This window comes from Vreelandella halophila (assembly GCF_009856365.1).
GTDB classification, from domain to species: Bacteria; Pseudomonadota; Gammaproteobacteria; order Pseudomonadales; family Oleiphilaceae; genus Halospina; species Halospina utahensis_B.
Genome location: NZ_WMEX01000002.1, coordinates 339,100 through 395,266, shown reverse-complemented (window position 1 = coordinate 395,266; position 56,167 = coordinate 339,100). Strand labels below are relative to the sequence as shown.

53 protein-coding genes (2 of these 53 running past the window's edge) are annotated in these 56,167 nt (G+C 64.4%); 30 read left to right on the top strand and 23 right to left on the bottom strand.

Annotated elements, in window-relative coordinates:
• The 6 genes in view from GLW01_RS05130 to lptM are tightly spaced (at most 23 nt apart) and all read right to left on the bottom strand, a layout consistent with a single transcriptional unit that may run on beyond the window.
• Nucleotides 1-1,579, bottom strand: partial view of a GGDEF domain-containing protein gene (locus tag GLW01_RS05130; RefSeq protein ID WP_160898362.1) — the 5' portion only. The gene continues 137 nt to the left of window position 1, outside the view; 1,579 of the gene's 1,716 nt are visible here — the first part of the coding sequence; its start codon is at nt 1,577-1,579; its stop codon lies off the left edge, out of view.
• Complete coding sequence (gene xerC / locus GLW01_RS05125) at nt 1,572-2,549, bottom strand: tyrosine recombinase XerC (RefSeq protein WP_160898361.1); 978 nt, start codon at nt 2,547-2,549, stop codon at nt 1,572-1,574. The genes GLW01_RS05130 and xerC overlap by 8 nt, the downstream gene beginning before the upstream one ends.
• 23 nt (nt 2,550-2,572) lie before the next feature.
• On the bottom strand, nt 2,573-3,307 hold the full coding sequence (locus GLW01_RS05120) for a DUF484 family protein (RefSeq protein ID WP_151440727.1): 735 nt from the start codon (nt 3,305-3,307) through the stop codon (nt 2,573-2,575).
• Entirely contained in the window at nt 3,304-4,236 is a 933-nt protein-coding gene (gene dapF, locus GLW01_RS05115; protein WP_160898360.1) for a diaminopimelate epimerase, read from the bottom strand. Before dapF ends, GLW01_RS05120 begins: the two co-directional genes overlap by 4 nt.
• Nucleotides 4,233-5,492 (bottom strand): diaminopimelate decarboxylase, encoded by a 1,260-nt coding sequence (gene lysA, locus GLW01_RS05110; protein ID WP_160898359.1) that lies wholly within the window; start codon nt 5,490-5,492, stop codon nt 4,233-4,235. Before lysA ends, dapF begins: the two co-directional genes overlap by 4 nt.
• Nucleotides 5,493-5,510: 18 nt before the next feature.
• Nucleotides 5,511-5,660, bottom strand: a complete 150-nt coding sequence (lptM, locus tag GLW01_RS05105) for an LPS translocon maturation chaperone LptM (RefSeq protein WP_160898358.1) — start codon at nt 5,658-5,660, stop codon at nt 5,511-5,513.
• Between the two features lie 101 nt (nt 5,661-5,761).
• On the opposite strand from lptM, the gene GLW01_RS05100 reads away from it, so the two are divergent.
• Nucleotides 5,762-8,236: an EAL domain-containing protein gene (locus GLW01_RS05100; protein ID WP_160898357.1), complete on the top strand. Its 2,475-nt coding sequence runs from the start codon at nt 5,762-5,764 to the stop codon at nt 8,234-8,236.
• Here the strand turns inward: GLW01_RS05100 and argH are convergent.
• Nucleotides 8,233-9,654: an argininosuccinate lyase gene (gene argH, locus GLW01_RS05095; RefSeq protein ID WP_151440732.1), complete on the bottom strand. Its 1,422-nt coding sequence runs from the start codon at nt 9,652-9,654 to the stop codon at nt 8,233-8,235. The genes GLW01_RS05100 and argH overlap by 4 nt on opposite strands.
• Before the next feature lie 82 nt (nt 9,655-9,736).
• Between argH and GLW01_RS05090 the strand changes: the two genes are divergently transcribed.
• The 6 genes from GLW01_RS05090 (at nt 9,737) to GLW01_RS05065 (ending at nt 15,669) form a co-directional block, all read left to right on the top strand.
• On the top strand, nt 9,737-10,786 hold the full coding sequence (locus GLW01_RS05090; RefSeq protein WP_160898356.1) for a sensor histidine kinase: 1,050 nt from the start codon (nt 9,737-9,739) through the stop codon (nt 10,784-10,786).
• Nucleotides 10,783-11,508 (top strand): LytR/AlgR family response regulator transcription factor, encoded by a 726-nt coding sequence (locus GLW01_RS05085; RefSeq protein ID WP_160898355.1) that lies wholly within the window; start codon nt 10,783-10,785, stop codon nt 11,506-11,508. Before GLW01_RS05090 ends, GLW01_RS05085 begins: the two co-directional genes overlap by 4 nt.
• Before the next feature lie 84 nt (nt 11,509-11,592).
• Nucleotides 11,593-12,531, top strand: a complete 939-nt coding sequence (hemC, locus tag GLW01_RS05080) for a hydroxymethylbilane synthase (RefSeq protein WP_160898354.1) — start codon at nt 11,593-11,595, stop codon at nt 12,529-12,531.
• Entirely contained in the window at nt 12,512-13,306 is a 795-nt protein-coding gene (locus GLW01_RS05075) for a uroporphyrinogen-III synthase (protein ID WP_151440736.1), read from the top strand. Before hemC ends, GLW01_RS05075 begins: the two co-directional genes overlap by 20 nt.
• 9 nt (nt 13,307-13,315) lie before the next feature.
• Nucleotides 13,316-14,410: a uroporphyrinogen-III C-methyltransferase gene (locus tag GLW01_RS05070; protein ID WP_160898353.1), complete on the top strand. Its 1,095-nt coding sequence runs from the start codon at nt 13,316-13,318 to the stop codon at nt 14,408-14,410.
• A complete protein-coding gene (locus tag GLW01_RS05065) occupies nt 14,407-15,669 on the top strand; it encodes a heme biosynthesis HemY N-terminal domain-containing protein (protein WP_151440738.1) in 1,263 nt (420 codons plus the stop codon). Before GLW01_RS05070 ends, GLW01_RS05065 begins: the two co-directional genes overlap by 4 nt.
• 4 nt (nt 15,670-15,673) lie before the next feature.
• Here GLW01_RS05065 and GLW01_RS05060 read toward each other — a convergent pair whose 3' ends face one another.
• Genes GLW01_RS05060 through rho form a run of 3 tightly spaced genes read right to left on the bottom strand, consistent with a single transcriptional unit; the run spans nt 15,674 to nt 19,184 of the window.
• Nucleotides 15,674-16,405, bottom strand: a complete 732-nt coding sequence (locus GLW01_RS05060) for an NAD(P)H-flavin reductase (RefSeq protein WP_151440739.1) — start codon at nt 16,403-16,405, stop codon at nt 15,674-15,676.
• Nucleotides 16,406-16,438: 33 nt separating this feature from the next.
• Nucleotides 16,439-17,905 carry a 4-hydroxy-3-polyprenylbenzoate decarboxylase gene (gene ubiD / locus GLW01_RS05055; RefSeq protein ID WP_160898352.1) on the bottom strand — a complete coding sequence of 489 codons (1,467 nt, stop codon included), beginning with the start codon at nt 17,903-17,905 and terminating at the stop codon, nt 16,439-16,441.
• Nucleotides 17,906-17,921: 16 nt separating this feature from the next.
• Entirely contained in the window at nt 17,922-19,184 is a 1,263-nt protein-coding gene (gene rho / locus GLW01_RS05050; protein ID WP_077530171.1) for a transcription termination factor Rho, read from the bottom strand.
• A 312-nt stretch (nt 19,185-19,496) separates the two neighbouring features.
• On the opposite strand from rho, the gene moaB reads away from it, so the two are divergent.
• The 4 genes from moaB to GLW01_RS05030 are packed head-to-tail and all read left to right on the top strand — an operon-like array spanning nt 19,497 to nt 22,011.
• Nucleotides 19,497-20,072 (top strand): molybdenum cofactor biosynthesis protein B, encoded by a 576-nt coding sequence (gene moaB, locus GLW01_RS05045; RefSeq protein WP_160898351.1) that lies wholly within the window; start codon nt 19,497-19,499, stop codon nt 20,070-20,072.
• Nucleotides 20,072-21,292, top strand: coding sequence for a gephyrin-like molybdotransferase Glp (gene glp / locus GLW01_RS05040; RefSeq protein ID WP_160898350.1), 1,221 nt, complete (start codon nt 20,072-20,074; stop codon nt 21,290-21,292). The genes moaB and glp overlap by 1 nt, the downstream gene beginning before the upstream one ends.
• Entirely contained in the window at nt 21,285-21,545 is a 261-nt protein-coding gene (moaD, locus tag GLW01_RS05035) for a molybdopterin converting factor subunit 1 (protein WP_160898349.1), read from the top strand. The genes glp and moaD overlap by 8 nt, the downstream gene beginning before the upstream one ends.
• 1 nt (nt 21,546) lies before the next feature.
• Entirely contained in the window at nt 21,547-22,011 is a 465-nt protein-coding gene (locus GLW01_RS05030) for a molybdenum cofactor biosynthesis protein MoaE (RefSeq protein WP_151440744.1), read from the top strand.
• Here the strand turns inward: GLW01_RS05030 and GLW01_RS05025 are convergent.
• Nucleotides 21,997-22,599, bottom strand: coding sequence for an NTP transferase domain-containing protein (locus tag GLW01_RS05025; protein WP_286173220.1), 603 nt, complete (start codon nt 22,597-22,599; stop codon nt 21,997-21,999). The two genes, GLW01_RS05030 and GLW01_RS05025, sit on opposite strands and share 15 nt — an antisense overlap.
• Nucleotides 22,600-22,637: 38 nt before the next feature.
• Nucleotides 22,638-22,964 carry a thioredoxin TrxA gene (gene trxA, locus GLW01_RS05020; protein WP_077530165.1) on the bottom strand — a complete coding sequence of 109 codons (327 nt, stop codon included), beginning with the start codon at nt 22,962-22,964 and terminating at the stop codon, nt 22,638-22,640.
• Nucleotides 22,965-23,148: 184 nt separating this feature from the next.
• On the opposite strand from trxA, the gene ppx reads away from it, so the two are divergent.
• Nucleotides 23,149-24,663, top strand: coding sequence for an exopolyphosphatase (gene ppx / locus GLW01_RS05015; protein ID WP_160898347.1), 1,515 nt, complete (start codon nt 23,149-23,151; stop codon nt 24,661-24,663).
• On the opposite strand, the gene GLW01_RS05010 is transcribed toward ppx, so the two are convergent.
• Complete coding sequence (locus tag GLW01_RS05010; RefSeq protein WP_160898346.1) at nt 24,654-26,591, bottom strand: ATP-binding cassette domain-containing protein; 1,938 nt, start codon at nt 26,589-26,591, stop codon at nt 24,654-24,656. The two genes, ppx and GLW01_RS05010, sit on opposite strands and share 10 nt — an antisense overlap.
• A 25-nt stretch (nt 26,592-26,616) precedes the next feature.
• Between GLW01_RS05010 and GLW01_RS05005 the strand changes: the two genes are divergently transcribed.
• Nucleotides 26,617-27,126, top strand: coding sequence for a TIGR02444 family protein (locus tag GLW01_RS05005; protein ID WP_160898345.1), 510 nt, complete (start codon nt 26,617-26,619; stop codon nt 27,124-27,126).
• Entirely contained in the window at nt 27,123-27,854 is a 732-nt protein-coding gene (locus GLW01_RS05000; protein WP_160898344.1) for an FKBP-type peptidyl-prolyl cis-trans isomerase, read from the top strand. The genes GLW01_RS05005 and GLW01_RS05000 overlap by 4 nt, the downstream gene beginning before the upstream one ends.
• An 8-nt stretch (nt 27,855-27,862) precedes the next feature.
• Here the strand turns inward: GLW01_RS05000 and rsd are convergent, their stop codons facing one another.
• Together rsd and GLW01_RS04990 are read right to left on the bottom strand one after the other, a co-directional pair.
• Nucleotides 27,863-28,336 carry a sigma D regulator gene (gene rsd / locus GLW01_RS04995; RefSeq protein ID WP_160898343.1) on the bottom strand — a complete coding sequence of 158 codons (474 nt, stop codon included), beginning with the start codon at nt 28,334-28,336 and terminating at the stop codon, nt 27,863-27,865.
• 101 nt (nt 28,337-28,437) lie between these two features.
• Entirely contained in the window at nt 28,438-28,947 is a 510-nt protein-coding gene (locus GLW01_RS04990) for a disulfide bond formation protein B (RefSeq protein WP_160898342.1), read from the bottom strand.
• 100 nt (nt 28,948-29,047) lie between these two features.
• Between GLW01_RS04990 and GLW01_RS04985 the strand changes: the two genes are divergently transcribed.
• Entirely contained in the window at nt 29,048-29,533 is a 486-nt protein-coding gene (locus tag GLW01_RS04985) for a flagellar basal body-associated FliL family protein (RefSeq protein WP_158223030.1), read from the top strand.
• On the opposite strand, the gene rmf is transcribed toward GLW01_RS04985, so the two are convergent.
• The 3 genes from rmf to GLW01_RS04975 form a co-directional block, all read right to left on the bottom strand.
• Nucleotides 29,428-29,688, bottom strand: coding sequence for a ribosome modulation factor (gene rmf / locus GLW01_RS15835; RefSeq protein ID WP_095616329.1), 261 nt, complete (start codon nt 29,686-29,688; stop codon nt 29,428-29,430). The two genes, GLW01_RS04985 and rmf, sit on opposite strands and share 106 nt — an antisense overlap.
• 154 nt (nt 29,689-29,842) lie before the next feature.
• Entirely contained in the window at nt 29,843-31,381 is a 1,539-nt protein-coding gene (gene gshA / locus GLW01_RS04980) for a glutamate--cysteine ligase (protein ID WP_160898341.1), read from the bottom strand.
• A 13-nt stretch (nt 31,382-31,394) separates the two neighbouring features.
• Nucleotides 31,395-33,743: a Tex family protein gene (locus GLW01_RS04975; RefSeq protein WP_160898340.1), complete on the bottom strand. Its 2,349-nt coding sequence runs from the start codon at nt 33,741-33,743 to the stop codon at nt 31,395-31,397.
• A 276-nt stretch (nt 33,744-34,019) separates the two neighbouring features.
• On the opposite strand from GLW01_RS04975, the gene GLW01_RS04970 reads away from it, so the two are divergent.
• The 5 genes from GLW01_RS04970 (at nt 34,020) to pstB (ending at nt 39,675) form a co-directional block, all read left to right on the top strand.
• Nucleotides 34,020-35,102, top strand: a complete 1,083-nt coding sequence (locus tag GLW01_RS04970; RefSeq protein ID WP_160898339.1) for a porin — start codon at nt 34,020-34,022, stop codon at nt 35,100-35,102.
• A 154-nt stretch (nt 35,103-35,256) separates the two neighbouring features.
• A complete protein-coding gene (locus GLW01_RS04965) occupies nt 35,257-36,276 on the top strand; it encodes a substrate-binding domain-containing protein (RefSeq protein ID WP_160898338.1) in 1,020 nt (339 codons plus the stop codon).
• A 73-nt stretch (nt 36,277-36,349) separates the two neighbouring features.
• On the top strand, nt 36,350-37,600 hold the full coding sequence (gene pstC, locus GLW01_RS04960; RefSeq protein ID WP_160898337.1) for a phosphate ABC transporter permease subunit PstC: 1,251 nt from the start codon (nt 36,350-36,352) through the stop codon (nt 37,598-37,600).
• A gap of 12 nt (nt 37,601-37,612) precedes the next feature.
• Nucleotides 37,613-38,785 (top strand): phosphate ABC transporter permease PstA, encoded by a 1,173-nt coding sequence (pstA, locus tag GLW01_RS04955; protein ID WP_160898336.1) that lies wholly within the window; start codon nt 37,613-37,615, stop codon nt 38,783-38,785.
• Nucleotides 38,786-38,802: 17 nt separating this feature from the next.
• Complete coding sequence (gene pstB / locus GLW01_RS04950) at nt 38,803-39,675, top strand: phosphate ABC transporter ATP-binding protein PstB (RefSeq protein ID WP_202405572.1); 873 nt, start codon at nt 38,803-38,805, stop codon at nt 39,673-39,675.
• 17 nt (nt 39,676-39,692) lie between these two features.
• On the opposite strand, the gene GLW01_RS04945 is transcribed toward pstB, so the two are convergent.
• Nucleotides 39,693-39,980 (bottom strand): PAAR domain-containing protein, encoded by a 288-nt coding sequence (locus GLW01_RS04945; protein WP_160898334.1) that lies wholly within the window; start codon nt 39,978-39,980, stop codon nt 39,693-39,695.
• 193 nt (nt 39,981-40,173) lie between these two features.
• On the opposite strand from GLW01_RS04945, the gene GLW01_RS04940 reads away from it, so the two are divergent.
• Together GLW01_RS04940 and rep are read left to right on the top strand one after the other, a co-directional pair.
• Nucleotides 40,174-40,962: a ZIP family metal transporter gene (locus GLW01_RS04940; RefSeq protein ID WP_202405571.1), complete on the top strand. Its 789-nt coding sequence runs from the start codon at nt 40,174-40,176 to the stop codon at nt 40,960-40,962.
• Nucleotides 40,963-40,994: 32 nt separating this feature from the next.
• A complete protein-coding gene (gene rep / locus GLW01_RS04935) occupies nt 40,995-43,010 on the top strand; it encodes a DNA helicase Rep (RefSeq protein WP_160898333.1) in 2,016 nt (671 codons plus the stop codon).
• On the opposite strand, the gene narL is transcribed toward rep, so the two are convergent.
• Nucleotides 43,005-43,679: a two-component system response regulator NarL gene (gene narL / locus GLW01_RS04930; RefSeq protein ID WP_160898332.1), complete on the bottom strand. Its 675-nt coding sequence runs from the start codon at nt 43,677-43,679 to the stop codon at nt 43,005-43,007. The two genes, rep and narL, sit on opposite strands and share 6 nt — an antisense overlap.
• 35 nt (nt 43,680-43,714) lie before the next feature.
• Nucleotides 43,715-45,547 carry a type IV pili methyl-accepting chemotaxis transducer N-terminal domain-containing protein gene (locus GLW01_RS04925; protein WP_160898331.1) on the bottom strand — a complete coding sequence of 611 codons (1,833 nt, stop codon included), beginning with the start codon at nt 45,545-45,547 and terminating at the stop codon, nt 43,715-43,717.
• Nucleotides 45,548-45,717: 170 nt separating this feature from the next.
• Between GLW01_RS04925 and GLW01_RS04920 the strand changes: the two genes are divergently transcribed.
• The 8 genes from GLW01_RS04920 (at nt 45,718) to moaA (ending at nt 55,570) form a co-directional block, all read left to right on the top strand.
• Nucleotides 45,718-46,299: a hypothetical protein gene (locus GLW01_RS04920; RefSeq protein WP_160898330.1), complete on the top strand. Its 582-nt coding sequence runs from the start codon at nt 45,718-45,720 to the stop codon at nt 46,297-46,299.
• 155 nt (nt 46,300-46,454) lie between these two features.
• Entirely contained in the window at nt 46,455-50,204 is a 3,750-nt protein-coding gene (locus GLW01_RS04915; RefSeq protein ID WP_160898329.1) for a nitrate reductase subunit alpha, read from the top strand.
• A gap of 1 nt (nt 50,205) precedes the next feature.
• A complete protein-coding gene (gene narH / locus GLW01_RS04910) occupies nt 50,206-51,759 on the top strand; it encodes a nitrate reductase subunit beta (RefSeq protein WP_095616313.1) in 1,554 nt (517 codons plus the stop codon).
• 10 nt (nt 51,760-51,769) lie between these two features.
• Nucleotides 51,770-52,501, top strand: a complete 732-nt coding sequence (gene narJ, locus GLW01_RS04905) for a nitrate reductase molybdenum cofactor assembly chaperone (RefSeq protein ID WP_160898328.1) — start codon at nt 51,770-51,772, stop codon at nt 52,499-52,501.
• 17 nt (nt 52,502-52,518) lie between these two features.
• Nucleotides 52,519-53,202, top strand: coding sequence for a respiratory nitrate reductase subunit gamma (gene narI, locus GLW01_RS04900; protein ID WP_160898327.1), 684 nt, complete (start codon nt 52,519-52,521; stop codon nt 53,200-53,202).
• 85 nt (nt 53,203-53,287) lie between these two features.
• Complete coding sequence (locus tag GLW01_RS04895; RefSeq protein WP_160898326.1) at nt 53,288-54,100, top strand: peptidylprolyl isomerase; 813 nt, start codon at nt 53,288-53,290, stop codon at nt 54,098-54,100.
• 14 nt (nt 54,101-54,114) lie between these two features.
• Entirely contained in the window at nt 54,115-54,561 is a 447-nt protein-coding gene (locus GLW01_RS04890) for a hypothetical protein (RefSeq protein WP_160898325.1), read from the top strand.
• A 10-nt stretch (nt 54,562-54,571) separates the two neighbouring features.
• Nucleotides 54,572-55,570, top strand: coding sequence for a GTP 3',8-cyclase MoaA (gene moaA, locus GLW01_RS04885; protein ID WP_160898324.1), 999 nt, complete (start codon nt 54,572-54,574; stop codon nt 55,568-55,570).
• 48 nt (nt 55,571-55,618) lie between these two features.
• Here the strand turns inward: moaA and GLW01_RS04880 are convergent, their stop codons facing one another.
• Together GLW01_RS04880 and GLW01_RS04875 are read right to left on the bottom strand one after the other, a co-directional pair.
• Nucleotides 55,619-56,080 (bottom strand): RrF2 family transcriptional regulator, encoded by a 462-nt coding sequence (locus GLW01_RS04880; RefSeq protein ID WP_160898323.1) that lies wholly within the window; start codon nt 56,078-56,080, stop codon nt 55,619-55,621.
• A gap of 71 nt (nt 56,081-56,151) precedes the next feature.
• Nucleotides 56,152-56,167, bottom strand: partial view of a c-type cytochrome gene (locus GLW01_RS04875; RefSeq protein ID WP_160898322.1) — the end only. Its footprint extends 398 nt past the window's final position; only the last 16 of its 414 coding nucleotides appear in the window; the start codon falls outside the window, past its right edge; the stop codon is at nt 56,152-56,154.

The following is a 56,167-nucleotide window of genomic DNA, read 5'->3' as shown; positions in this document are numbered from 1 at the left end:
TCACGCCACCGGAGAAGGTCACCTCAACCCGTTCATGCCGGAAATGGAACGGCAGCGCCTGGATCCGTTCACGCAGCTTATCCAGCACGGTAACAGCGGTCTCCAGCGGCGTTGCCGGGAGCAGAATGATGAACTCCTCGCCACCGTAGCGCGCGATGTAGTCCGTCTCACGCAGGTTCTCCCGCAGGGAGCGGGCCAGAAGCTGCAGGACCTTGTCGCCGGCCAGGTGCCCGTAAGTATCGTTGATGCCCTTGAACCAGTCGATGTCGATGATGGCCAGACTCGTTGGCTCACGATAGCGGTGCCAGCGCCGGTATTCCTGGTCCAGTCGTTCCTCCAGCGCCTCACGGTTGGGCAGCTGGGTCAGCATATCGGTAGCCGCCCGTTCCCGCTCCTTTCTGAGTTCCTTCTGCACTTCCCGGGACTCGGCCTCCATGGCGGTCACCTTCTCCTGTAGATCCTGAACCTGTTCCCGCAGGGCCTGTTCCCGCTTCGTATCAGCCTCACGGTACTCCGTCAGTGTGGCATTGAGGCGATCCACGTGATCACGAACCGCCTGCTGCAGCCCGCTGAGTTCAGTCGCTCCCAGGGCACTGCTGCCCATCTCATCCAGTTCCTGGTCGATGCGCTGGTCGAACGCTTCGGACACTTCCTGCCAGTGACCGAAGTCCAGTGCCCCCGTCTCAAACTGGGTGCGCAACCGCACCAGCCGCTGGTCGAGACCCGCCAGGAACTGCTCAAACTCCCGCTGCCCCCGGCCCACGGCCGCCACAACAAGGTGCACGACCTCATCCAGAACCGCCTGGATCTGGCCCCAGTTTTCGCTTGCACGGACCCTTTCCAGAAGGATTTCAATCCGTTCCTGGGCCGGTTCCGGCAGTGTGATATGTTGCTGGATATGGCGCAGAAGCTGCAGAAGCCGGGCACAGAGGTTGCGGAGCTGCTCATCGTCGGCCCGTGGCTCACCGCTGTCCAGATCGAGCCCGGCAGCCAGCTCACTGTCCTCCGGCTCGTCAGCGTTACTGTCCGGAGAGTCTGCTTCGGTCGCCTCTTCTTCCCTGACGTCAGCTCCGCCACCAAGAACCCGCTGCCAGAACGAGCCCCGCTTCTGTGCGTCCCCGGACTCGGAAAGAACCTGCTGCTGGAGTTCCGCCAGCTGCTCCAGAATCCCGGGTAGTGCGTTGAAGCGCCCAACAGTGTCTGCCGGCGTGCGCTCCAGCGCCCTGAGTTGACGGCGTTCATTGCGTCCCGCACGGGAACGCAGCGGATCGATCAGACCCTGCAGCGCTTGCTGGAGACGGCTGACAACCGCCTGACGTTCCTCATCGAAGCCGGAAACGTGCGTTTCCAGCGCATCCTGAAGGCGCCGGAGGGCGCCGGGATCAGGGTCGCCTTCACGGACCAGTTCCCGCAGCTCGCCAAGGAGCCGATCCAGTTCGCCGTCCTGCCCTTCGGCAACCAGCGAGACACGGACCAGAAGCCGCTGGAGACTGTTCTGGCGCTGCTGCCACTGCTTTTCATCCTGCTCATGCTGTTCCAGCGCGGCAAGGTATTTCTGCCGCCAGTCCTGGTCACTCATGCCGCCCCTGCTCCGTCCTGGCTCCGCGGTCACCGGCCTTGCGCCGCCGCGCACGCGGATGCGCGCTGTCGTACACCTGGGCCAGATGCTGGAAGTCCAGGTGAGTATAGATCTGTGTGGTGGCTATATCCGAATGTCCCAACAATTCCTGTACGGCCCGCAGGTCGCCACTGGATTCCAGCATGTGACTGGCAAAGGAATGACGCATCAGATGCGGATGCAGGCCCTGGTCCGCGTGGCAGCGCTGCCCCCAGCGCCGCAGGCGGGCCTGTACCGTGCGGCGATGGATACGTTGCCCTCTGCGGCTGACGAATACCGCCGACTCACTGGCCAGCGCCAGTGCCGGGCGCTGTTCCAGCCAGCGGTCCAGTGCCGCCAGGGCAGCGCGGCCAATGGGAACGATGCGGGTTTTGCCACCCTTGCCGGTCACCCGGACGCTGGCATCACGGCGATCCACGTCGGCATCATTCAGTGCCACCAGCTCCGCCAGGCGCAGCCCTGAGGAATACATCAGCTCGATCATGGCCAGATCCCGCATCTCCAGAGGATCCTCCGGAGACTGTTCCAGCAGATGGTGCAGCTGGTCCACGTCCATCACGCCGGGCAGTGGGCGCTGGTTGCGCGGCGGGCGGATGTCGAGAGCGGGGTTGTCGGCTACCAGTCCTTCACGGATGAGGAACCCGTAGAACCGCCGGATGGCGGAAAGATGGCGCGCGATGGTGCGGCCGGAACGTCCCTCGCGGGCCAGGCCGGCGACATAGCGGCGGAGTTCGGCCTGGTTAAGAGCAACCGGGTCACGCTCCTGATTGTCGCACCACTGGCAGAGCCTGCGTAGATCCCGGCCGTAGTGCTCGCAGGTCCGCTGGGCACTGCGTTTCTCCGAGGCCATGTAGCGCAGAAAGCGTTGCACCGGCTCTGGCAGCCCCTCAGCCGCCTGGATCCGTTCCGCGTACGCATCAGTGGACGCCATGCTGGAACTCCCGGAGTGATGGGTCAGTGGCCGGCTTCCGCATCGGGCATGGCAATCCGGCCTTCCGGCGCCAGCAGCGGCGGAAGCAGCCGGCCAAGGGTATCGCTGATGTAGGTCATGAACAGCGACCCCATACTGCTGTGGAAATACCCTTCGTCCTCACTGGCAATGGCGATCAGGCCGACGCACTCATCCCGGCGCACCGGGATCACCGCAGCTGAACCCACCCGTTCCGGCGCGGAGAACAACGCCTCACGGTGGCTGTCACGCAGCCGGCCGAAAAGCGGCTGGCTTTCATCCAGTACCTCACCGAACACCTCCCGGGCCCTGTTCCGCTGAAGGTAGCGCACGGCACCGCACTGGGAGGGCGGTTCACCATCGGTCAGCACTGTCAGGCTCGCACTCTGAAGCTGGAACTCACCGCGGATGGTCTCATCCAGTATCGCTGCCACCTCCTCCACGGAACGGGCATCCAGAAGCGCCATGAGCAGGCGCTTGCTGCGCGTGAACAGCTGGTCATTCTGCCGGGCAATGCCGATCAGGCCGGACAGTTCCTCACGCAGGGCATCCCGCTGCTCGCGGAACAGATGCACCTGGCGTTCCACCAGCGAGATCGCCTGACCGCTGTCATGGGGAAGTGTCAGCTTCTGCAGGAGATGCTCATGACGCTCGAAGAAATCCGGGTTGGCCTCCAGGTACTCAGCCACATCGGCTTCGGAGACCCCGGTGGTTGCCGGTTCCGCTGTCGGGTCTGTCATGCATTACCCTTCTTTTTCCTGTTGTTCTGCGGGCGACCACCACCCTGACGGGAGCGGCGTCCGTCACCGGGTGGCTTGATCCGCCCCTCGAAGACCCGCGTGGCGGGCCCTTCCATCGTAACAGCTGCCCCATCCCCCGGCCACGAAATGGTCAGGGGACCGCCGAGCAACTCCACTGTGACGCGCTCGGACAGAAGGCCACGCAGCCGCCCGGCCACAACCGCGGCACAGGCGCCACTGCCGCAGGCCCGGGTTTCGCCCACACCGCGCTCGAACACCCGGAGCCGTATCCGATCCGGCGCCACCACCTGCATGAAGCCGGCGTTGGCCCGGGCCGGAAAGCGCGGATGGGCCTCAATCAGCGGGCCCAGGCTCTCCACAGGCGCTGTGTCCACATCGTCCACCACGAGCACGCCATGGGGGTTGCCCATGGAGACCGTGGCAATGCTCAGCTCCTGGCCGTCCACCGTAATCGGATAGGTCACCGCCTGTTCGTCCGCCGCGAACGGAATGGCTGCGGGCGCCAGCTCCGGCACCCCCATGTCCACCCGCACCAGCCCCTTCTTTGTAACCTCCAGGGTCATGATGCCGGTGGCCGTCTGCACCCGTATCCGGTGCTGGCGGGTCAGCTGCTGGTCGCGCACGAACCGTGCGAAACACCGGGCGCCATTGCCGCACTGCTGCACTTCGGAGCCGTCCGCATTGAAGATGCGATAACGGAAGTCCACGTCCGGTCGCTCCGGAGGCTCCACCATCAGCAGCTGATCAAAGCCCACGCCCAGATGGCGGTCCGCCATTGACCGGATCTGGCTGGCTTCAAGCTGCACCGGCTGGGTAATGGCATCCACCACCATGAAGTCGTTGCCCAGCCCGTGCATCTTGGTAAAGCGCAGCCAGCCGCCACGCCCCCGGCGCCCGTCGCCACTCATGAACCCAGCTCCGGCAGCGGTATTTCCGGTGCCAGCTGTTCCTCCAGTGTTTCCCGCCGGCGCACCAGGTGCACATCCGCCCCGTCAACGAGGATCTCCGGCGGCCGGTTGCGGGTATTGTAGTTTGAACTCATGACAAAACCGTAGGCGCCAGCCGAGCGCACGGCAAGCAGGTCGCCCGCTTCAATCGCCAGCTCGCGCTGCTTGCCCAGAAAATCCCCTGTCTCGCAGACCGGCCCCACCACATCGTAGACGCCCGGCTGGATGCCACTCGGGTCGGCCACCGCCTCAATCCGCTGCCAGGCGGAATACAACGACGGCCGGATCAGATCGTTCATGGCGCCATCCACAATGGCGAACCGGTGTTCATCGCCACCCTTGATGCCCTCCACCCGGGTCACCATGATCCCGGCATTGGCGGCAATGGAGCGCCCCGGCTCCAGAAGCAGCTCCAGGTCCCGGCCGGCCAGCCGCTCCTTCAGTGCCTCCCCGTAGGCGCCGGGGCTGGGAGGCTGCTCGTCGCCATAGGGCACACCGAGACCTCCGCCCATATCCAGGTGCTGGATGGCGATGCCGTCTTCGGCGAGCGCGTCGATCAGCGCCAGCATCCGCTCCAGCGCATCCATCAACGGGTCCAGGCTCTGCAGCTGCGAGCCGATGTGGCAGTCCGCGCCGACCACCTCAAGACCAGGCATTTCCGCCGCCCGGCGGTAAAGGACCCGCGCCTGCTCAATCTCGACGCCGAACTTGTTCTCCTTAAGACCCGTGGAGATGTACGGGTGCGTCCCGGCATCCACGTCCGGGTTCACGCGCACCGACACCGGCGCGATCCGGCCGCGCTCCGAGGCCACCTCGCTGATCATGGCCAGTTCGAAGTCGGACTCCACGTTGAAGCAGCGCACCCCGGCCTCCAGGGCACGCTCAATCTCCCAGCGCTGCTTGCCCACGCCCGAGAAAACGGTCGCACCGGGGTCGCCTCCGGCCCGGATGACGCGCTCGAGCTCACCACCGGAAACAATGTCAAAACCGGCACCGAGCCGGGCCAGCACATTGAGCACCGCCAGGTTGCTGTTGGCTTTTACCGCATAGCAGATGCGATGGGGCATCCCCTCCAGCGCCTGGTCATAGGCGTGGAAATGGCGCTCCAGTGTGGCCCTCGAATAGATGTAACAGGGCGTGCCGTGAGCTGCAGCGATCCGGCTTACCGGTACGGATTCGGCGTAGAGCTCGCCGTCGTGTCGGTTGAAAAAATCCATGGTCGGCGTCTGCCCTGATCAGCAAAGATGACTGGGAATGGTGTACGAAGCCGGGGCCCGGGCACTTTCCGGCCCTTCCGGGTCGCCCTCGCGGTAGAGTGGTCCCTTCTGCCCGCAGCCGGCCAGAACCAGCATGAGCGCCAGCAGTGCCAGGATCGATCCGCGCATAAGCCACCTCCCGAAGAAACGCAGTATTATAACGCCACAGTTGAAGGATCTCACACACGGATGTCACCCGGTCGCCATGCTTTCTGCTAATCTCGGGCGCTATGAGGGAATATCTGATCAAGCGGGTTCGCACCGAACCGGGCAGCAGCGCCAACGCCGAGCCAGCCAGCCTGCAGGTGGACGACGAAGGTGTCATCCAGGCAGCGGATGACGCCGCCGAGGCCCTGTTCGGCTACGGTATCCTGGAAATGCAGGGGCTGCCCATGAAGGAGCTTGTGGCCAGCCGCGAGGATAACCCCCTCATGCCCCCGCTCAACGATGCCCTGGAGCAGGGCCAGAGCGCGCTGATCACCGTTCGCCATGCCTCCGGCTATTTCTTCTCCATCAACCTGCGCCGCTCCACCAGTGACGCCACGGCCAGCACCGACGAGGCAATGCGCATACGGCCGCGCCAGGCCACGCCCCTGGACACCCGCGTATTCCGCCTGGCCGAACAGAGTGGTGGCCTCGGCATCTGGGAGTTGGATCCGGACTTCAACCGCCTGCACTGGTCCGAAGGCCTTTACCACCTGCTGGACCTGCCGCCGGGCAATCAGCTCGACCCGGAGCATGTGCTGTTCTACTTCCAGGAGCACCAGAGCCAGGTGCGCCGGGCCATTCTCCAGTGCCTGCGCCAGGGCGAGCCGTTCTCCATGGAAGTACCGGTGCTCACCGCCAACCAGAACCACCGCTGGCTGCGGCTCACCGGGCGCAGCCTGGACGATTCCGGCAAACGCCGCCTGATCGCCGGCAGCGCCGTGGACATCACCGCTCGCCGTGCGGACGCGCACTCGGCCCAGGTCTGGAAGTACCGTACCGAAAGCGTGCTGGCCGCCTCGAACGATCTGATCGTCATCATGAACCCGGAACTGGAAATCGTCGCGGTCAACCAGGCCTACAATGATGCCTTCCAGGCCGCCTTCGGGGTCATGCCCAATGTGGGCGACCAGCTCACCGATCTGCTCGCGGACTACCCGGAGGAACGGCGCCTCTACGCCCGCCTGTGGGAACGCGCCATGAGCCAGGAAGGCTTCTGCATCGAGATGCCCCTGGCGCAGTCCGAGGAACAGCAGACGGTCTACGAGATCCAGTTCAACCGCATCTTCTCCCCAGGCGGGGAACTGCTCGGGGCGGCGCAGGTGGCCCGGGACAAACGGGTTTCCCAGCTGGATGGCGAGGATCACGTCCACTACCTGAACCGGCACGATCCGCTGACGGGGCTGCTTAACCGCCGCGAGATCCTCCAGCGCCTGCACCGTGCCCTGAGCCTCCAGCGTGAGGCCGGCACACCCCACGCCCTGGTGCACCTGGATCTGGACGGTTTCAGCACCCTCAACGCCCGCTTTGGCTCCGGTGGCTGCGACCGCTACCTGCGGGAAATCAGCAGCATGATGTCGGGCCGTCTGCGCCAGCGCGATGCCCTTGCCCGGGTGGCCAGCGACCAGTTCGTCATCATTCTGGACAACTGCGGTACGGAGGAAGCCGTCAAGGTCTGCCACAACCTGAGGGATGCCGTCAGCGCCTTCGGCTTTGAGTGGCGGGGCGACACCATCCAGACCACCGTCAGTGCCGGTCTCCTGCCCCTGCACCTGGTGACCGACGAATCACCGGAGCAGTGCCTCACCCTGGCTGCGGACCTGTGCGAGACCGCCAAGGCCACCGGCCCCTCCAGCCTCAACCTCTACCGCACCGGCGCCGAAGGCGGTGACGAAACCGCTACCCGCGAGGACCTGGCACAGCTGATGTACGCCATCACCACCGATGCCATCGAGCTGCACTTCCAGGCACTGCGCCCGATCGCCAGCGCCACCTGGGGCGACCATGTGGAGGTACTGGCAAGGCTCTACCGGGAGCCGGACGACCAGGGCCGCCGCGCCGAGGAACTCTGGCGCCCGGCCTCCTTCATGCCGCTGGCGGAACGCTTTGATCTGGGGTATGCACTGGACCGGCGCGTCATCGCCCGCGCCCTGGCCTGGCTGGAGGAGAACCCTCTGATGCAGCCACGGCTCAAGATGATCAGCTTCAACCTGTCCGCCAGCAGCCTTCTTGATGCCAGCTTTGCGGACGAGGTGGCACACCAGATCGAGGCCAGCTCCTTCGAGGCAACCAGCTTCTGCTTTGAGATCCGCGAGACCCATGCATGCCGGTACCCGGATGAGGCCCGGCGGAGTGCTGAAGCACTGCGGGCGGCAGGGTGCCGGATCGCCCTCGATGCCGCCGGTATCAGCGGTCAGACCCATAACCTGATCGGTGATCTGGGAATCAGCATCGTCAAGCTGGACGAAAGCCTGGTGCATGACCTGGCGGATAACCCGCTGCAGGTGATCATGGTGGAAGCCATCCACCGGATGGCTCTGATGTGCGACGCGGTGACCGTTGCTCCTTTCATTGAGGACGACGCCACCCTGCGCAAGGTGCGTGAACTGGGGCTGCACTTCGGTCAGGGCTATCGCCTGACCAGCCCGGAACTCCTGGACCAGCTCGCACCCCCGGCCCAGCCCGGCAGCCGGGGCGGTTTCTTCAGGGCGCGTGGTTAACCCGCAGCGCCACCCTGCGTCAGCGCTTCCAACTGCTGCGCCGCCTCCCGAGCCGCCTCCCGTACCCGGACTGGCGCGGTGCCACCCACATGGGAACGGGAGCTCACGGAACCCTCCAGGGTCAGCACCTCGTAGACATCGTTACCGATCGCCCCGCTGAACTGCTGCAGCTCGGCGAGCTCAAGGTCTTCCAGGTCGCGACCATCGCGGTCAGCATAGGCAACGGCCTGCCCCACCACCTCGTGGGCATCCCGGAACGCCAGGCCCTGCCGCACCAGGTAGTCCGCCAGGTCGGTGGCGGTGGCGAAACCGCGCCGGGCCGCGGCCCGGGTGTTGTCCCTGCGCACGGAAAGCGCCGGCATCATATCCGCGTACGCCCGCAGGCAGCCCTTGACGGTATCCACGGTGTCGAACAGCGGCTCCTTGTCCTCCTGGTTGTCCTTGTTGTAGGCCAGTGGCTGGCCCTTCATCAGGGTCAGCAGGGACATGAGGTGGCCGTTCACGCGGCCGGTCTTGCCACGCACCAGCTCGGGCACATCCGGGTTCTTCTTCTGGGGCATAATGGACGAGCCGGTGCAGAAGCGGTCCGGCAGGTCCACAAAGCTGAACTGCGCGGAAGTCCACAGCACCAGCTCCTCGCTGAAGCGCGAGAGATGGGTCAGCAGCAGCGCGGCGAAGCTGCTGAACTCGATGGCGAAATCCCGGTCACTGACCGAATCCAGTGAGTTGGCAGTAGGGCCGTCAAAGCCCAGCAGTTCCGCGGTGTAGTGGCGGTCGATGGGGTAGCTGGTGCCGGCCAGGGCCGCAGCGCCCAGCGGCAAGCGGTTCACGCGCTTGCGGCAGTCGAGCAGCCGCTCATGGTCCCGCTGCAGCATCTCGTTCCAGGCCAGCATGTGGTGGCCGAAGGTCACCGGCTGGGCACTCTGCAGATGGGTAAAGCCGGGCATGATGGTGTCCGCCTCGCGCTCAGCCAGCTCAATCAGGCCGGACTGCAGCCGGCCCAGTTCAACCGCGATGGCGTCGATCTCGTCGCGCAGGTAGAGGCGGATATCGGTGGCGATCTGGTCGTTACGCGAACGCCCGGTGTGGAGCTTCTTGCCGGTGACACCGATACGCTCGGTCAGCGCCGCCTCGATGTTCATGTGCACGTCCTCAAGGCTCACCGACCACTCAAAACGGCCCGCCTCGATGTCGGCGTGCACGGCCTCCAGACCCTCGATGATCTGGCGCTCCTCCTCAGCGGTGAGCACGCCGACCTTCGCGAGCATGCGCGCATGGGCAATGGAGCCACGAATGTCATGGTGGTAGAGCCGCTGATCAAAGCCCACCGAGGCTGTGAACCGCTCCACAAAGGCATCCGTGGGCTCGCTGAACCGCCCGCCCCAGAGTTTGGCCGCCGCTTTCCGCTCGTCGCTCATGGTCTATCCTGTTGTCATGGAATCAAATGCACCCGCAGGCCGCGCAGTATAACAGCCTTCCAATCCGGCGCCCTATGTCACCATGAACCAGAGCCAGGAGCCACAAAACGACGGCGGCTTCATCCCGGATCTCTGCCAGGTCCGGGCCGTGTTCCTGCTGGTGCTCACCACCGAGCTGGTGGTGCTGCTGTTCGCACTGGCCCGGCCTTCCAGTGGCCTGCTGGACTGGCACTACCTGGGCCTGGCCTCGCTGCTGGCCCAGTGGGTCACCCTGACCGCCGCCGGCCTCATCTGCACGTTCAGGAGCCAACTCGAATCCCTGGGAGTGCCGCTTGCCACTGTTGCCATCACCCTGCTGGTACTGGTGGACACTGCCGCCTTCACACTGTTCGGCCAATGGCTTCTCAACCCCGCGCTCTCGCCGTTGGACGCCCCGTTCACCCTGCTGCGCAACCTGCTCATGGCAGCGCTGATCACCCTGATGGCGCTGCGCTACTTCCACCTGCAGTACCAGCGCCGCCGCCAGGAGGAAGCGGAAGTTGAGGCCCGCATCGCCGCGCTCCAGGCGCGCATCCAGCCCCATTTCCTGTTCAACAGCATGAATACCATTGCCAGCCTGATCGCCTCCGATCCGGAACGCGCCGAGGAGGTGGTGCTGGATCTCTGCGACCTCTTCCGGGTCAGTCTGAATACCGCCGGGACCCGCCTCATTCCTCTGTCCGAGGAGCTGCGCCTGTGCGAACGCTACCTCGCCATCGAAAAGCTGCGCCTGGGCCCGCGCCTGGACGTGGACTGGCACCTGGACGGCAGCGCCAGCGAACTGCCGGTACCACCGCTGATCCTGCAGCCCCTGATGGAGAACGCGGTCTATCACGGCATCCAGCCCCTGACCGGGGGCGGCACCATCCGGGTGGAGTCCGAACGGACCCGGCGCTGGCTCTATATACTGATCCACAATCCTCTGGCCAGCGACCAGGCAGGCCGCCACCAGGGCCAACGCATGGCCCTGGAGAACATCCGGGCCCGGCTGCAGGCGGTCTACGGAGACACCGCGGCTCTCAAGGCCAGCCAGGGGAATGACCACTTCACCGTAACGCTGAGACTGCCGGGAAACAGGGAGAACGAGGCATGACGGAACACCGGGTCCTGATCGTGGACGACGAGGCACCCGCCCGGGACCGGCTGCGACGGCTGCTGGAAGCCATCGAGGGCTGCCGGGTCTGCGCCGAGGCCGGCAACGGCACCGAAGCCCTGGAAAAAGCAGCGGAACACCGGCCCGACATCGTGCTCATGGACGTGCGGATGCCGGGCATGGACGGAATGGACGCAGCCCGGGAGCTGACCGCCCAGGCCACACCACCGGCGGTGATCTTCTGCACCGCCTATGACGACTACGCCCTGAGCGCCTTCCGGGTGGACGCCACGGACTACCTGGTCAAACCCGTGCGCCGGGAGGCCCTGGCCAGCGCGCTGAGCCGCGCCGGCCGCGTCAATCGCCCACAGAGCCGGCAATTTGCGCCAGAGGACAACCCCGCCATCGTGGTCCGCAACCAGGCTGGCGTGGAGCGCGTTGAGCTCGACCGGCTCTACTACGCCAGCGCCGACAACAAGTACGTGACCCTGGTCCATGACCGCGGCGAAACCCTGTGCGATTACAGCCTGCGCGAACTGGAGCAGGCCCACGGCGCACACCTGCTGCGCATCCACCGCCACACCCTGGTCAATCGCCGCTACCTGGAGGCACTCACCCGGACCCAATCCGGTCACCAGGTCCTGCTTTCGGATCCGGCGGGCACCCGCCTGCGCGTCAGCCGGCGCCATGCCACCACCGTGCGCGACCACCTCCAGGGCTGAGGCGGCAATGGGCGACAACAGCCCCCTGAAACGCTACCCTAGGGAACCCCAGAACCCATCCACTCACTGAGGAACCGCCGCTCCATGGCCCGAGACACCCTGCGCATCGCCACCCGCCGGAGCCAGCTTGCCCTGTGGCAGGCCGAACACATCAAGAGCCGACTGGAACAGGCCCATCCAGGGCTCAGCGTCGAGCTGGTGGGCATCAAGACCCGTGGCGACAAGATCCTGGACGTGCCGCTGGCCAAGATCGGTGGCAAGGCCCTGTTCGTGAAGGAACTTGAAGAAGCCATGCTGGATGGGCGTGCGGACATCGCCGTTCACTCCATGAAGGACGTTCCGATGGTCTTCCCCGAGGGCCTGGGGCTCATGGCCATCTGTGAACGTGGCGCTCCCACGGACGCTTTCGTGAGCAACCACCATGCGGATGTGGACGCCCTGCCCGAAGGCGCCGTTATCGGCACCTCCAGCCTGCGCCGCCAGGCGCAGCTCGCCGCGCATCGGCCCGACTGCCGGATCGAGACCCTGCGCGGCAACGTCAACACGCGCCTGGCCAAGCTCGATGACGGCCAGTACGACGCCATCGTGCTCGCCACCTCCGGCCTGCGCCGGCTCGGTTTCGACGAGCGCATCCGCTACGAGATCCCGCCGGAGATCAGCCTGCCGGCAGTCGGCCAGGGAGCGTTGGGCATTGAATGCCGAACGGACGACACCGAGCTTGTCGCCATGCTGGAACCGCTGATCCATGCCGAATCCCGGGACCGGGTACTGGCGGAGCGGGCCCTGAACACACGCCTGGAAGGCGGCTGCCAGGTCCCCATCGGCGCCTATGCCGAACTGGAAGGGGATGAGCTCCACCTGCGTGGCCTGGTGGCCTCACCGGACGGCAGCCGGGTTCACCATGTTGAGGGGCGCGCCCATCGCAGCGAAGGCGAAGCCCTTGGTCGTCGCCTGGCCGAACAGCTTCTTGAAAAGGGCGCCGGCGCCATCCTGGCCGAGGTCTATGGCTACGAGCCCGAATAACCCGCCACTGGCCGGACGCCGGATCCTGGTGTCCCGCCCCGAACCCAGGGCGGAGGAAACGCGCCAGGCGCTCGAGCAGGCCGGTGCCTGCAGCCGTGCGCTGCCGCTGATCGCCATCCAGCCCCGCACACTGGATGGCCGTGAACGCAGCCTGATCCAGGAACTGGACAACTTCCGGAAGATCATCGCGGTCAGCCCCAATGCCGCACGTCTGCTTCTGGAGCAGGCGGATGACTGGTGGCCGCAGTGGCCCGTGGGCCTGGAGTGGTGGGGGCCCGGCGAAGGCACCGCCCGGGTGTTCCGCGATGCCGGCCTCCCTGGCCAGGCGCCGCTCAGCGGCCATGATTCCGAGGCCCTGCTCAACTGCCCCTCATTCCAGCCGGAGACGGTGGCCGGCGAAAAAGTCCTGATCGCCCGTGGCGACCGGGGGCGGGAACTGTTACGCGATACCCTGACGGATCGCGGCGCCCGTGTTGAGGTCCTCCCACTGTACGAGCGCACCCCCATCGACTGGCCCGAGGCCACGCTCCGGGAACACCTCACCACCTTTGACCCGGACACCGTGCTCGCACTTTCCGGGGAAACATTGAAGCGCCTGCTCGAGGTGGGTCAGAATGCAGACTCGAAGCTGCGGGAACGCTGCCTCGTGGTACCGGTGGAACGGGTGGCCCAGCAGGCCCGTGACGCCGGCTTTCGCGACGTCCGGGTGGCCCCGGCCATGAGCCCGGACGGGCTGATCGACGCCTGCGGGGCGTCCCCCTCAAACGCGGAGTAACGGACACTCGTGAACAACAACAGCAAACAGCTTCCGGCGACCACCACAGCCAGCCTCCAGCCCAGCCCCGCGCGGCTCTGGCCACTGTGGCTGATCATCCTCCTTCTGGCCGCGGGCCTGCTTGGCGCCGGCGCCATGCTGTGGGAACAGCACCGCAGCCAGCAGCAGCTCAGCAACCGTCTCGACACCCTCAGCAGCATGGCCTCGGATCTGCGCCAGAGTCAGCGCTCAAGCAGCGAGGCCCGTGAACAGCGCCTCAACCGCATTGAAGGGAAACTCGACGAACAGACCAGCGCACTGGACACCCAGTCGCGCCAGATCGCCCACAATGCCCGCTCCCTGCTCGGACTGGGTCAGCGCACCCGGACCGACTGGCTGCTCGCCGAAGCGGAGTACCTGCTGCGCCTCGCCAACCAGCGGCTGGAACTGGAAAACGACCACCAGGGAGCGCTGCGCCTTCTGGAACGCACCGATGAACTGCTGGCGGGCATCGACGCCGCCGGCGTCCACCCCATCCGCGAAGCCCTTGCCGAGGAGATCCTGGCGCTGCGCACCATTGACCCGGTGGACCGGACCGGCATCCATCTGCAGCTCGAGGCCGCCATTGGGATGATCCCGGAGCTGGGCCGTACCCAGTCCCTGGACCCGGCCGACACACTGCCCGGCGCCAACAGCAACAGCAGTCAGCAGACGGATGCCGGCCTGTGGCAGCAGCTGCTGGACGTTCTCGACCGCATGGTCCGTATCCGCCGGGTGGAGGGGCCCACCCAGGCCCTGCTGACCCCCGAGCAGGAAACCCAGGCCCAGCTCCATCTCCAGCTGATGTTCGAACAGGCCGCCGCCGCCCTGCTGCGCGGCGACAACGCTGTCTACCGGCGCTCCCTCGGGCGTGCCGGGGACTGGCTGGAGCGCTGGTATGACAGCAGCAACCAGACGGCCTCGGCACTGCGCGAGCTGATCAGCGACCTCCGGGATGAACGCCTCCAGGCCGAAGCGCCGGACATCAGTGAATCCCTGGAACTGCTCAAGGCCCGACTGCGGGCCCGTGCCGACGAATCCGGTCCGCCCCAGTCGGATGATGACAATGGGGAGACCAGCCAATGAGGGCCCTGCTCATTGTTCTGTGCGTCGCCGTGCTGGCAGGCACGCTACTCAGCCTTGGCATGTCGGAGGACCCCGGCTACATACGCATCAGCATCGGAACCTGGCTGATTGAGACCAACTTCTGGGTGGGGATGTCACTGGTGGTGCTGGCCGCCCTGATCCTGCACTGGCTGCTGGGCCTTGTGCGCGGGCTGCGCCTGAGCCCCGGTGCCATGGGCCAGTGGTGGCGCAACAGCGGGCGCCGCCGCGCCCGGCGCCGGACCACACAGGGGCTGCTGGAGCTGGCCGAGGGCAACTGGGGCCGGGCACGCAAACTGCTTGAACAGGGTGCCGGCAACGCGGAAACACCGCTCATCAATTACCTGTCAGCCGCGGAAGCCGCGCACCAGCAGGGTGACCAGGAGGAGGCCGACCGCTTCCTGCGCCTCGCCTGGGAAAGCACCGCCGGCTCGGATCTGGCGGTCGGCCTGACCCAGGCCCGGCTGCAGCTCAACGCCGGACGCAACGAACAGGCCCTGGCAACACTGCTGCGCCTGCGCCGCAACTCCCCCAATCACCCGCACGTGATGCGCCAGCTCGCGAATGTCTACCGCAACCTCGAGGACTGGCAGGCACTCAGTGAACTGCTGCCGGAACTGCGCCGCCACGCCGCGCTGGATGAAAGCAGCCTGACCGTTCTGGAGCAGGAAGTCTGGCTCAACGTGCTCGACCAGGCCGCCGAGCGGCTGGAACGCCAGCCCCCGGAACAGCGCAACCTGGACCATCTGGACCGGGTCTGGGATCAGCTTCCCCCGCCCCGGCGCAATGACGAGTCCGTGGTGCATCACTACGCCAACCACCTGGCCCGCCTGGGCGCGGAATCCCGCGCCGAAAGCCTGCTGCGCAAGGTCCTGCGCCACAGCTGGAGTGACCTGCTGATCAACCTCTACGGCCGCATTCAGGGCCCCAGGGAGGATGAGCAGTTATTGGCGGCTGAGGGCTGGCTCAAGGAGCGCCCCAACAACCCGGAACTGCTGCTGGCCCTGGGGCGCATCAGCCTGCGTAACCGGCTCTGGGGCAAGGCCAGGGAATACCTGGAAACCAGTCTCGGAGTACGCCACAGCCAGGAGACGGCCGCGGAACTGTGCCGGCTCTACGCCCACCTGGGCCGCTACGAGGACAGCGTCCGCCTGCTTCGCCAGGGAGTTCTCGAGCACCATGGTCTGCCCAGGCTGCCCATGCCGGAGCCCCGGCGCCGCAGCGGTACCCCGGCGCGCTGAGGCCTCAGCCGCGCGGGGCGTACTGCAGCACGTCCGAGTGGAAGCGGGCCGGGTCGAAACCGGCAGGCGTGAGGCCATCCAGAACACTGTAAACCATTGCGGGTGAACCGCTGGCAATGACCTTCACCTGACCCAGGTCATGGCCATCCGCCAGGATGGCCTCGGCCAGGCGTTCATGATGACAGTCCGAGGCCGCATCCGCCTCGCACACCACCGGCCGGAAATGAAAGTCCGGCCAGGCCTCCTCCCAGCGTTCAGCGGTCCCGCGCAGATACATGTCCCCGGCGTCGCGTGCCCCCCAGTAAAGGGTGACCGGCTGCTCCATGCGGCTGAAGCGCAGGTAGTCCACAATGCTCTTGGCCTGGGCAAACCCTGTCCCGGCCACAACCAGCAGCAGCGGCGCCCCGGGGGGTTCCTTCAGGCAGGCCTCACCATAGGGCATGGAGATCCGGGCGCAGCCCTCGTGACGCAGGTATTCCATGACTTCATGGGCACTGGCCCACTCCGGCGGCGCCTGGATGTGAAGGGTCAGCTGCTCGGCCCCGGGGGCACTGGCGATGGAAAACCAGGCCGGATCCCGCCCGGGCAGATGGATGGCCAGGTACTGCCCGGCACTGAAGGGCACGGGGCGGCCCTGGGGCCACTCGAACCGTACCTGATAGATGTCGTTACCGACCTGCCCGATCTCGCTGAGATGGAACAGGTCTGTCTTCGGCTGTTGCGCGTTGGCGTCCATAGTATCCTCGTACGCGGCGCAGGCGGCCGGAGTTCAGTCGAGGCCGAGCTGGGGCCAGAGTTCGTCCACCCGGCGTTTGACCTCGTCGCTCATGGTAATCGGGCGCCCCCACTCCCGGTCAGTCTCACCAGGCCACTTGGTGGTGGCATCTAGCCCCATCTTGGAACCCAGCCCTGCTACCGGCGATGCGAAATCCAGGTAATCAATGGGCGAGTTGTCCACCAGGGTGGTATCGCGGGTCGGGTCCATGCGGGTGGTGATCGCCCAGATCACGTCCTGCCAGTCGCGGGCATTGATGTCATCATCGGTGACGATCACGAACTTGGTGTACATGAACTGGCGCAGGAAGGACCATACACCCATCATCACGCGTTTGGCATGGCCGGGGTACTGCTTCTTCATGGTCACAACGGCCATGCGATAGGAGCAGCCCTCCGGAGGCAGGTAGAAGTCCACGATCTCCGGAAACTGCTTGCGCAGGATGGGTACGAACACTTCATTCAGGGCCACGCCCAGAACCGCGGGTTCGTCCGGGGGGCGCCCTGTGTAGGTGCTGTGGTAGATGGGATTTTTCCGGTGGGTGATGCGTTCAACCGTAAAGACCGGGAAGGTCTCCACCTCGTTGTAGTAACCGGTATGGTCCCCGAAAGGCCCCTCTGGCGCCGTGTCATCCGGGTAGATGTAGCCTTCCAGGATGATCTCCGCGCTGGCCGGCACCTGCAGGTCACCTACCCCGGCATTGACCAGTTCGGTGCGCGAGCCACGCAGCAGGCCGGAGAACGCGTACTCGGAAAGGGTATCCGGCACTGGTGTCACCGCCCCCAGGATGGTGGCCGGGTCAGCCCCCAGCGCCACCGCCACCGGGAAGGGCTCGCCCGGATGCTGCTGTTGCCACTGCTGGAAATCCTGCGCTCCACCGCGATGGGCCAGCCAGCGCATGATCAGGCGATTGCGCCCGATCCGCTGCTGGCGGTAGATGCCCATGTTCTGGCGTTCCTTCTCGGGCCCGCGTGTGACCACCAGCGGCCAGGTGATGAGCGGCCCCGCATCTTCCGGCCAGCAGGTCTGCACCGGCAACTGGTAGAGGTCCACGTCATCCCCTTCCAGCACCACTTCCTGGCAGGGCGCGGACCGCTTGATCTTGGGCCCCATCTTCATGACCTGGCGGAAGATGGGCATCTTGTCGAAGGCATCACGGAAGCCCTTGGGCGGTTCCGGCTCCTTGAGGAACGCCAGCAGCTCACCGATCTCGCGCAGGCTCTCGACGCTGTCACGCCCCATGCCCATGGCCACGCGCTTGGGCGTGCCAAACAGGTTCGCCAGAACCGGCATGCTGTACCCCGTCGGGTTCTCGAACAGCAGCGCCGGTCCCTCCTTCTTCAGGGTCCGGTCGGCGATCTCGGTCATCTCCAGCCGTGGATCAACCTCGGTGGTGATGCGCTTGAGTTCGCCCTGCTGTTCAAGCTGATCAATGAAATCGCGCAGATCCCGGTACTGCATGAAGGCTCCTGCGGGGTTATCGTTTCTTCATCGCCTGGAAGAATTCCTCGTTGGTCTTCGTGTCCCGCAGCTTGTCGATCAGGAACTCCACGGCGGCCACGTCGTCATCCATCGAGTGCAGGAGCTTGCGCAGGATCCAGACCCGCTGCAGCTCGTCCTCGCTGACCAGCAGATCCTCGCGGCGCGTACCCGAACGGCGGACGTTGATGGCCGGATAGGTGCGGCGCTCGGCGATCCGGCGGTCCAGGTGCACCTCCATATTGCCGGTGCCCTTGAACTCCTCGTAGATCACCTCGTCCATCTTGGAGCCGGTGTCCACCAGGGCCGTGGCCATGATGGTCAGACTGCCACCCTCTTCCACATTCCGCGCAGCGCCGAAGAAACGCTTGGGCTTTTCCAGGGCGTGGGCGTCGACACCACCGGTCAGCACCTTGCCAGAGGACGGGATCACGGTGTTGTAGGCCCGGGCGAGACGGGTGATGGAGTCCAGCAGGATCACCACGTCCTTCTTGTGCTCAACCAGGCGCTTGGCCTTTTCGATCACCATCTCGGCCACCTGCACGTGGCGTGCCGGCGGCTCATCGAAGGTGGAGGCCACAACCTCGCCGCGCACCGTGCGCTGCATCTCCGTGACCTCCTCCGGGCGCTCATCGATGAGCAGCACCATCAGGTGGCAGTCAGGGGAGTTGCGCACAATGGACTGGGCCATGGTCTGCATCAGCAGCGTCTTACCCGCCTTGGGCGGAGAAACGATCAGGCCACGCTGGCCTTTGCCGATGGGGGAGACAAGATCCAGGATCCGCGCCGACAGGTCCTCGGTGGAACCGTTGCCGGCTTCCAGCCGCAGCCGTTCCTCCGGGAAGAGCGGCGTCAGGTTCTCGAACAGGATCTTGTGGCGGGTGTTGTCGGCCTTCCCGAAGTTGATGTCGTTGACCTTGAGCAGCGCGAAATACCGCTCGCCGTCTTTCGGAGGCCGGATCTTGCCGGAAATCGAGTCCCCGGTGCGCAGGTTGAACCGCCGGATCTGGCTGGGCGAGACATAGATGTCGTCCGGGCCCGCCAGGTAGGAGGAATCGGCGGACCGCAGAAACCCGAACCCGTCCTGGAGGATCTCAAGCACGCCATCGCCGTGGATGTCCTCACCGCTTTTGGCGTGTTTCTTGAGAATCGCGAAGATCACATCCTGCTTTCGCGAACGGGCCATGTTTTCGAGGCCCATCTCCTGGGCAACCTCAATGAGTTCGGGAACGGGTTTTTTCTTGAGTTCGGTCAGATTCATAGATTGTCTGGGATTACGTCTGGATGGATAGGATAAAGTTGGTTGTTATCAGACTGCTGGGGAAGCGAAGTTCCGGATTGCCCGGGTTCTGCCGATCGGGGCGATTCAGTGAAACCAGGGTCAGAACGGAGATTCCGGGATTGGCGGATGGGTGGGGCACCGACCCGCCTGCCTTAATCAGGAGTTGTCAAAATACACCATTTTCAACGGCAGTGCAAAACCCCCGCGTTTACCCCACTGGAGGCATTGGTGCAGCCCCCGGCTGCGCTTATCATGGCAGCATCAAGGAACCCTCACAGGAGACCCGATCCGATGGCATCAGCCAGTGACTTCGCGCCCCTCAACCTTGCCATCCTGACCATCTCTGACAGCCGGGGGCCGAGCGAGGACAGCTCCGGCCAGTTCCTGGTGGATGCCGCCCTTGAGGCGGGTCACAACATCGTGGCGCGGCGCCTGCTGCAGGACGACACCTGCCTTATGCGGGCTCTGGTCAGCCGCTGGATCGCGGATCCGCAGATCCAGAGCGTGCTGATCACTGGCGGCACCGGCCTGCAGGAGCGTGACAGCACGCCGGAATCGCTGGGCCCGCTGTTCGAAAAGACCATCGAGGGTTTCGGTGAGGAATTCCGCCGTCTCTCCGCCCAGGAAATCGGCAACAGCACCATCCAGTCCCGGGCCCTGGCCGGGCTGGCGAACCATACGGTGGTCTTCTGCATGCCGGGCTCCACCGGCGCCTGCCGCACCGCCTGGGAGGGCATCGTGCGTGACCAGCTCGACAGCCGCCACCGGCCCTGCAACTTTTCCGCCCTGGTCCAGCGCAAACCCGAGCGGGACCTCAGCGGACTGGACCGGGAAATTCCCCTTGATGCCGCCCGGGGAGCCAACTGATGGCGGGCACGGACACACTGATCAGCGTGGATGAGGCCCGGACACAACTGATGAAGGCCGCCCGGGTCCTGCCCGGTACCGAGACCACACCCCTGAATGACGCCCTCCAGCGGATCCTCGCCGAGAGCCCGGTTTCAGCGGTACAGGTTCCGCCAGCGGACAACAGCGCCGTGGACGGCTATGCCCTGCGCGCGGCGGATGCCGAAGCGGGCACACTGCCCGTTTCCCAGCGCGTGCCCGCCGGGCAGCCCCCCCACCCCCTGGAGGCCGGCACGGCCGCCCGCATCTTCACCGGCGCCGCCATTCCCGAGGGGGCGGATACCGTCGTCATGCAGGAGAACACCGAGACCGAAGGCGACCGGGTCCGGCTTCTCCAGTCTCCCGGCACCGGCCAGAACATCCGCCCTGCCGGGCAGGACATTGATACCGGCGAGACCCTGATCAACGCCGGAACCCGCCTGGATCCCTGGCATCTGGGGCTGCTCGCCTCCGCCGGACTTCCGGAGATCACCACCTTCCGCCCCCTGCGCGTGGCCATCATCAGCAGCGGCGACGAACTGATCCCGCCCGGCCAGCCCCTGGCGCCGGGGCAGATCCACAATTCCAACCAACCCATGCTGACCGCCCTGGTGCGCGCCGCCGGCTGGGAGCCCGTCCCGTTCCACACCATGGCGGATACTCTGGAGGCCACACAGGACACACTGGCCCAGGCCGCGGAGCAGGCGGACGCCATCATCACCACCGGCGGCGTTTCCGTGGGGGAGGAGGATCACATCCGTGATGCCATCCGGGCGCTGGGCGAGCTGGACCTGTGGCGCATGGCCATCAAACCCGGAAAACCTCTGGCGTTCGGCCATATCAACGAAACCCCCGTCCTCGGGTTGCCCGGCAATCCGGCGGCGGTCCTGGTGACCTTCCTGGTGCTGGGCCGCCCCTTCCTGCGCGCCTGCCAGGGAGAGGACGGCGAGCTCATGCCCCGACCCTGCACCATGCCCGCAGGATTCGCGGTGGAACGCCCCCAGAGCCGACGCGAGTTCCAGCGGGTGCGCTGTCGCTCCATCGAGGGCCGCACCTGGCTTGAATCAGCGCCGACCCAGAGTTCGGGCGTCCTCAGCAGTGCCTGCTGGTCGCACGGGCTGGCCATCATTCCGGAGCACCAGACCCTGGAAGTCGGTGATCCAGTCTCCTTCCTGCCGTTTTCGGAGCTTCTCCATGGCTGAATCCAGTATTGCAATCCGTTTCTTTGCCAGTCTGCGCGAACGCCTGGGGATCAGCGAGGAACAGCTGCCCGCCGACGGCATCACCTGTGTCCGTGATATCCGTGAGCAGCTTCAAAAGCGCGGCGAAGAGTGGGCCGAACTGCTGGACGACGACTGTGTGCTCATGGCCGTGAACCAGGCCATGGCCCGGGAGGAAACGCCGGTGAATCCGGGGGACGAAGTGGCCTTCTTCCCACCGGTCACCGGAGGCTGAAATGATCCGCATCCAGAGCGAAGCGCTGGCGATCGAGCCCGTCCTGGCCGCGCTGGAAGACGATGCCCCTGCGATCGGCGCGGTCTGCAGCTTCACTGGCCTTGCCCGCGACCTTGGTGACCAGAGCGGCGTCCAGAGTCTATTCCTGGAGCACTACCCCGGCATGACCGAAACCGCCATCCAGGCCGTGGTGGACGAGGCCGACCGACGCTGGACCATTCACCGCACGGAGATCGTGCACCGTGTGGGCGAGATCCGGGCCGGAGAGCGGATTGTCTTCGTGGGGGTGAGCAGCCGCCACCGACAGGATGCCTTTGAGGCCTGCCAGTTCATCATGGACTACCTGAAAACCCGCGCTCCTTTCTGGAAAAAGGAAATCACCGCGGCGGGTAACAGCGACTGGGTGGAGCAGAAGGCCAGTGACCGCGAGGCGGCCCGGCGCTGGGCGGATTCAGACGGTCTCTGAGCGCGCCTCGCTGCTGAGCCGCGCCTGGTCCCCGGGCTCGTTCACGTTCAGGAACCCTTCCACCATGGCGCTGCAATCCATCCATTCGGCGCCCAGCTGTTCCGCCAGTTCCAGTGCCCGGCGTTCGCCACGACTGAGATAGCGCTCAACCCGGCCCAGCAGCGCTACCGGGTAGTAGCCGTGCAGCGGGTGTCGCCGCTCACCGGTGTCCGAGAGACAGGGAATGGCGGGGCGCCGTCGCGCCGCCTCCAGGATCTGAACCGCCCATATGGGCGGGAGCCGTGGCGTATCACAGGGCGTCACCACCAGCCCCTGAAATCCACGCATACGGGCCCATCGAAGACCTTCCACCAGCCCCGCCAAGGGGCCGGCTTCGGCAAAGGCGTTATCCGACAGAACGATATCCGCCCACTGCCCGTGGGCATCCGCATTGCGGTTGGCACTGATGGCCACCGCGGAGGTCACCGGACACAGAACGTCGGCCAGGTGAGCCGCATAGGAGCGCCCGTCCAGGCGCAGAAGCCCCTTGTCTTCTCCGCCCATCCGTTCACCGCGCCCTCCGGCGAGAATCAGTCCACCAACCACCATAGTGCATCACAGCGCCCCGGCAGACCGGGGCGAAAACGTTACAGGTTGCTGTCGAGGAACGCCGTCAGCTGGGACTTGGACAGTGCACCCACCTTGGTGGCGTCCACATCGCCGTTCTTGAACAGCATCAGGGTCGGGATCCCCCGGATGTTGAAGCGCGGCGGCGTCTGCTGGTTCTCGTCGATGTTGAGCTTGGCGATCTTGAGCTTGCCCTCGTACTCGTCCGCAATCTCTTCGAGAACCGGATGGATCATCTTGCAGGGCCCGCACCATTCCGCCCAGTAGTCCACAAGAACCGGTACGTCCGACTTGAGAACTTCGTCTTCGAAGGTGCCGTCGGTCACGCTCACAATGTTGTCGCTCATCGCCCTACTTCCAAATTGCTGCTGTATGAATGGGAATTTGCCCGCCGTAACCGGCTGTCACCGGGACACGCGAGGATCCCCTCTGTTACATGGGCCGCTCCGCGGGTTAGTATCCGGATCAGATACCAGCCCTGAACACGGCGCTGTTCAGAATATATGGGCTTTCAGCAGGATTTCAAGACAGGTGACTTCCCCGCACAGTTCCCAGGACGCCCCCCGGCTGCTGGCCGCCGTGGACCTTGGCTCCAACAGCTTCCACATGGTCGTGGCCCAGGCGGTGCACGGCGAGATCCGCACCATTGAGAAAATGGGCGAGAAGGTCCAGCTCGGTGCCGGGCTGGACCGTGACAACTACCTCTCCGCCGAGGCCAGGGAACGCGGCCTGGCCTGCCTGCAGCGCTTCGCCCAGCGCATCCGCAGCATGAACGCGGAATCGGTCCGGGTGGTGGGCACCAACGCCCTGCGTGCCGCCCGTAACGCCGATCACTTCATCCAGTCGGCCGAGGAGACCCTGGGCTGCCCGGTGGAGATCGTAGCCGGGCGCGAGGAAGCCCGCCTCATCTACCTGGGGGTCTCCCACACCCTCGCGGATGACGCCGGCCCCCGGCTGGTCATCGACATCGGCGGCGGCAGCACCGAGTTCATCATCGGCGAACGCTTCGAGGCGCGCGAGACGGAAAGCCTGCACATGGGCTGTGTGTCCTTCCGCAACGACTACTTCCCGGACGGCAAGATCTCGCGCAAGCGCATGGACAGAGCCATCACCCACGCACGCCAGGAGCTGCTCAACATCCAGCAGCGTTTCCGCCAGCGCGGCTGGCACAACTGCGTGGGGTCCTCCGGCTCCATCAAGGCCATCATCGGGGTGGTCAACGAGCTGAACCTCAGCCGCGAGGGGGTTACCTGGGAGGCCATGAAGTCACTGCGCAAGCGCCTGATCGACATTGGCCGCACGGAAAAGCTGGATTCGCTCGGGGTACGCGAGGACAGGCGCAGCATTTTCCCGGCCGGTTTCGCCATACTCTATGCCGCCTTTGAATCGCTGGGCATCGAGTCCATGAATTTCGCCGACGGCGCCCTGCGTGAAGGGGTTCTCTACGATCTGCTGGGCCGGGACAACCATGAGGATGTGCGCGAACGCACCATCCAGGCTCTTCAGGGGCGCTATTCCGTGGACCTTGATCATGCGGCGGCGGTGGAGGCCACTGCCACGCGGGCGCTGGAGCAGGTCGGCCCGGACTGGGGACTCGGGAACAGCGACTACCGTAACCTGCTGTGCTGGGCCTGCCGGGTGCATGAGATCGGGCTGGCCATCAGCCATACCCAGTACCACAAGCATGGCGCCTATCTGATGACCCACTCGGACCTGCCGGGTTTCTCGCAGGACGACCAGCGGGCGCTGGCAACCCTGGTGCGCACCCACAGGCGCAAGTTCAACAACGCGCTGTTCGAACACCTCTACCCGGACGAGATCCAGCCGATCAAACGGCTTGCGGTGATGCTGCGGCTGGCGGTGCTCTTCCAGCACGGGCGTGCCGGCGCCGCGCCGCCACCATTCAGCCTCAGCGCCAAAGGGGCACGGATCACCCTTTCACTGCCGGCCGACTGGCTGGAGGCGCACCCGCTGACACGGGCCGACCTGATGAGCGAGCGGGAGCGGGTCAAACAGGCCGATGTCGACCTGGTGATTCAGGAGTAGGCGTCCGCCTCCAGTGACTCCAGGGACTCGCTGGCCTCCACCCAGGCCGCCTCGGCCTCGGATTCACGGCGTGCCAGCTCCGCCTGGCGGTCCAGGAGCTGCTTCAGTTCGTCCTTGCGCTCGGCCTCATACAGGCCGGTATCGCCGAGCGCCTCTTCCACCTCGGATTTCTCCTTCGCAAGGCGTTCCAGCTCCTTCTCACAGCGCTCGACCTCCTTTTTCAGCGGCGCCATTTTCTGGCGCTGCTCGGCGGCGGCTTTCCTGCGCGCCTGGCGCTCGGCTGCGCTTTCTTTGGCTGCCGGCTGAGGAGCGGCATCCCGGGCACCTGAAGACTTTCCGTCCCCGCCGGAAGCCCGTTCACCGCCTTCGGCAAGCCAGCGTTCGTACTCGTCCAGGTCGCCGTCGAACTCGGTGACGGTACCGTCCGCCACGCGCCAGAAGGTGTCCACCGTGTTGCGCAGCAGGTGGCGATCGTGGGAGACCAGCACCATGGCACCGCTGAACGACTGCAGCGCCATGGTCAGGGCCTGGCGCATCTCCAGGTCCAGGTGGTTGGTGGGCTCGTCCAGGAAGAGCACATTGGGCTTCTGCCAGGCGATGATGGCCAGTGCCAGACGGGCCTTCTCACCCCCGGAGCAGTTGCGGATGCTCGCCAGGGCATCATCCCCGCGGAAACCAAAGCCGCCCAGGAATTTGCGGATGGACTGATCCGACGCCTCGGGCGTCAGCCGCTGCAGGTGCTGGAATGGGCTGGCGTCCAGATCCAGTTCATCCAGCTGATGCTGGGCAAAATAACCCGGCCGGAAATGTTCCCCGGTAACACGTTCGCCACTGAGCAGCGGTGTGGCCCCGCGCAGCATGCTGATCAGCGTGGACTTGCCCGCGCCATTGACCCCGAGAAGACCGATACGGCTGCCCGGCAGCAGGTGCAGGTGAATGCCACTGAGCAGCGGCGCGCCGTCATAGCCCACGGCACCGCCCCGCACGGTCAGCAGTGGATTGGAGACCTTGTCCGCCTCCGGGAAGCGGAATTCGAACTGGGAATCCACGTGCGCCGGTGCGATGGTTTCCATGCGTTCCAGCGCCTTGATGCGGCTCTGGGCCTGCTTCGCCTTGCTGGCCTGGGCCCGGAAGCGGTCGATAAAGGACTGGATTTCGGCAACCCGCTTCTGCTGCTTTTCATACTCCGCCTGCTGGCGTGCCAGCCGTTCCGCCCGCTGGCGTTCAAAGGCGTGGTAGTTGCCCACGTAATAGAACAGCTTGCGGTGTTCAAAGTGGATGACATGGGTTGCCACCCGGTCCATGAAATCGCGGTCGTGGGAGATGAACAGCAGCGTGCCCTGGTACTGCTTGAGCCAGCCTTCCAGCCAGTAGCAGGCCTCGATGTCCAGGTGGTTGGTGGGCTCGTCCAGCAACAGCAGATCCGAAGGCACCATCAGTGCCTGGGCCAGGTTCAGCCGGATGCGCCAGCCGCCGGAGAAGCTGTCCACCGGGCGGTCCATGTCATCATCCGTAAAGGCCAGCCCCCGCAGCAGAGCCTCCGCCTGGCGCGGGGCGTCCCAGGCCTTGAGATTGTCCAGTTCACCATGGACACGGACCATCTCGTTTTCGTCGCCACTGGCCTCGGCCCGGGCCAGACGTTCCTCAAGCTGCCGCAGCTCGGCGTGGCCATCCAGCACAAAGTCCCGTGCCGTGCGCTGGCTGCCACCCACCTCCTGGGCCATGTGGGCGATGCGGCAGCCGCCGGGGACCTGGATCTCGCCGTTTTCCGGTGCCAGTTCCCCCAGGATCATTTGAAAGAGACTGGACTTGCCGGCACCATTGCCACCAATGAGGGCAACCCGCTGCCCGGGCTGAATGGTGGCGGAGCAGTCCTCAAGCAGCCACTGGCCGCCGCGCTGAAGTGTCAGGTTATTGAATGCGATCATGGCGGCATTCTACAGGAAAGACCCCATGCCACGGCAGGAGCCCCCCGACAATCTGTCACTGGACAATCCACTCTGGCAGTACGTGCTGACCCTATGGCGTCACGACGGATTCGCATACCAGTGCCTTGAGGCCCAGAACCAGGGTCTGGCGGTGACCCCGCTCCTGGTGGCGCTGTTCTGTGCCGCCCGCGATCGCCAAGCCCCGCAAACCGAGCCCGAGGGCATCCACCAGTGGCGCACCGATGTCACCGCCGACCTGCGCGCCCTGCGGATGAATCTGCCCAGGGGCAATGACACCACGGCCCCACTGCGCGACACCGTCAAGCAGGCGGAGCTGAAGGCCGAACAGGTGGAGCTGGCCTGGTGGTGGCAGCGCCTCGTGGATGACGGATCCGTCACGCAGTCGGGCCTTTCGCGCACGGCCCTGGCCCGCCATAATCTGGGCAGCCTCCTCCCGGGGCTCGACCCGGCCACTGCCGCATCGCTGGTTGAACTGTGGGGGGAGATCAAGGAAGCCAATGGAGAACCATCATGACGCGACGCACTTCCCTCGCGCTGCAACGCAGCACCATCGCCGGCGCCTGCCTGATGCTGGCGGTCGGCTGCAGTGCCGAATCCGATGTAAGCCTGGAGTCCGAGGACCAGCGGCTCGGTTATGCCATGGGCAAGCTTTTTGCCGACCGCATCCAGCAGGATATGCAGGACCTCAACAGCGATGCCTTCATGGCCGGTGTCCGTGACAGTATGGAAGGCAACGAGCCCCGGCTCTCCGACGAGCAGATCCAGAAGGCCGTCAGCAACTACCAGAAGCGCCTGCAGGATGAAGCCACCGGCAACACCTCCGGCCAGCAGAGCAAGAGCAGCGGCGGCGATGCCGAGGAGAACCTGGCCGCCTCCAGAGCGTTTCTGGAGAAGAACCGCCAGCGGGATGGTGTGAAGACCACCGACTCGGGGCTCCAGTACGAAGTGATCGAGGAAGGGGATGGTGAGTCACCGGCCGAGGACGATCGTGTCACGGTCCACTATACCGGCGAACTGATCGACGGCACCGTCTTCGACAGCTCCCGGGAACGCGGCGAGCCCGCCACTTTCGGCCTGCAGCAGGTCATCCCGGGCTGGACGGAAGGGCTCCAGCTGATGAACGAGGGCGACCGCTATCGGTTCTACATTCCACCGCAACTGGCCTATGGCGAGAATGGCCCGCCCTCGATCGGCCCCAACCAGGCACTGATCTTTGACGTGGAGCTGATCGAGGTCCAGTAGGGGCCAGGTCAGGCCACCTGATCGGCATGCGCGTTATGGAGGTTCTCGATCAGCAGATCCTCCAGCTCGAAGCGCTCCTCCATGATCTCACCGAGGCGTGAGACACGGGCATACATGGCGCGCATGTCCTCCTCGCTTTTCTCGCTCACCTCAAGCAGATCGTTGAAGGCCAGCATCTCCTGGGTGGTTTTGCTGATCTTCGGATAGACCCGGTTGGCCACCTCGATACCGCCGTCATCGAATTCCCGGGCCTCATTCATGAGCTGCTCGTAGACCTCGAAATGACCAGCGGACACATAATCCAGAAGCTGTTCACACAGCGATGACAGCTGTTCATGAAGCGGCTCGGTCCGGCTGAAATCCGGGTTGTTGCTGAGCCCACAATACTGGACGATCAGCTGCTGGCGAGCCTGCAGCCAGCGGTCAACCAGCTCAGTGACACCGCCCCACCGCTCCCGGGCATTCCGGCAGTCTTCCAGCATAGTCCCCTCCCATCAAAGGATCAGGTGTTTCCGGAACCCTGTCAGGTTCCCTTAATGTTGTTCTTCAACACCATGTGCGCTTTCAAATTACCGGAACATCGTCAGTCCAGCAACCCGTGCCGCCGCCCTTTGCCAACCACCAGCAGGCCGACTCCCGCCAGCGCGGCAAGCGCGAAAAGCACAAAACTCCAGCCGGGAATGCTCAGCCCCAGGAACTGCCACTGGATCTCCGCACAGCTGCCGTCGCCCTCCAGTGCCATCCAGACCACCTCCGTGAGCGGGAAGGTCTCACGCAGGTAGTCATAGCCCGGGCCACAGGGCGGCACCTGGTCGGCGGGCAGGTTCTGGAGCCAGAGCTGGCGCCCGGCCAGGCCCAGGCCGGCCAGCGCCGGGATCATCATCAGACCGCCACCCAGGCGCACCCCCGGGCCGGAGGGGCCAATCAGGGCCGCCAGCAGCGCCACCACCCCTACCCCCACAAAGGCCATGCGCTGGAGCATGCACAGCGGGCAGGGTTCCAGGCCCATCATGTGCTCCATGTAAAGCGCCACCCCCAGCACCGCCACACAGGCCAGTGCAATCAGGGTGAAAACAATCCGGTTGAATCGCATGCCTACTCCTGTGACGTTCCTTCGGGCCGGATGCACAACCGCACCCGGCCGCCTACAATGGGGTGTAAGTTATCACCCACAATCACGGACAGCATCCTTCATGCGTCAATTCACCCTGTTACTGCTGGCTCTCACCGCACCCCTCGCACTCGCCGCGGGTGGCGGAGGCGATGACGGCCCACCATCCACCTACCTGGAACTGTCGCCCGCCTTCGTAGTCAACATCGGGGACCCGGATCAGGCGGGCAGTTACGCCAAGGCAAAAGTGACGCTGCGTTTCCATGAGGCACAGGCGCGTAAAAAGGCTGAAGCGCACACGCCCTGGCTACGCCATGAGGTGGTGATGCTGATAAGTGACCGGTCGGTGGATGAGCTGCGCAGTGCGGAGGGCCAGGACACGCTGCGCTCGGATATCCGCAACGCGGTAAACGAACGGCTTGTCAGTGAGATCCCGGCCCTGAAGCAGAAACCTGAAGAGGCTCAGGCCGATAGTGAAGAAAATAACGGGTCCAGTGAGGATGAGCCATTGCCCTCCGGCCCGGTACGGGAAGTGCTGTTGCCCGGTTTCATCGTGCAGGCCAGGTGACCATCCTCCCAGCCCGCCTCCCACGCGGCGCGGATCACATCCGTCCAGTAGGGGCAGCGTGACGGCTCCATGTGAACGGACGCCGCCATATAGCCATGGTCATAGGCCTTGTTCAGCGATTCCAGGTCCCAGCCCAGCTCCCCACTCCTGGCCATGACCCTGTTCCTCCGGATGCGGTTTCGGCCACCGATAACGTTCCGTTACCTTCTGCAACAGACGGTAACAGCCGGATCAGTGTCCAACAACTGAACATTCAGGAACTGTGCGCCACTGCCACCCTCAGGGCGGACAGCGTTCACAGGGCAGCCCTCATTCCGCCAGATAGCGGGCCAGAAAGGTCTCGAAGTCCTCGCTCTCGGCGTCCTCCACCGCTTTCTGATCCGCCAGTGACTGGCGGGCCTGTTCGGCCAGGTGTGCATCCCAGTCATCCGTAGCCTGAGCGCGGACCTGCGCCTGCTGCGCGGAGGCCTTTGCCAGCCCCCAGTCCACCAGCTCCCGGCCCTCACCCAGCTCACTGAGCAGACGGCCCGAGGGTGTCTGGGCGGGGTCGTCCAGCCGGGCCCGCATGGTGGCCAGAACCGCCTGGTAGCGCTCAGCCCCCGGCAGCACCGCCGCCAGCTCCCCCATCTGATCCAGAATCCGGTGCCCTGCCTGCGCCAGCGGTTCCGCACCAGCACCGAAACAGAACCGGGCATCCGGATCACGCCCGTGACGGACCACGTCCTGGAAGGCGTTGTCCAGGCTTTCACATTCATTGTCGTCGATCAGCGGGCTGTCGCTGACCAGGCAATGCAGAAGGAACAGGTCCATGAAGTCCAGCTGGTCCTCGTTAACCCCCACCGCCGAGAACGGATCGAGGTCGAGGCAGCGCACCTCCACGTATTCCACGCCCCGCTCCTGAAGGGCATGCAGCGGTTTCTCGCCGGATTCGGTGGTACGCTTGGGACGGATGGCGCTGTAGTACTCGTTCTCGATCTGCAGCACACTGTCATTGATCTGGATGCGTTCGCCATCCCGGAACAGGCCGATCTCCTGATACGGAGGCCAGGTCGTGTGGATGGCGTTTTCCAGGGTATCGGTGTAGGTCTCCAGCCGGTTGAAACAGATGTCCAGCGAGGATTGGGCCTGGTTGTTGTAGCCCAGATCGCTCATGCGCAGGGAAGTCGCACCCTGCTGGAAGAGGGTGCGGTCACCGAGTGGCGCCAGGCCGGAACGGCTGCCGTTCATGAAACTGGTGTCCAGCGCCGGCGAGGCGCCGAACAGGTACATCAGCAGCCAGCTCTGGCGGCGGAAATTGCGGATCAGCCAGAAGTACTGCTGGGTACGGAAGTCCGCCAGCGGGCCCGGATCGCCCAGCTGCTGCTGCCACTGCCGCCAGAAGGTGTCGGGCAGCGAGAAGTTGTAGTGGGTACCGGCAATGCTCTGCATGATGCGCCCGTAGCGCCAGGCCAGACCACGGCGATAGACGGTCTTGAGCATGCCGATGTTGGAGGTGCCGTAGTGCGCGATGGGGATGCTCTGCTCGCCATCCAGCCGGCAGGGCATGCTCAGGGGCCAGAGGGCTTCTTCTCCCAGATGGCGGTGAACATAGGCATGGATGCCCTCGATGGCCGCCATCAGTTCAGCGGTGGACTCACAGACAGGCGTGACCAGCTCCAGCAGGGACTCGGAATAGTCCGTGGTGATCGCCGGATTGGTGAGAGCGGAACCCAGAGCTTCCGGATGCGGTGTCCGCGCGATGGCCCCCTCCGGATCCACCCGCAGCCCCTCCTTCTCCAGCCCCTTGCGGAATCCCGGCCAGTCACCGCCGGCAATCGACTCCAGGGCCCTGAAACGGCGTTCCCCCATGCAATACTCCCGGTTAATGCTGTTTGTCGGACTGGCGGGCGCGGGCAAAGGCATCCGCCATGGCGCCACCGGCTTCCGGCTTCTTCGGTTTCGACCCGCGACCGCCGGAGCTGTTACGCGGCCCTTTCCCGGCGGGTTCACCCTTGCCGGCATTTTTCGGCTTGGCGCTGCCCTGGGTGGCCTGCCCGGGCTCATCACCCATGCGCATGGTCAGCTCAATGCGCTTGCGCTCCTGGTCCACGGACAGCACTTTCACGGTCACCACGTCCCCGGCACGGACCACATCCCGCGGGTCCTTAACGAACTCATTGGACAGCGCGGAGATGTGCACCAGCCCGTCCTGGTGGACGCCGATGTCCACGAAGGCCCCGAAGTGGGTCACATTGGTCACGTTGCCTTCCAGCTTCATGCCGGGCTCCAGGTCCGCCAGCGTCTCCACGCCCTCGCGGAACTGCGCGTATTCGAACTCCGGGCGCGGATCCCGGCCGGGCTTTTCCAGCTCATTCAGGATGTCGCGGACCGTGGGCTCACCAAAGCGCTCATCCGCGAGTCTGGCAGGGTCCTGACTGCGGGTGAATGCGTGATCACCGATAATCGCGCCCAGGGAACGGCCCTCCTTCTTCGCCAGGGCCTCAACGAAGCCGTAGGCCTCCGGGTGCACTGCCGAGGCGTCCAGAGGGTTCTCTCCATCCATGATGCGCAGGAAACCGGCAGCCTGTTCGAAGGTCTTTTCCCCCAGCCGGCTGACCTCCATCAGTTCCCGGCGGCTGCGGAACATGCCCTTCTGTTCGCGGTGGCGGATGATATTCTCCGCAATGCCCGTGTTCAGCCCCGCCACCCGGGTCAGCAGCGGCACGGACGCGGTGTTGAGGTCCACACCCACGGCGTTCACACAGTCCTCGATCACCGCGTCCAGGGTGCGCGCCAGCTGTACCTGGGAGACATCGTGCTGGTACTGGCCCACGCCAATGGACTTGGGCTCAATCTTGACCAGCTCTGCAAGAGGATCCTGCAGGCGCCGGGCAATGGAGACCGCGCCCCGGATGGTCACGTCCAGATCCGGCAGCTCCCGGGAGGCGTACTCGGATGCCGAGTAGACCGAGGCGCCGGCTTCGTTGACCATGACCCGTGTCACGCCCAGCTCCGGATAGCGTTTGATGAGATCCCCGACCAGCCGGTCCGTCTCCCGTGAAGCGGTGCCGTTTCCGATGGCGATCAGCCCCACACCGTGCTGGCGGCACCAGCCGGCGAGCTGCTCGATGGACTGGTCCCACTGGTTCCGGGGCGCGTGCGGGTGAATGCTCCCCTGATCGAGAAATCGGCCGGTGCCGTCCACGATCGCCACCTTCACCCCGGTACGCAGCCCCGGGTCCAGGCCGATGGTCGCCGTCTTGCCGGCGGGCGCGGCCATGAGCAGGTCCTTGAGGTTGCTGGCGAACACCTGGATGGCCTCGGATTCCGCCCGCTCACGCAGGCTGCCCATGAGGTCGGTTTCCAGGTGGGTGCTGAGCTTGACCCGCCAGGTCCAGCGCACCACCTCGCCCAGCCAGCGGTCGGCAGGACGGCCTTCATTGCGGATGCCCCAGTGGGAGGCGATCATGCCCTCGGCCGGATGCGGCGCGCGGCTGTCCGCCTCCGGGTCGCCCACCTCGATGCTGTACTGCAGAACGCCCTCGTTGCGGCCCCGGAAGATGGCCAGGGCGCGGTGTGAGGGCACTTTCTTCAGCGGTTCCCGGTGATCGAAGTAATCCCGGAAGCGCGCGCCTTCCTCTTCCTTGCCACTGACCACCTGCACCCGCAGCTGGCCGTCCTGCCACAGGAAGTCACGCAGGCGCGCCAGCAGGTCCGCGTCCTCGGCAAAACGCTCCATCAGGATGTAACGGGCGCCATCCAGCGCCGCCTTCGCATCCTCAATACCCGCCTCAGTGTTGAGGTAGTCGCCGGCCAGCACTTCCGGATCCTGACCCGGGTCATCAAAAAGCGCATCCGCCAGCGGTTCCAGCCCCGCCTCCCGGGCGATCTGGCCCTTGGTTCGGCGCTTGGGCTTGTAGGGCAGGTAGAGATCCTCCAGCCGGCCCTTGGTGTCCGCCGTATTGAGGCTGGCCAGCAGTTCGTCGGTCAGCTGGCCCTGCTCCCGGATGGTCTCAATGATGGTGGCGCGCCTGTCCTCCATCTCCCGGCGGTAACGCAACCGCTCATCGAGCTGGCGCAGCTGGCTGTCATCCAGCGAACCGGTGATTTCCTTGCGGTAACGGGCGATGAAGGGAACCGTCGCGCCCTCGTCCAGCAGGGCCACGGTGGCATCCACCTGGCGCTGGCTGATGCCCAGTTCATTGGCAATGGCCTGATTGATTGAGCTCATGGGGAACCGTATCCGGTGGGTTTGAAGTCCGGTGGCCATTATAGCGATGCGGGCACTCAGGTACAGGTCCCACAAATCCCTTCCGGAACGGAGCAATTCCTTTCCTCAATGTCACGAAAGTGTCATACCCTCTCCATAGACTCGTCGCCAGACGCTCGCGGGAAGCCCGCAGGGCAACGGTTTACTTCCATTAGAAAGTTTTGATGGAACCCAATGACAGACATTCAGAGCTGGATCACAATTAATCTGGCATTACGCAAACCAAAGGAGCACACCATGACCAGAAAACAACTTCTCTCCGCCGCCATCGCCGCGACCCTGGCCGCCCCCGGCGCCCAGGCCCTGGAGTTCACCGCGGATGAAGGGCTCAGCCTGGCGGAGAACACCACGTTCAACCTCTACGGCACCGTGGAGCCCAAGGTGATCTCCGAAAAGAACGAAGACGGAGACGCCTCCACGGAGCTGGATGATGAGGACTCCACTCTTGGCTTTGCTTTCGAGACCCGTGTAAGCAACGCTGTGACCGCCTTTGGTCAGCTTGAGTTGGAATACAGCAGTGACGACAACAGCGACGGCTTCGACAGCCAGGACAGCGCCTTCCTCGGCGTAAAGGGCGACTTCGGCAAGGTCCAGGCGGGCAACTTCGACAGTGTCTATGAGGATCTGATCATCGATGCCACGGAAGTGGCCGAGGATGCCGAGATCTCGGACGAAGCCGTTGCCGGCGAAGACAACCAGATCGCCTACTACAGCCCGGACTGGAACGGCTTCAGCTTCCGCACCCAGGCCCGGATCCAGGGGCGTGATGAGGGCCCCGGCAGCGAGGACAGCAACGAGGTAGGTCTCTCCATCGCCGGTGGGTACACCGGAAATAACTGGGGGCTGTATGCCGGCTATGATGACCGTGCGGCGGATACAACCGGTGAGGTCTACAACGCCAACGGAGAGCAACTCTACGTTGATAATGATGGCAACATCACCACAAACGACGATTTCGATGCACTGACCGCTTATGACAGTGAAAATACCTACGGTATAGCCGGCGTCTACGGCATCGGCCAGTTCGAGTTCGGCGCCAAGTACTCAATCCAGGAGAACGCGGAGAACGCTCCCGCCGGCGACGAGACCACCTTCACCGCCCTGCGCGGCACCTTCACCCAGGGCCGTACCGAATTCTACGGCGCCGCCCAGCGGGTTTCCCCGGATGACGAAACCACCGTCAAGGAACGTGACGAGTTCACCCTGGGCGTTTCACACAAACTCTACGAGCCGCTGAGCCTGTGGGCGGAAGCCGGCTGGTACGACAAAGAGAACGACGCAGACGATAACGTCATGGTCGGCGCCATCTACAGCTTCTGATCCCCACCGGAAGCCGCTTCGGCCCCCAGCCGGGGCGGTTTCCAAGACGGGTCCCATCCGGACCTTTTCTTTCACCGTTGTCATAAAACTGTCACACACCCCCCGTAGACTCGTTGATGTAACGATGAGGTGGGTCAACCTGAGGAGTGTATCCATGAAGACCTGGAAGAAATCCGCCATCGCCATGGCGGCGCTGATGAGCGCCAGCACGGTCTCGGTCGCCCAGGAGCGCGATCAGATCCGGATCGTGGGCTCCAGCACCGTCTACCCCTTTGCCAGCTATGTGGTTGAGGAATTCGGCGCAACGTCCAGAAATCCCACCCCCACCATAGAGTCCACCGGCTCCGGTGGCGGCCTCCGGCTCTTCTGCGAGGGCATCGGCGCCGGCACGCCGGACATCACCAACGCCTCCCGGCGGATGAAGCCCAGCGAGTTCGACCGCTGCCAGGAGAATGGCGTCGAGAACATCACCGAGGCCATGATCGGCTCCGATGGCATCGTCTTTGCTCAGAGCGCGGAGAACGACGACCTCAACCTGACCCGCGAACAGATCCTGCTGGCCGTGGCCGCTGAGGTGCCAAAGAACGGTGACCTGGTCGAGAACCCCTATGACAACTGGAGCGACATCGATTCCAGCCTGCCGGACCGCGAGATCGAGATCCTGGGTCCACCGACCACTTCCGGTACACGGGATGCCTTCGAGGAACTGGTGATGGCATCGGTCAGCGAGGATGCCGGCTACCCCGGTGAGTACACCGACGTACGCTCTGACGGCGCCTATGTGGACTCCGGCGAGAATGACAACCTGATCATCAAGCGCATCCAGGAGAACCGCAGCGCCTTCGGCATTTTCGGCTACGGCTTCCTGGAGGAGAACCGCGACAGTGTGAAGGCCGCCAGCATCGATGGCGTGGAACCCACCACGGAGAATATCTCCACGGAAACCTACCCGGTGGCCCGCAGCCTCTGGTTCTACATCAAGAAGGCCCACGAGGGCGATGTGGTCTCCGGCATCGATGGCTACGTCAGTCTCTTCATGGATGATCTGATGATCGGCCCGGATGGCCTGCTGGTCGAGGAAGGCCTGATTCCGCTGCCTGAAAAGGCCCGTCGCAAGTGGCAGGAGCGTGTCGCTGAGCGGGTCAACCTCAAGCGCAGCGATCTGACGAAGTAACCGAAAAGCCCTTCCCGGCTGCTCCGCCCATGGCGGTCAGCCGGGTTTTTCTTTGCAGAAAAGGGAGGCAACAGTGAGCGTAGGTGAAACCACGCTGATCCTGCTCGCGGGGCTGATCCCGCTGGGCTACGCCGGCTTCTTCCTGGGCCGGCGCAAGGCAATGGCAACCCAGGCCGACGGCACACGGCTGCATTCAAGGCCGCAGCAGTACGGCTGGTACTCGGTGGTCTCCATGGCGGTGCCGGCCATCGGTGTCGCCTTTGCCGCCTCCCTGCTCAATCTTCTGGGCTGGATCACCCTGCCATCGGAGCTGGTGCTGGCCATGACGCTGGTCACGGCCGCCGCCGGCTTCGCCTACGGCCTGATGGCGATCCGCCCCACCCTGCGCGCCCGCAACACGCTGGACCGGTTGATCCGCTGGCTGCTGCTGGGCGCAGCCCTGATTTCCATCATGACCACCATCGCCATTGTGCTGTCGGTGATTTTCGAGGCCATGCGCTTCTTCCGGGAAGTGAGCGTCTGGGAGTTCATCACCGGCACCGTCTGGTCGCCGGGGGATTCCTTCCTGGAGGCAGCCGGCCGTGGCGATGAGGTCAGCGAGGGCGGTGGCGGCATGTTCGGCTCCGTGCCACTGTTCGCGGGCACCTTCATGGTGACCGCCATCGCCATGGCCGTGGCGCTGCCCATCGGGCTGCTGTCGGCCATCTTCATGTCCGAATACGCTTCCCTGAAGACCCGGGGCGTGGTCAAGCCGATCCTTGAGATCCTCGCCGGCATCCCGACCGTGGTCTACGGCTTCTTCGCCGCCATCACGGTCACACCCATTGTCGTGGACATTGCCGGATTCTTCGGCCTGGACGCCTCGTACAGCAACATCCTGTCGCCCGGCATCGTCATGGGCATCATGATCATCCCCTTCATCTCGTCACTGTCGGATGACGTGATCAACAGCATTCCCCAGAGCCTGCGCGAAGGCGCCTTCGCACTGGGCACCACCCGATCGGAAACCATCCGCAATGTGGTGGTGCCGGCGGCCCTTCCCGGGGTGATTTCGGCCTTCCTGCTGGGCGTTTCGCGGGCGCTGGGCGAAACCATGATCGTGGTCATGGCGGCCGGGGTGCGCCCCAACCTGACCTGGAACCCGCTGGAGGACATGACAACGGTGACCGTGAACATCGTCTACTCCCTGACCGGGGACCAGTCCTTCGACAGCCCACAGACGCTGTCCGCATTCGCGCTGGGGCTGGTGCTGTTCATTGTGACCCTGACGCTGAACATCATCTCCACAGTGATGGTGCGGCGCTTCAAGCAACAATACGACTGAGCGAACCAAGACATGAGCACGCGCAGACTGACCGGCTCCGCCAACGACCCGCACATCCGCCGCCGCTACCGCGCCGAGAAGCGCTTCAAGGCGTACTGCATTGGTGCGGTGGGGATCGCGTTCGCCATCATCGTGGCGTTCTTTACCGACATCATCAGCCAAGGGTACACGGCCTTCTGGCAGCACCAGGTCCAGGTGACCCTGGAGTACAACGACCGCTCAGCCCGCCTGGGCCAGTTCGCGCTGGACAGTGACATGCGGGACATCGCTTCCCGTGGCGCGACCCGCTCCATTCCCCTGGAGATGGAGGATAACCCGGACCTGATGGGCACCACCGACCAGCGCTGGGTGCCGGTCAAGGCCGAGATCGACCAGTACCTGAAACACGGCCATGACCTGCCGGCGGAACTCCGCCAACAGGTGGATGCCCTGGCTGACAGCGGCCGTATCCAGAGCGCATTCAACACCCGCTTCTTCACGACCGGCGATTCCAAGTTGCCGGAACTGGCGGGCATCTTTTCGGCGGCGGTGGGCACACTCTATGTGCTTGGCATCACCCTGGTGTTCGCCTTTCCCATTGGCGTCATGTCCGCCATCTACCTGGAGGAATTCGCGCCGGACAACAAGCTGACCCAGACCATCGAGGTCAACATCAATAACCTGGCGGCGGTACCGTCGATCATCTTCGGCCTGCTGGGTCTGGCGCTTTTCATCAACTTCTTCGGCGTGCCCCGCTCCTCGGCCCTGGCCGGGGGCCTGACTCTGGGGCTGATGACGCTGCCCATCATCATCATCAGCACCCGGGCGGCACTGCGGGCGGTGCCGGACCCGATCCGCCAGGGCGCCTTCGCCATGGGCTGCTCCCGCTGGCAGGTGGTGCGGGACCATGTGCTGCCCTCCTCGCTGCCAGGGATCCTGACCGGCACCATCATCGGGCTGGCCCAGGCCATGGGCGAGACGGCACCGCTGATCATCGTGGGCATGATCGCTTACATTCCGGAGGCGCCTTCCGGCATCTTCGAGTCCGCTACGGTGCTGCCGGCGCAGGTCTTCACCTGGGCCTCAGAGCCCCAGCAGGCCTATGTCGAGAAAACCGCCGCCGGCATCATGGTGCTGCTGGCGGTCCTGCTCACCCTCAATGCCACCGCCGTTTTCATGCGGCGCAAATTCGAGCGCCGCTGGTAGCGCTATACGAGGTGCGTATGTACTCTGAAGCCACAACCGAATCCCCTGAAACCACAAGCACGGAATCAGTAACCCCTATGACCGGGCAGACCGACACCAGCGAACCGGCCTCAACCGCTGGAACCGCGGAAAAGAATGTGAAGGTGAAAGCCGAGGATGTGAACCTCTGGTATGGCAATACCCAGGCGCTGCACGGCCTCAACCTGGATATCCATGAACGCGAGGTAACAGCGCTGATCGGCCCGTCGGGCTGCGGTAAGAGCTCGTTCCTGCGCTGCATCAACCGCATGAACGACCTCATCCCCAGTGTGCGGGTCCGGGGCCAGATCACACTGGATGGCGAGGACATCTACGATCCGGACGTGGACGTGGTGCAGCTGCGCAGCAACGTGGGCATGGTGTTCCAGAAGCCCAACCCCTTCCCCAAGAGCATCTACGAGAACATCGCCTACGCCCCCCGACTGCACGGCACTGTGAACAGCCGCCGGGACCTGGATGACCTCGTTGAGCACTCGCTCAAGCGCGCCGGACTCTGGCACGAAGTCTCGGACCGGCTCCAGACCCCCGGCACCGCCCTTTCCGGCGGCCAGCAGCAGCGCCTGTGCATCGCCCGGGCCATTGCGGTGAACCCTGAGGTCATCCTGATGGACGAGCCGGCCTCGTCCCTGGATCCGTTGGCCACGGCGACCATCGAAGAGCTGATCGATGAGCTGAAGGATCGCTACACCATTGCCATCGTCACCCACAACCTGCAACAGGCTGCCCGAGTAGCCGGTTACACCGCCTTTTTCCACATGGGCGAGATCGTGGAGTTCAACGACACGGATACTCTGTTCACCAACCCGCGTGAACAGAAAACCGAGGACTACATCACCGGTCGTTACGGCTGAGGCCGGCGGTACCAGCCTCAGCCGATCAGTACGGTCGGGTTACCGACCACCAGCTTGCCGCCATGGGCTGTGGCACAGCCGATGGTGGCGGCCGGTCTGCCGTTGATGAAAACGGTCGGCGAGCCCTCGCTGACCGTGTCCGGAGGTCCCACACAGACGGCCTTATCCCCCTGACGAACGGCCGGGCGTCCCCCGATCACAACATTCGGTGAGCCTTCCACGGCGGGACCACCCACATGGGGCTTGGGGCCATCAAACTGGGGACAGGTGTGAAAGTCGCCGAGGGTGGCGGCTGGCTTGCCCATGAACATCTCCTTGTCCGTAATGGATCATTTCCCTGCGGGGCCTGACGGCACCCGTTCCGCTATTACACCACTGGGCCCTTTACTGATCAACCAACGGTGTCAACGCATCAAAGACTGGCAGCCTTGAACCGATGCGCCGAGAGCGTCATCCTCAGCGCTTTCGCTCACTGACCAGAGAGAGCAACGTACCAGCATGCTGAGCAACCTTTCCCCGGTGCTTCTCGGGTTTATGGGCAGCCTCATTGCAGGCCTTCTGACCGCTGTGGGAGCGATCCCGGTTTTCGTCGGCCGGACACCGGGGCCGGCCTTCCGGAATCTGGCCCTGGGATTTGCTGCGGGCGTCATGCTTGCCGCGTCCTTCTTCTCCCTGATCATTCCCGCCCTCGACGCCGCCCGAGCCGAGTTCGGCAGCGACGCCATTGCCGCACTGATTGCGTGCGCATCCATCCTGGTCGGCATGGGCACCATTGCACTGCTTAATGAGGTTCTGCCGCACGAGCACTTCGCCTCCGGCCGCGAAGGCCCTGATGCGGCCTCACTGCGGCGCCTCTGGTTGTTCATCATCGCCATCACCCTGCACAACGTCCCCGAGGGACTGGCCGTGGGGGTGAGTTTCGGGGCTGAAGGCCTCAGCGGCGGCATGCCGCTGGCCATTGGGATCGGGCTCCAGAACATGCCCGAGGGCCTGGCCGTGGCCGTTGCACTGCTGGCCGAAGGCTATTCACGCTGGCGCTCCTGGGGGATCGCTGCTTTGACGGGACTGGTGGAGCCACTGGGCGGTCTCGCGGGCGCCGGTGTCATCAGCCTCTCCCAGACGCTGCTGCCCTGGGGGCTGGCCTTTGCGGCAGGCGCGATGCTGTACGTCATCAGCCATGAAATCATCCCTGAATCCCACCGCAGCGGCTACCAGAGCCGGGCAACGGTCGGGCTTTCACTCGGGCTGGTGATCATGCTCTTTCTCGATGTCTGGCTGGGCGCCTGATGCTACAATCGAGCGCTACTCGGAGGTAACCTGTGGCCGATCTCAATCCCCGCCAGCGCGAAGCCGTACGCTATCTTGATGGCCCCCTTCTGGTGCTCGCCGGCGCCGGCAGCGGCAAGACCAGCGTGATCACGCGCAAGATCGCCCACCTGATTGAGTACGCGGGTTACCCCGGGCGCCACATTGCCGCCGTCACGTTCACCAACAAGGCGGCGCGCGAGATGAAGGAGCGCGTGGGTAAGCTGGTGGACCGCCGTGCGGCTCGGGGGCTGACCGTGGCCACCTTCCATAATCTGGGGCTGACCATCCTGCGCGAGGAACACGACGCGGTGGGCTATCACCCCGGCTTCTCAATCTTCGACGCCGAGGATGCGCGTGCGCTGTTGCGCGACCTTCTGGCCGAACACGCCGCGGACACCGGTCTCGAAATCGGTGACCTGCAGGCGACGATTTCCAGCTGGAAGAACGCCATGCTGCTGCCGGACCAGGCGCTGAGCCGGGCCAATGACGCCCGCGAGGAACGCTTCGCGGTCATCTACCAGCATTACGCGGACTACCTGAAGGCCTACAACGCCCTGGACTTCGACGACCTGATCCTGCTGCCCGTATTGCTGTTCCGCAATCACGAGGAGGTGCTTCAGAAGTGGCAGCGCCGCATCCGCTACCTGCTGGTGGATGAATACCAGGACACCAACCTGAGCCAGTACGAACTGGTGCGCATGCTGGTGGGCCATCGCCAGGGCCTGACCGTGGTGGGCGACGACGACCAGTCCATCTACGCCTGGCGCGGCGCGCGGCCGGAGAACCTGGCCCAGCTCAAGGAGGACTTCCCGTCACTGAAGATCGTCAAGCTGGAGCAGAACTACCGCTCCATGCGGCGCATCCTGAGCACCGCCAACACCGTCATCGCCAACAACCCGCACGTGTTCGACAAGGCCCTGTGGAGCGAACTGGGCGTGGGCGACCCCATCCGCGTTCTGCGCTGCCGCAATGAGGAGGGCGAAGCCGAACGCATCGCCTCCGAGATCCTGGACCAGCGACTCCGGAGCCGCTCGGAATACCGGGATTTCGCCGTTCTTTACCGGGGCAACCACCAGTCGAAGCTGCTGGAGATCAAGCTCCAGGCCTACCAGGTTCCCTACAAGATCTCCGGGGGCACCTCCTTCTTCGCGCGCAACGAGATCAAGGACGCCATGGCGTACCTGCGTCTGCTCACCAACCCGGACGACGACGTGGCCTTCCTGCGCGTGGTCAACGTGCCCCGGCGCGAAATAGGCCCGCGTACCCTGGAACAGCTCACCGGCTACGCCCGCCAACGCAGCATGAGCCTGACCCGCTCCCTGGACGAGGTCGGCGCCGAAAGCCATATCCAGGGGCGCGCCCTGGACAAACTGCGGCGGTTCACGCACTTCCTGCACGACGTCCGCCATCGGCTGGAGAACGAGGACGACACCCTGGGCGTGATCCGCCGGATGTTCACGGACGTGGAATACGAGGAGTGGCTGCACCAGAACGCCTCCAGCGCCAAGCAGGCGCAGAAACGCATGGAGAACGTCTGGTACCTGCTGGATTCCATCGAGCAGATGGAGCCGACGGAGGATGACGGGGACACGGAACAGACACTGGAGGAAGCCGTAAGCCGCCTGGTTCTGCGCGACATCCTGGACCGGCAGGAGGAAGAGGACGACAGCGACCGGGTCCAGCTGATGACGCTGCACGCGTCCAAGGGGCTGGAGTTCCCGAACGTCTTCATCATGGGGCTGGAGGAGGAGCTCCTGCCCCACCGCAGCAGCATCGAGTCGGAAACCATCGAGGAGGAGCGGCGGCTGATGTACGTGGGCATCACCCGCGCCCAGCGCTGCCTGACCCTGACCTACGCCGGCCAGCGCAAGCAGTATGGCGAGGTCATCGAGCCCATTCCCAGCCGCTTCCTGGATGAAATGCCGGATGAGCACGTGGAGCGCGAGGGCAGCTCGGACAGGGATCCCGAGGCCAACCAGCGCCGCGGCCGGGCGACGCTGTCCGCGCTCATGGACGACCTCTCATGAGCTCTCGGCGTAGCCCTCATGCACCGCCCAGACGGCGGCCTCCACCCGGGAGCGCAAGCCGAGCTTCTTGAGCAGATGCTTCACGTGCACCTTGACGGTGCCCTCGCTGATATCCAGCCGCCGGGCTACCATCTTGTTGGAAAGCCCTTCCGCGATGTGACGCAGGATGTCCTTCTCCCGTGGAGTCAGACTGGCGTAATCCGGCCCTTCCGCCTCCGGTGTCTGCTGGTGGCGCAGGGCATCGGCCAACAGGGTCGTCAACCGGTCGCTGATCACCAGTTTGCCGACCGCAGCCTGGTGCAGCCGACTCATCAGATCCTCGGGCTCCATATCCTTGAGCAGGTAACCGTCAGCCCCGGCGCGCAGTGCCGCGACCACATCATCCTCGGCATCCGAGACGGTGAAGATCACGATCCGGCCGGGGAAACCATCCTCACGCAGTTTTCGCAGTGTCTCGTGTCCGTTGGTTCCCGGCATGTTCAGATCGAGCAGAATCAGGTCCGGGTCCAGCTCCCCGGCAAGGCGCACCCCCTCCTTTGAGCTGCTGGCTTCCCCGGCCAGGGTCATGCTGTCCTCCATTTCCAGCAGCTGGGTAATGCCCCGGCGCAGCAGGGGGTGGTCATCAATCAGAAGAATCCGCGCCGGCGCTTTATCGTCTGTCTGGGTCATAACATCATCCCGTTACTGTTCTGTGGGCAATGGGCTCAGGAAGCCTGGATCAGGCCGGAGTTGTTCTGCGGGATCATCAGGCGCACTTCGGCGCCGCCTTCGTCCCGGTTGCGCATACTGAGTTCACCACCCAGGGTCTGGCTACGGTCGCGCATGATCACGATACCGTAATGGCTCGGCGGTGCCCCACCGTCGGGCAGACCCACGCCATTGTCCCGCACCACCACCCGGAGTGAGCCGTTGCGCTGGTAGACACACACCGAGGCCTCAGTGGCATCGGCATGCTTGAGCACATTCGCCAGCGCCTCGCGCACGATCTGCAGCACATGGATCTCCTCATTCGGTGAGAACATGCGTGGCGGCATGTCGTACTCCAGTGACACCGGATAGCCCAGGCGCTCACTGAACTCGCTCACCGTCCGGTTCAGGGCCTCCTCCAGCCCCGGGGAATCGAACTGCAGGCGGAAGGTGGTCAGCAGTTCCCGGAGCTGGCGGTAGCCATTGTTCAGCCCGTTGCGCAGCTCATGGATCACTTCCTCCTCGCGGGCATCGACCTCACGACCGGATTCCTGCTGCAGCTTCTGCAGACGCGCCACCTGCATCTTGAGGTAGGAGAGTGACTGCGCCAGCGAGTCGTGCAGCTCACGGGCGATCACGGTGCGCTCCTCCATCAGCGTCAGCCGCTGCTGTTCCGTCATCCGACGGCTCAGGTAGACCGCAGTGCCGAGCTGGTCCGCCAGGGTTTCCAGAAGCTGGCGTTCGTGATGCTCAAGGGTCCGGTCACGCTCGTACCAGACCTCGAGGGTTCCCACCAGGTCATCCCCGGTGCGCACCGGCAGAAGCAGCCGCTTGCGGTGTTCCTCGGGCTGGTCCTCAAAGGTATGGCAGCCCGTGAGGCAGGCATCGCAGTTGAAGGAACGGCAGTGTTCCGGGCGCGCGTGGGCGAAGGTGGTGACCGCCTCAAATGAGGCGTCATTCTCCTGTTCATGCAGATAGAGGCTCACCGGGCCTATATCCAGAAGCCCTTCCAGCTGCTGCAGCAATGGAACGGAGCCCTCGCAAAGGTCCGTGGCCCCATAGAGCGACCGGCTGGCGCTGTGCAGGAGCTGCAGTGCGCGGTGGCTGCGTTCGAGTTCCTCGGTCCGCGCCGCCGCCTGCGATTCCAGGTCCGCGTAGCGCCGGGACAGTGATTCACTCATCTGGTCGAAGGTCCGGCCCAGAACGGCCAGCTCATCCTGACCCCGGAAGCCGGTACGCTGGCTGAAGTCCTGGCGTGCCGCCGCCCGCGCCATGGTCAGAAGCCGGTTCAGGGGCTCGACCACACGCCGGCGCACGTCCAGGAACAGTACCACCACAACCGCAAGGGTCAGGATCAGGGACAGAACCTGGACCATGCCCAGAAGGGCAATGCGCGACTCGGCACGTGCTTCCAGCGCTGCCACCAGGGCATCCACCTCCTGAATGAAGACAGCAGTCCCTTTCAGTGGCAAACCCGCGGCGCTGCCACGGAGTACTTCCGAATAGACAGGCCGGATCAGGGCCAGCCAGGTCAGCCGCACACGCTGGTACTGTGCCGTGACCGGATGCGCCAGCCCCGGCATGGCACTGTTGAGCAGGGGGCTTTCCAGGCGGGCAGTGATCTGCTGCATCTGGTCCTGGATGCGCTCCGGCCCAGCCTCGGCCTCCCCCAGGGTCACCAGCCGCTGGAGTTCCATGCGCACCAGTCCGGAATGGTTGATGGCGGCGGCGTCGCCCCGGGCACTGGCGGAAATCGCCAGCGAAACCCCAATATTGATCAATGCCAGTATCACAACGGCCGCCAGGGCCATTCCGATACGGGCAATCAGCGAATCCCTGAAAAGGCGCATCTGGTTCTCAGCAAGCGTGTCGGACTGGGCGTATATCGAAAGTAATAGACATGTTACACCAATTCAACAACGGCTACCTCTAATGACCTTTTGACCGGTATGACGGTTGGGCGGACACTCAAGCCACTGAAACCGCAATGCCATCCATCATGCATGAGGTCCAACATCCAATGCAGCCCGCAGACAAGAACTGGAACCTGTCCAGTTCCCTGCCGCTGGCCATACTGGTACTGGCACTGGCGGCAGGCAGCTGGGGTGTTTTCGGGGCGCTTGTGACCCTGGTGTCGCAGACCTTCGGGCTCACCGGCACAGAGTTCAGCCTCATACTTCTGGCGCCGGCAGCCATCGGCCTCCCTCTGGTGTGGGTGCTCTACCGCTGGGCCACCCATTCCTCCAGACCCGGCAACGTGCTGCTGATGGTCTTTCTGGCACTGATCCCGTTACTGGCCGGTCTGGCACTGGCAACCCGGTTCAGCCACCTGCTGCTGGTGGGCGCGGGGCTTGGCGTGGTTCCCGGCTGCTTCGCCGCCGGCGTGGTCTACCTGCACAGGTTGACCCGCATCCCCCGCCTGGCGCTGACCACCGGGCTTCTGGTTCTGTGCGCATTGGGGATCGCCTTTGCCTATGTCTCAACCCCCCTGATCACGGACGCCTTCGGCTGGCGCTTTACCCCCCTGATGAGCATCAGCCTTATCCTCATTGCCGCCGGCCTCCTCGCCGCCCTTGGCGATCCCACTGAAACCCGCGTGTAACCCTTTCCTATCCCTTGGGGGGTAGATCCCGGTTATCTCGTGGTATCCATGCAGACCTGATACTTCTTATTGACCAGAATAGGGCCCATCAGCCTGAACATTGAGAAAGCTCAACATTCAGGCAGCGCGGACAGGGCAAACCTGAGGAGATCAAGATGAGTAACTTTCTGGACCGACTGACGTTCTTCAAGCGCCAGAGGGAACCGTTCGCCGACGGTCACGGCGTGAGCGTGGACGAGGACCGGCGCTGGGAGGACGGCTACCGCTCCCGCTGGCAGCACGACAAGGTAGTGCGCTCCACCCATGGCGTGAACTGCACCGGCTCGTGCTCCTGGAAGATCTACGTGAAGAACGGCCTGGTCACCTGGGAAACCCAGCAGACCGACTACCCGCGCACACGCCCGGGCCTGCCCAACCACGAACCGCGCGGCTGCGCCCGGGGCGCCAGCTTCTCGTGGTATATCTATTCCGCCAACCGCCTGAAGTATCCCATGGTGCGCCGCCACCTGGTCGAACTCTGGCGCGACGCGAAAAAGCAGCACAGCGACCCGGTTCAAGCCTGGGCGTCCATCGTCCAGGACCCGCAGAAAGCCCACGCCTACAAGTCCCGTCGGGGCCTGGGCGGCTTCGTGCGTGCCGACTGGACCGAAGTCCAGGAGATCATCGCCGCCGCCAACGTCTACACCGCGCGCGACTACGGCCCGGACCGGATCATTGGTTTCTCCCCGATCCCGGCCATGTCCATGGTCTCCTACGCCGCCGGCACCCGCTACCTGTCGCTGATCGGTGGCGTCTGCATGAGCTTCTACGACTGGTACTGCGACCTGCCGCCGGCATCCCCCCAGACCTGGGGCGAACAGACGGACGTGCCGGAATCCGCGGACTGGTTCAACTCCACCTTCCTGATGATGTGGGGCTCCAACGTGCCGCAGACGCGCACCCCGGACGCCCACTACATGACCGAGGCCCGCTACCGGGGCACCAAGACCGTTACCGTGACCCCGGACTACTCCGAGGCCTCCAAGTTCGGCGACATCTGGCTCAATCCCAAGCAGGGCACCGACTCGGCACTGGCCATGGCCCTGGGGCACGTCATCCTCAAGGAGTGGCACGTTGAGGGCCGGAGTGACTACTTCGACGACTACGTGCGCCGCTACACCGACCTGCCCTATCTGGTCATGCTGGATGAGGAGAATGGCAACACCGTACCCGGCCGCTTCCTGCGCGCCTCGGACCTGGCGAAGAACCTCGGCGAAGACGAGAATGCCGACTGGAAGACCATTGCCTGGGACGAGACCAGCAACAGCATGGTGGCACCGACCGGTTCCATCGGCTTCCGCTGGACCGAGACCAAGGGCAAGTGGAACCTCGAGCAGAAGACGGGCGACGGCAAGGACATCCACCTGAGTCTGAGCCACATCGACAACGCCGACGAAGTCAGCGACGTGGCCTTCCCCTACTTCGGGGGCGGCGGCAACCCGCACTTCTCCCACACCAGCCACGACCCGATCCAGAAGCGCCGGGTGCCCATGCGCACCATCACCCTGGCCGACGGCAGCAAGGCCCGCGTGGCCAGCGTCTTTGACCTGATGGTGGCCAACTACGGCATCGACCGCGGACTCGGCGGCAATCATGTGGCCAGTTCCTACGATGACGACGTGCCCTACACCCCCGCCTGGCAGGAAGCCATCACCGGTGTGCCGCGCGAGAAGGTCATCACCGTGGCGCGGCAGTTCGCCGAGAACGCCCACAAGACCCAGGGCAAGTCGATGATCATCATCGGCGCCGCCATGAACCACTGGTACCACATGGACATGAACTACCGGGGCGTCATCAAGATGCTGATGATGTGCGGCTGCGTCGGCGTCTCCGGCGGCGGCTGGGCCCACTACGTCGGCCAGGAAAAACTGCGCCCGCAGACCGGCTGGGCGCCCGTGGCCTTTGCGATGGACTGGCACCGTCCGCCGCGGCACATGAACTCCACCTCCTTCTTCTACGCCCACACCAGCCAGTGGCGTCATGAGACCGTGGGCATGGAGGAGATCCTATCGCCGCTGGTGGACCCGAAGGACTGGAACGGCTCCATGATCGACTACAACGTGCGCGCCGAGCGCATGGGCTGGCTGCCTTCAGCACCACAGCTTTCCCGCAACCCGTTGCAGGTGGCGCGTGAAGCGAAAGAAGCGGGCATGGAGATCAAGGACTACATCGTGCAGTCGCTGCGCGATGGCAGCCTCCAGTTCGCCAGCGAGGACCCGGACAACCCGGCCAACTTCCCGCGCAACATGTTCGTCTGGCGCTCCAACCTGCTGGGCTCCTCGGGCAAGGGCCACGAGTACTTCCTCAAGTACCTGCTCGGCACCGAGAACGGCCTCCAGGGCAAGGACCTGGACAGCATCCCGAACGCGGAGAAGCCCGAAGAGGTGCAGTGGCGCGACGCGGCCACCGGCAAGCTGGACCTGCTGACCACCCTGGACTTCCGGATGTCGACCACCTGCATGTACTCGGACATCGTGCTGCCGACCGCTACCTGGTACGAGAAGCACGACATGAACACCTCCGACATGCACCCCTTCATCCACCCGCTCACGGCGGCCGTGGATCCGGCTTGGGAGTCACGCTCGGACTGGGACATCTACCGGGGCATCGCGAAGAAATTCTCCGAGCTCTGCGTGGGCCACCTGGGTGAGGAAACCGACGTCACCACCCTGCCGCACATTCACGACACGCCGGCGGAAATGGCGCAGCCCAAGGACGTGAAGGACTGGAAGAAAGGTGAGTGCGAGCCCATCCCCGGCAAGACCATGCCCAATATGGTGACGGTGGAACGCAACTACCCCGAGACCTACAACCGCTTCACCGCGCTTGGCCCGCTCATGGACAACGTGGGCAATGGCGGTAAGGGCATCACCTGGAAGACCAACGAGGAGGTGGAATTCCTGGGCGATCTCAACGGCCGCGTTACTGAGAACGTCAGCACCAAGGGGCGCCCGAAGATCCGCACCGCCATCAATGCCTGCGAGACGATCCTGAGCCTGGCGCCGGAAACCAACGGCCACGTAGCGGTGCGCGCCTGGGATGCGATGAGCGAACAGACCGGTCGCGAGCATGCGCATCTTGCCCGCCACCACGAGGGCGAGACCATCCGGTTCAACGACATCGTGGCCCAGCCGCGCAAGATCATCTCCTCGCCCACCTGGTCGGGCATCGAGTCCGAGAAGGTGAGCTACAACGCGGGATGGACCAACATCAACGAGCTGATCCCGTGGCGGACCCTCACCGGACGCCAGCAGTTCTACCAGGATCACCTCTGGATGCGCGCCTTCGGCGAGACCCTGTGCGTCTACAAGCCGCCGATCGACATGAAGACCATCGACCCGATCCTGAACAAGAAGGGCAATGGCAACACCGAGATCGTGCTCAACTTCATCACGCCGCACCAGAAGTGGGGCATCCACAGCACCTACACGGACAACCTGCTGATGCTCACGCTCTCGCGCGGCGGCCCGATCGTCTGGATGAGCGAAACAGACGCGGCCAAGGCCGGGCTTGAGGACAACGACTGGATCGAGGTCTTCAACGTCAACGGCGCCATCACGGCCCGGGCGGTGGTGAGCCAGCGGGTGCCCGAGGGCATGTCGATGATGTACCACGCCCAGGAGAAAATCGTGAACACCCCCGGATCCGAGATCACCGGCAACCGCGGCGGCATTCACAACTCCGTGACCCGGGCCGTGCTCAAGCCGACCCACATGATCGGCGGCTACGCCCAGCAGAGCTACTTCTTCAACTATCACGGAACCGTGGGTTCCAACCGCGACGAATTCATCGTCGTCCGGAAGATGAGCAACATCGACTGGATGGACGAGGAATCCAGCGATGCCATGCGGACAGAGGGGGCATGACATGAGGATACGCGCACAGATCGGCAAGGTACTGAACCTGGACAAGTGCATTGGTTGCCATACCTGTTCAGTCACCTGCAAGAACGTCTGGACCTCCCGCGAGGGCATGGAATACGCCTGGTTCAACAACGTTGAGACCAAGCCCGGCGTGGGCTACCCCAAGGAGTGGGAGAACCAGGAACGCTGGAAAGGCGGCTGGAAGCGCCTTGACGACGGCAGCATCCAGCCGCGCATCGGCGGGCGCTGGCGGGTACTGGCGAACATCTTCGCCAACCCGGACATGCCGGCCATCGACGATTACTACGAGCCTTTCGACTTCGACTACGCCCACCTTCAGAAGGCGGGCGACTCGAAGACCATGCCCACGGCCCGGCCACGCTCGCTGCTGACCGGCAAGCGCATGGAGAAGATCGAATGGGGCCCGAACTGGGAAGAGATCCTGGGCACGGAATTCAAGCACCGTTCGAAAGACTACAACTTCGAGGGCGTGCAGAAGGAGATCTACGGCCAGTTCGAGAACACCTTCATGATGTACCTGCCCCGGCTGTGCGAACACTGCCTCAACCCCACCTGTGTGGCGTCCTGCCCGAGCGGCGCCATCTACAAGCGGGAAGAGGACGGCATCGTGCTGATCGACCAGGACAAGTGCCGCGGCTGGCGCATGTGCGTCTCCGGCTGCCCGTACAAGAAGATCTACTACAACTGGAAATCCGGCAAGTCCGAGAAGTGCACCTTCTGCTACCCGCGCATCGAAGTGGGCCAGCCGACCGTGTGCTCCGAGACCTGCGTGGGCCGGATCCGCTACCTGGGCGTGATGCTCTACGACGCCGACCGCATCGAGGAGGCCGCAAGCACGCCCAACGAGCAGGATCTCTACGAAGCTCAGATGGACGTCTTCCTCAACCCCCATGACCCGGAGATTGAGGCCGAAGCACGGCGCCAGGGCATCCCGGACGACTGGCTGGAAGCCGCCAAGAACTCCCCGGTCTACAAGATGGCCATGGAGTGGAAAGTCGCCTTCCCGCTGCACCCGGAATACCGGACGCTGCCCATGGTGTGGTACGCCCCGCCGCTGTCGCCCATCCAATCCGCTGCCGAGTCCGGCCGCATCGGCTACAACGGCGCGATCCCGGACGTGGACCAGCTGCGCATCCCGGTGCGTTACCTGGCCAACATGCTCACCGCCGGTGAAGAACAACCCATCACCCACGCCCTTGAACGGATGCTGGCCATGCGGGCCTTCATGCGCGGGCGCAACGTGGATGGCGTTGAGGACACCGAGGTGCTGGAGCGGGTCGGCCTGGACGTGGCGACAGTCGAGGAGATGTTCCGCTACATGGCCATCGCCGACTACGAGGACCGCTTCGTGATCCCGACCAACAAGCGCGAGTACGCCCACTCCATGTACGACGGCCAGACCGAGCGCGGTGGCTGTGGCTTCAGCTTCGGCAGTGGCTGCAACGCCGGCGGCGGCGAGGATGCCGACGTCTTCGGCGGCAAGCCCAACAACAAGCGCAACTTCTTTTCCGTTCGCGTCGAGAAGATGGGCAACTGAGGAGATCATCATGAAGACACTGCACGCCATCGCCCATCTCATGGCCTACCCGACAGGGCCCATGCACGAGGCCCTGCCGGAGCTGGCCGAGGTCATCCGCAGCGAATCGCGGCTCGGGGAAGCCCCTCGTGACGAGCTTCTGGCGCTGATCGACGACCTGGCGGCCCGCCCGCTGGGCGAAATCCAGGAGAACTACGTGAGCCTGTTCGACCGCGGCCGCCACCTGTCACTGCACCTGTTCGAGCACGTACACGGTGAATCCCGGGACCGCGGCCAGGCCATGGTCGACCTGATGGAACACTACCGCCTGCACGGCTACGAGCTGGACGCAAAGGAACTGCCGGACTACATCCCGCTGTTCCTGGAATACCTCTCTACCCAGGACGAAACCGAGATCACCGATATGCTCGGTGACGCCATGCCCGTGATGGTACTGCTCGGGGCCCGCCTGGAGGAAAAGGAATCCCCCTATGCCGCCCTCTTCCACGCGCTGGAAGCCATCGGCGGCAGCTGCGAGCAGGCCCGCGACATGCGGGAACTGGCCGCCAACGAGGGCCCGGACGAATCCATCACCAAGATGGACGAAATCTGGGAAGAGGAACAGGTCACCTTCCTCGGCAATAACGACCCGGCCGGCGGTGGCTGCGGCAACACCAGCCCCGGCCCCGCCACCACACCCACGGACGAGATCCCTGTGCGCTGGGTGGACAACCCCGGCGCCCAGGCCGCCGGCCAACGCTGATTCAGGGGAGAGACACCATGGAAACCTACATCAACCAACTGATCTTCGGCGTCGGCCCCTACCTGGCCGGCACCATCTTCCTGCTCGGCAGCTTCCTGCGCTATGAGCGCGGCCAGTACACCTGGCGGGCCATGTCCAGCCAGAGCCTGAACAATCCGCCCGCCTTCCGCTGGGCCAGCATTGCCTTCCACGTGGGCATCCTGCTGCTGTTCTTCGGCCACCTGTTCGGCCTACTCACGCCCACGGTAGTCTACACCTCACTGGGCATGACTCCCGGCGCCAAGCAGATAATGGCCATGGTCGCCGGTGGCCTTTTCGGCCTGCTGTGCTTCGCCGGCCTCAGCTACCTGGTGTACCGGCGGCTGTTCAACGCCCGTGTGCGCGCCAACAGCAGCCCCATGGACACCTTCATCATCTGCCTGATCTACCTGCAGCTGATCACCGGGCTGTGCACCCTGTTCGTTTCCATGGACCACCTGGACGGCGCCGTCATGCTCGAACTCGCCCACTGGGCACAGGGCATCGTCACCTTCCAGGCAGGCGCATGGCATTACATCGTGGACGTGCACTGGATCTACAAGACCCACATCTTCCTCGGCCTGCTCATGTTCACCGCCTTCCCGTTCAGCCGGCTGGTGCACATCTGGAGCTGGCCGGTGGAATACGTGGCCCGGCGGTACCAGATCGTAAGGCCGCAGTAGAGCCCGACATCATAGGGCGGCCGATGCCGGGGATGGCATTCATCCCCGGTAGCGGCCGACCTGCAGCAGACACAGAGGTAGCAGCATGCAAGCCATCCCCATTCAACAAGTCGCCGGCGGCGAAATCCTGATCAACGGTCGCACCATTACCGAAGAAGCGATCAACCAGGAGATTCAATACCACCCGGCCCCGTCACTGGAAGAAGCCCGTAAGGAAGCGGCCAAGGCCCTGTCCATCCGCACGATGCTGATCACAGAGGCCGAACGCCAGGGCATCACCGGCGAGGACCGCCAGACTGCGGAAACCCAGGAAGAAGCCCAGATCCGCCAGCTCCTCGACCAGGAGCTGGACAACCCGGAACCGGACGACGCCGCCTGCCGGCAGTACTACGAAAGCAACCGCGAACGCTTCCGCTCACCCAGCCGGTACCACGTCTCCCACATCTTCCGCCCGGCCCCGGCCGACGACGCCGACGCCCGCGTTGCCGCCCGCGAACGCTGCCGCCGTATCATCCGCGTCTGCCAGGCCGACCCCAGCCGCTTCACCCGGCTTGCGTTCAAGCACTCCAAATGCCCCTCCGCCGAAGCCGGCGGCGACATGGGCACCGTCGGCCCCGGCGACACCGCGCACGACTTCGAAAAGGCCCTCGAGCGCCTCCCCGAAGGCGAAATCGCTGCCTACCCACAGGAAACCCGTTACGGCTTCCACGTGGTCTGGCTGCACGAACGCCAGCGCGGCGAACAGCTGCCCTACGAGGCCGTGAAGGAAAAAATCGCCACCTATCTGAAGGAATCCGTCTGGCGCCGCTCCGTCAGCCAGTACCTCCAGATCCTGGCCGGCCGTTCCCGGATCGAGGGGATTGACCTGGCTGGCGCCGACAATCCATTGGTACAGTGAATTAGAGGCACACAATGACGGTAGAAACCTTCACGCCGGAACCAAGAATCACCACCTTCGACGACCTGGCCCGAATGTCCGAAATGGACGGCCCCGGCACCAAACTCCTGGTCGTCCTCATCCACGTCCAGCGCCTCCAGGAAAAAACCGCCAGCGGCGAACACGCCGACATGGACGACCAGGGCACACTCATGCCCCTGATGGTCCGCGACTTCCCCTTGACACCCCAGACCCGCCTCAAGGACATTGTTGAAGAAGCGGACCAGGTCAGCACCAACTGGGAATTCCTGATGACCGCCGTCCTCCCCGGGCGCAACGGTGAGCCCGCGCCCGAGGACGAGACCGAACAACATCTCACGCGCATGGCCCAGACCCTCACCACCGGTGAAAACCTGGACCAGTTCGCCATCTTCACGCGCGACGGCGAACCGGTACAGCTCCAGGCCATGAGCGAGCAGTAAGGAGAACACGATGTCCGAACCGCAAAAGGCACTGGTCGACCAGTTCGGGCGCACCATCACCTACGTGCGCATCTCCGTGACCGACCGCTGCGACTTCCGCTGTGTCTACTGCATGAGCGAGGACATGGAATTCCTGCCACGCCAGCAGGTGCTCAGCCTGGAGGAGATCGGGCGCATCGCCCGTATCTTCCGCGAGCTCGGTGTCGAGAAGATCCGCCTGACCGGCGGCGAACCGCTGGTGCGCAAGGGCATCGTGAAACTGGTCGAGGACATTGGCGGCCTCGGCCTGGACGATCTGGCCATGACCACCAACGGCAGCCAGCTCCCGCATATGGCGCACGACCTGAAAACCGCCGGCATGGACCGACTCAACATCAGTCTCGACTCGCTGGACGCGGAAAAATTCCGCAGCATTACCCGCACCGGTGACCTCAACAAAGTCATCCGGGGCATTGATACCGCCGTAGAAGCAGGCTTCAAGGGCATCAAGCTCAACAGCGTCATCATGAAGAACCGCAACGACCACGAAGTCCTCGACCTGGTCGAGTTCGCGCGGTCACGCGGCATCGACATCAGCTTCATCGAGGAAATGCCCCTCGGCGAGATCTCCGACCATACCCGGGACGAAACCTTCTGCTCCAGCGACGAGGTCCGGGAGATCATCGAACAGCGTTACGACCTCATCCCCAGCACGGCGGACACTGGTGGGCCGTCGCGCTATTTCCGGATGCCGGACTCACAGAGCAAGATCGGCTTCATCTCCCCACACACCCATAACTTCTGTGGCGACTGCAACCGCGTACGACTGACCGTGGAAGGGCGCCTGCTGCTGTGCCTGGGCAATGAGCACTCGAAGGACCTGAAGGGACTGATGCGGCGCTACCCCGAGGACGACGAACCCATCCGTGAGGCCATCATCAGCGCCATGGATCTGAAACCGAAAGAGCATCACTTCACTACTGACGGTGACGTGCAGATCCTGCGGTTCATGAATATGACGGGTGGGTGACTGTGCGCCAGAGAGGTGGCGCACAAGGATCGCGACCAGGGGTCGCTCCTACACGGCTGCTGTCGATTCCTCGGTCGGAATATTCAGAAGCCGGATGAGATGGGGAGCGTCCTTTCCGGGAACAATGTCCGACAGGGTGTAACGGTCCAGGGTCGCAAGAAATGCGTCGAGCGCTTCACCCAGAACCCCTTTGAGAGAACACACCGGTGAGATCACGCAGGTATTGTCCGGCCCGAAACACTCCACGAGATTCAGGTCCGGCTCCATCTCCCGCACCAGCACACCAATGTTGATCTCCGAAGGGCTGAGACGGAGCCGGATGCCGCCTTTCTTGCCCCGGACGCTGTCCAGATAACCCTTGCGGGTCAGCTGATGGACCACCTTCATCAGGTGGTTCTTGGAGATCTGATACCGGTCGGCGATTTCCTGGATCGTCGCCAACCGGTCACCCTGAAGCGACAGGTAGATCAGAACCCGGAGGGAATAGTCTGTGTAGCCGGTTATTCGCATTGACCGCTCTCATTTGTCAGAGACAACGCGCGCGGCACCCCGAGTGTCCCTGCCGGGTCAAGCAGCGTGGTTTACTCGCTCTGCGCG

What these genes read in the sequence shown, in the direction of transcription:
- xerC (WP_160898361.1), bottom strand. Translation starts at nt 2,549, where the DNA reads ATGGCGTCCACTGATGCGTACGCGGAACGGATCCAGGCGGCTGAGGGG.
- GLW01_RS05120 (WP_151440727.1), bottom strand. Translation starts at nt 3,307, where the DNA reads ATGACAGACCCGACAGCGGAACCGGCAACCACCGGGGTCTCCGAAGCC.
- dapF (WP_160898360.1), bottom strand. Translation starts at nt 4,236, where the DNA reads ATGAGTGGCGACGGGCGCCGGGGGCGTGGCGGCTGGCTGCGCTTTACC.
- lysA (WP_160898359.1), bottom strand. Translation starts at nt 5,492, where the DNA reads ATGGATTTTTTCAACCGACACGACGGCGAGCTCTACGCCGAATCCGTA.
- lptM (WP_160898358.1), bottom strand. Translation starts at nt 5,660, where the DNA reads ATGCGCGGATCGATCCTGGCACTGCTGGCGCTCATGCTGGTTCTGGCC.
- GLW01_RS05100 (WP_160898357.1), top strand. Translation starts at nt 5,762, where the DNA reads ATGAGGGAATATCTGATCAAGCGGGTTCGCACCGAACCGGGCAGCAGC.
- argH (WP_151440732.1), bottom strand. Translation starts at nt 9,654, where the DNA reads ATGAGCGACGAGCGGAAAGCGGCGGCCAAACTCTGGGGCGGGCGGTTC.
- GLW01_RS05090 (WP_160898356.1), top strand. Translation starts at nt 9,737, where the DNA reads ATGAACCAGAGCCAGGAGCCACAAAACGACGGCGGCTTCATCCCGGAT.
- GLW01_RS05085 (WP_160898355.1), top strand. Translation starts at nt 10,783, where the DNA reads ATGACGGAACACCGGGTCCTGATCGTGGACGACGAGGCACCCGCCCGG.
- hemC (WP_160898354.1), top strand. Translation starts at nt 11,593, where the DNA reads ATGGCCCGAGACACCCTGCGCATCGCCACCCGCCGGAGCCAGCTTGCC.
- GLW01_RS05075 (WP_151440736.1), top strand. Translation starts at nt 12,512, where the DNA reads ATGGCTACGAGCCCGAATAACCCGCCACTGGCCGGACGCCGGATCCTG.
- GLW01_RS05065 (WP_151440738.1), top strand. Translation starts at nt 14,407, where the DNA reads ATGAGGGCCCTGCTCATTGTTCTGTGCGTCGCCGTGCTGGCAGGCACG.
- GLW01_RS05060 (WP_151440739.1), bottom strand. Translation starts at nt 16,405, where the DNA reads ATGGACGCCAACGCGCAACAGCCGAAGACAGACCTGTTCCATCTCAGC.
- ubiD (WP_160898352.1), bottom strand. Translation starts at nt 17,905, where the DNA reads ATGCAGTACCGGGATCTGCGCGATTTCATTGATCAGCTTGAACAGCAG.
- rho (WP_077530171.1), bottom strand. Translation starts at nt 19,184, where the DNA reads ATGAATCTGACCGAACTCAAGAAAAAACCCGTTCCCGAACTCATTGAG.
- moaB (WP_160898351.1), top strand. Translation starts at nt 19,497, where the DNA reads ATGGCATCAGCCAGTGACTTCGCGCCCCTCAACCTTGCCATCCTGACC.
- glp (WP_160898350.1), top strand. Translation starts at nt 20,072, where the DNA reads ATGGCGGGCACGGACACACTGATCAGCGTGGATGAGGCCCGGACACAA.
- moaD (WP_160898349.1), top strand. Translation starts at nt 21,285, where the DNA reads ATGGCTGAATCCAGTATTGCAATCCGTTTCTTTGCCAGTCTGCGCGAA.
- GLW01_RS05030 (WP_151440744.1), top strand. Translation starts at nt 21,547, where the DNA reads ATGATCCGCATCCAGAGCGAAGCGCTGGCGATCGAGCCCGTCCTGGCC.
- GLW01_RS05025 (WP_286173220.1), bottom strand. Translation starts at nt 22,599, where the DNA reads ATGGTGGTTGGTGGACTGATTCTCGCCGGAGGGCGCGGTGAACGGATG.
- trxA (WP_077530165.1), bottom strand. Translation starts at nt 22,964, where the DNA reads ATGAGCGACAACATTGTGAGCGTGACCGACGGCACCTTCGAAGACGAA.
- GLW01_RS05010 (WP_160898346.1), bottom strand. Translation starts at nt 26,591, where the DNA reads ATGATCGCATTCAATAACCTGACACTTCAGCGCGGCGGCCAGTGGCTG.
- GLW01_RS05005 (WP_160898345.1), top strand. Translation starts at nt 26,617, where the DNA reads ATGCCACGGCAGGAGCCCCCCGACAATCTGTCACTGGACAATCCACTC.
- GLW01_RS05000 (WP_160898344.1), top strand. Translation starts at nt 27,123, where the DNA reads ATGACGCGACGCACTTCCCTCGCGCTGCAACGCAGCACCATCGCCGGC.
- rsd (WP_160898343.1), bottom strand. Translation starts at nt 28,336, where the DNA reads ATGCTGGAAGACTGCCGGAATGCCCGGGAGCGGTGGGGCGGTGTCACT.
- GLW01_RS04990 (WP_160898342.1), bottom strand. Translation starts at nt 28,947, where the DNA reads ATGCGATTCAACCGGATTGTTTTCACCCTGATTGCACTGGCCTGTGTG.
- GLW01_RS04985 (WP_158223030.1), top strand. Translation starts at nt 29,048, where the DNA reads ATGCGTCAATTCACCCTGTTACTGCTGGCTCTCACCGCACCCCTCGCA.
- rmf (WP_095616329.1), bottom strand. Translation starts at nt 29,688, where the DNA reads ATGGCCAGGAGTGGGGAGCTGGGCTGGGACCTGGAATCGCTGAACAAG.
- gshA (WP_160898341.1), bottom strand. Translation starts at nt 31,381, where the DNA reads ATGGGGGAACGCCGTTTCAGGGCCCTGGAGTCGATTGCCGGCGGTGAC.
- GLW01_RS04975 (WP_160898340.1), bottom strand. Translation starts at nt 33,743, where the DNA reads ATGAGCTCAATCAATCAGGCCATTGCCAATGAACTGGGCATCAGCCAG.
- GLW01_RS04970 (WP_160898339.1), top strand. Translation starts at nt 34,020, where the DNA reads ATGACCAGAAAACAACTTCTCTCCGCCGCCATCGCCGCGACCCTGGCC.
- GLW01_RS04965 (WP_160898338.1), top strand. Translation starts at nt 35,257, where the DNA reads ATGAAGACCTGGAAGAAATCCGCCATCGCCATGGCGGCGCTGATGAGC.
- pstA (WP_160898336.1), top strand. Translation starts at nt 37,613, where the DNA reads ATGAGCACGCGCAGACTGACCGGCTCCGCCAACGACCCGCACATCCGC.
- pstB (WP_202405572.1), top strand. Translation starts at nt 38,803, where the DNA reads ATGTACTCTGAAGCCACAACCGAATCCCCTGAAACCACAAGCACGGAA.
- GLW01_RS04945 (WP_160898334.1), bottom strand. Translation starts at nt 39,980, where the DNA reads ATGGGCAAGCCAGCCGCCACCCTCGGCGACTTTCACACCTGTCCCCAG.
- GLW01_RS04940 (WP_202405571.1), top strand. Translation starts at nt 40,174, where the DNA reads ATGCTGAGCAACCTTTCCCCGGTGCTTCTCGGGTTTATGGGCAGCCTC.
- narL (WP_160898332.1), bottom strand. Translation starts at nt 43,679, where the DNA reads ATGACCCAGACAGACGATAAAGCGCCGGCGCGGATTCTTCTGATTGAT.
- GLW01_RS04925 (WP_160898331.1), bottom strand. Translation starts at nt 45,547, where the DNA reads ATGCGCCTTTTCAGGGATTCGCTGATTGCCCGTATCGGAATGGCCCTG.
- GLW01_RS04920 (WP_160898330.1), top strand. Translation starts at nt 45,718, where the DNA reads ATGCAGCCCGCAGACAAGAACTGGAACCTGTCCAGTTCCCTGCCGCTG.
- GLW01_RS04915 (WP_160898329.1), top strand. Translation starts at nt 46,455, where the DNA reads ATGAGTAACTTTCTGGACCGACTGACGTTCTTCAAGCGCCAGAGGGAA.
- narH (WP_095616313.1), top strand. Translation starts at nt 50,206, where the DNA reads ATGAGGATACGCGCACAGATCGGCAAGGTACTGAACCTGGACAAGTGC.
- narJ (WP_160898328.1), top strand. Translation starts at nt 51,770, where the DNA reads ATGAAGACACTGCACGCCATCGCCCATCTCATGGCCTACCCGACAGGG.
- narI (WP_160898327.1), top strand. Translation starts at nt 52,519, where the DNA reads ATGGAAACCTACATCAACCAACTGATCTTCGGCGTCGGCCCCTACCTG.
- GLW01_RS04895 (WP_160898326.1), top strand. Translation starts at nt 53,288, where the DNA reads ATGCAAGCCATCCCCATTCAACAAGTCGCCGGCGGCGAAATCCTGATC.
- GLW01_RS04890 (WP_160898325.1), top strand. Translation starts at nt 54,115, where the DNA reads ATGACGGTAGAAACCTTCACGCCGGAACCAAGAATCACCACCTTCGAC.
- moaA (WP_160898324.1), top strand. Translation starts at nt 54,572, where the DNA reads ATGTCCGAACCGCAAAAGGCACTGGTCGACCAGTTCGGGCGCACCATC.
- GLW01_RS04880 (WP_160898323.1), bottom strand. Translation starts at nt 56,080, where the DNA reads ATGCGAATAACCGGCTACACAGACTATTCCCTCCGGGTTCTGATCTAC.